The 55,914-nt window shown below is 67.9% G+C and carries 51 protein-coding genes and 1 other RNA gene (1 of these 52 only partly in view); 39 read left to right on the top strand and 13 right to left on the bottom strand.

The genetic code is table 11. The features are described 5' to 3' along the window. Positions 1 to 568, top strand: the 3' portion of a protein-coding gene (gap, locus tag GQ56_RS0111980) for a type I glyceraldehyde-3-phosphate dehydrogenase (protein ID WP_014898111.1). The gene continues 443 nt to the left of window position 1, outside the view; the window shows 568 of its 1,011 coding nt (coding positions 444-1,011); its start codon lies off the left edge, out of view; the stop codon is at positions 566 to 568. 88 nt (positions 569 to 656) lie between these two features. Here the strand turns inward: gap and GQ56_RS0111975 are convergent, their stop codons facing one another. After that, complete coding sequence (locus GQ56_RS0111975; protein WP_031398883.1) at positions 657 to 1,547, bottom strand: LysR substrate-binding domain-containing protein; 891 nt, start codon at positions 1,545 to 1,547, stop codon at positions 657 to 659. A 151-nt stretch (positions 1,548 to 1,698) separates the two neighbouring features. Here GQ56_RS0111975 and GQ56_RS0111970 point away from each other — a divergent pair, with 151 nt between their 5' ends. The 4 genes from GQ56_RS0111970 to GQ56_RS0111955 all read left to right on the top strand — a co-directional run bounded on the left by GQ56_RS0111970 (position 1,699) and on the right by GQ56_RS0111955 (position 6,154). Further along, the gene (locus GQ56_RS0111970; protein WP_031398882.1) at positions 1,699 to 2,472 is read left to right on the top strand and encodes an SDR family NAD(P)-dependent oxidoreductase; all 774 of its coding nucleotides are present in this window, start codon (positions 1,699 to 1,701) and stop codon (positions 2,470 to 2,472) included. Positions 2,473 to 2,610: 138 nt separating this feature from the next. Next, positions 2,611 to 4,059 carry an MFS transporter gene (locus GQ56_RS0111965; protein ID WP_031398881.1) on the top strand — a complete coding sequence of 483 codons (1,449 nt, stop codon included), beginning with the start codon at positions 2,611 to 2,613 and terminating at the stop codon, positions 4,057 to 4,059. Between the two features lie 69 nt (positions 4,060 to 4,128). Beyond that, complete coding sequence (locus GQ56_RS0111960) at positions 4,129 to 5,085, top strand: 2-hydroxyacid dehydrogenase (protein ID WP_031398880.1); 957 nt, start codon at positions 4,129 to 4,131, stop codon at positions 5,083 to 5,085. A 10-nt stretch (positions 5,086 to 5,095) separates the two neighbouring features. Continuing rightward, positions 5,096 to 6,154, top strand: coding sequence for an L-idonate 5-dehydrogenase (locus GQ56_RS0111955; RefSeq protein ID WP_031398879.1), 1,059 nt, complete (start codon positions 5,096 to 5,098; stop codon positions 6,152 to 6,154). A 113-nt stretch (positions 6,155 to 6,267) separates the two neighbouring features. On the opposite strand, the gene GQ56_RS0111950 is transcribed toward GQ56_RS0111955, so the two are convergent. Next, a complete protein-coding gene (locus GQ56_RS0111950; protein ID WP_031398878.1) occupies positions 6,268 to 7,467 on the bottom strand; it encodes an MFS transporter in 1,200 nt (399 codons plus the stop codon). A 327-nt stretch (positions 7,468 to 7,794) separates the two neighbouring features. Here GQ56_RS0111950 and cynR point away from each other — a divergent pair, with 327 nt between their 5' ends. Then, entirely contained in the window at positions 7,795 to 8,685 is an 891-nt protein-coding gene (gene cynR / locus GQ56_RS0111945; RefSeq protein ID WP_031398877.1) for a transcriptional regulator CynR, read from the top strand. Positions 8,686 to 8,715: 30 nt separating this feature from the next. On the opposite strand, the gene GQ56_RS0111940 is transcribed toward cynR, so the two are convergent. Beyond that, entirely contained in the window at positions 8,716 to 9,438 is a 723-nt protein-coding gene (locus tag GQ56_RS0111940) for a FadR/GntR family transcriptional regulator (protein WP_031398876.1), read from the bottom strand. Positions 9,439 to 9,650: 212 nt separating this feature from the next. Here GQ56_RS0111940 and GQ56_RS0111935 point away from each other — a divergent pair, with 212 nt between their 5' ends. From GQ56_RS0111935 to GQ56_RS0111925, 3 genes are all read left to right on the top strand, one after another. Next, positions 9,651 to 10,973: a C4-dicarboxylate transporter DctA gene (locus GQ56_RS0111935; protein WP_031398875.1), complete on the top strand. Its 1,323-nt coding sequence runs from the start codon at positions 9,651 to 9,653 to the stop codon at positions 10,971 to 10,973. Between the two features lie 107 nt (positions 10,974 to 11,080). Beyond that, positions 11,081 to 12,088: an allantoicase gene (gene alc, locus GQ56_RS0111930; protein ID WP_031398874.1), complete on the top strand. Its 1,008-nt coding sequence runs from the start codon at positions 11,081 to 11,083 to the stop codon at positions 12,086 to 12,088. Between the two features lie 14 nt (positions 12,089 to 12,102). Further along, on the top strand, positions 12,103 to 12,636 hold the full coding sequence (locus GQ56_RS0111925; protein WP_031398873.1) for an ureidoglycolate lyase: 534 nt from the start codon (positions 12,103 to 12,105) through the stop codon (positions 12,634 to 12,636). Between the two features lie 102 nt (positions 12,637 to 12,738). Here GQ56_RS0111925 and fur read toward each other — a convergent pair whose 3' ends face one another. After that, positions 12,739 to 13,167 (bottom strand): ferric iron uptake transcriptional regulator, encoded by a 429-nt coding sequence (gene fur / locus GQ56_RS0111920; protein ID WP_031398872.1) that lies wholly within the window; start codon positions 13,165 to 13,167, stop codon positions 12,739 to 12,741. A gap of 140 nt (positions 13,168 to 13,307) precedes the next feature. Here fur and GQ56_RS0111915 point away from each other — a divergent pair, with 140 nt between their 5' ends. The 9 genes from GQ56_RS0111915 (at position 13,308) to GQ56_RS0111875 (ending at position 22,595) form a co-directional block, all read left to right on the top strand. Beyond that, positions 13,308 to 14,120 (top strand): outer membrane protein assembly factor BamE, encoded by an 813-nt coding sequence (locus GQ56_RS0111915; RefSeq protein ID WP_031398871.1) that lies wholly within the window; start codon positions 13,308 to 13,310, stop codon positions 14,118 to 14,120. Positions 14,121 to 14,174: 54 nt separating this feature from the next. Beyond that, positions 14,175 to 14,972: a 4-hydroxy-tetrahydrodipicolinate reductase gene (gene dapB / locus GQ56_RS0111910; protein ID WP_031398870.1), complete on the top strand. Its 798-nt coding sequence runs from the start codon at positions 14,175 to 14,177 to the stop codon at positions 14,970 to 14,972. An 18-nt stretch (positions 14,973 to 14,990) separates the two neighbouring features. Next, on the top strand, positions 14,991 to 15,659 hold the full coding sequence (locus tag GQ56_RS0111905; RefSeq protein ID WP_031398869.1) for a MotA/TolQ/ExbB proton channel family protein: 669 nt from the start codon (positions 14,991 to 14,993) through the stop codon (positions 15,657 to 15,659). A 24-nt stretch (positions 15,660 to 15,683) separates the two neighbouring features. After that, complete coding sequence (locus GQ56_RS0111900) at positions 15,684 to 16,145, top strand: ExbD/TolR family protein (RefSeq protein ID WP_031398868.1); 462 nt, start codon at positions 15,684 to 15,686, stop codon at positions 16,143 to 16,145. A 290-nt stretch (positions 16,146 to 16,435) separates the two neighbouring features. Beyond that, complete coding sequence (gene leuS / locus GQ56_RS0111895) at positions 16,436 to 19,030, top strand: leucine--tRNA ligase (RefSeq protein WP_031398867.1); 2,595 nt, start codon at positions 16,436 to 16,438, stop codon at positions 19,028 to 19,030. A 38-nt stretch (positions 19,031 to 19,068) separates the two neighbouring features. Further along, on the top strand, positions 19,069 to 19,620 hold the full coding sequence (locus GQ56_RS0111890; RefSeq protein WP_034198068.1) for an LPS-assembly lipoprotein LptE: 552 nt from the start codon (positions 19,069 to 19,071) through the stop codon (positions 19,618 to 19,620). Positions 19,621 to 19,636: 16 nt separating this feature from the next. Then, on the top strand, positions 19,637 to 20,731 hold the full coding sequence (gene holA / locus GQ56_RS0111885) for a DNA polymerase III subunit delta (RefSeq protein ID WP_031398865.1): 1,095 nt from the start codon (positions 19,637 to 19,639) through the stop codon (positions 20,729 to 20,731). A 153-nt stretch (positions 20,732 to 20,884) separates the two neighbouring features. After that, on the top strand, positions 20,885 to 22,156 hold the full coding sequence (locus GQ56_RS0111880; RefSeq protein ID WP_031398864.1) for a glutamate-5-semialdehyde dehydrogenase: 1,272 nt from the start codon (positions 20,885 to 20,887) through the stop codon (positions 22,154 to 22,156). Between the two features lie 16 nt (positions 22,157 to 22,172). Next, entirely contained in the window at positions 22,173 to 22,595 is a 423-nt protein-coding gene (locus GQ56_RS0111875) for a CopD family protein (RefSeq protein ID WP_031398863.1), read from the top strand. 93 nt (positions 22,596 to 22,688) lie between these two features. Here the strand turns inward: GQ56_RS0111875 and GQ56_RS0111870 are convergent, their stop codons facing one another. Beyond that, positions 22,689 to 23,537, bottom strand: a complete 849-nt coding sequence (locus GQ56_RS0111870) for a MurR/RpiR family transcriptional regulator (protein WP_031398862.1) — start codon at positions 23,535 to 23,537, stop codon at positions 22,689 to 22,691. A 293-nt stretch (positions 23,538 to 23,830) separates the two neighbouring features. Between GQ56_RS0111870 and edd the strand changes: the two genes are divergently transcribed. From edd to GQ56_RS0111850, 4 genes are all read left to right on the top strand, one after another. Further along, the gene (gene edd / locus GQ56_RS0111865) at positions 23,831 to 25,687 is read left to right on the top strand and encodes a phosphogluconate dehydratase (protein ID WP_031398861.1); all 1,857 of its coding nucleotides are present in this window, start codon (positions 23,831 to 23,833) and stop codon (positions 25,685 to 25,687) included. Between the two features lie 26 nt (positions 25,688 to 25,713). Beyond that, positions 25,714 to 26,340, top strand: coding sequence for a bifunctional 4-hydroxy-2-oxoglutarate aldolase/2-dehydro-3-deoxy-phosphogluconate aldolase (gene eda / locus GQ56_RS0111860; protein ID WP_031398860.1), 627 nt, complete (start codon positions 25,714 to 25,716; stop codon positions 26,338 to 26,340). A 219-nt stretch (positions 26,341 to 26,559) separates the two neighbouring features. Then, complete coding sequence (locus GQ56_RS0111855) at positions 26,560 to 27,921, top strand: GntP family permease (protein ID WP_031398859.1); 1,362 nt, start codon at positions 26,560 to 26,562, stop codon at positions 27,919 to 27,921. Positions 27,922 to 27,934: 13 nt separating this feature from the next. After that, on the top strand, positions 27,935 to 28,438 hold the full coding sequence (locus tag GQ56_RS0111850) for a gluconokinase (RefSeq protein WP_031398858.1): 504 nt from the start codon (positions 27,935 to 27,937) through the stop codon (positions 28,436 to 28,438). 73 nt (positions 28,439 to 28,511) lie between these two features. On the opposite strand, the gene GQ56_RS0111845 is transcribed toward GQ56_RS0111850, so the two are convergent. Further along, positions 28,512 to 29,162, bottom strand: coding sequence for a TetR/AcrR family transcriptional regulator (locus GQ56_RS0111845; protein ID WP_031398857.1), 651 nt, complete (start codon positions 29,160 to 29,162; stop codon positions 28,512 to 28,514). 560 nt (positions 29,163 to 29,722) lie between these two features. Here GQ56_RS0111845 and GQ56_RS0111840 point away from each other — a divergent pair. Beyond that, positions 29,723 to 31,144, top strand: a complete 1,422-nt coding sequence (locus GQ56_RS0111840; protein ID WP_031398856.1) for an NAD(P)/FAD-dependent oxidoreductase — start codon at positions 29,723 to 29,725, stop codon at positions 31,142 to 31,144. 70 nt (positions 31,145 to 31,214) lie between these two features. Here GQ56_RS0111840 and purB read toward each other — a convergent pair whose 3' ends face one another. After that, complete coding sequence (gene purB / locus GQ56_RS0111835) at positions 31,215 to 32,603, bottom strand: adenylosuccinate lyase (protein ID WP_031398855.1); 1,389 nt, start codon at positions 32,601 to 32,603, stop codon at positions 31,215 to 31,217. Between the two features lie 218 nt (positions 32,604 to 32,821). On the opposite strand from purB, the gene GQ56_RS0111830 reads away from it, so the two are divergent. From GQ56_RS0111830 to GQ56_RS0111800, 6 genes are all read left to right on the top strand, one after another. Beyond that, on the top strand, positions 32,822 to 33,775 hold the full coding sequence (locus tag GQ56_RS0111830; RefSeq protein WP_031398854.1) for a LysR substrate-binding domain-containing protein: 954 nt from the start codon (positions 32,822 to 32,824) through the stop codon (positions 33,773 to 33,775). Positions 33,776 to 34,042: 267 nt separating this feature from the next. Next, on the top strand, positions 34,043 to 35,329 hold the full coding sequence (locus GQ56_RS0111820) for a Glu/Leu/Phe/Val family dehydrogenase (RefSeq protein ID WP_031398852.1): 1,287 nt from the start codon (positions 34,043 to 34,045) through the stop codon (positions 35,327 to 35,329). 219 nt (positions 35,330 to 35,548) lie between these two features. Then, positions 35,549 to 36,442, top strand: coding sequence for a glutamate/aspartate ABC transporter substrate-binding protein (locus tag GQ56_RS0111815; RefSeq protein WP_031398851.1), 894 nt, complete (start codon positions 35,549 to 35,551; stop codon positions 36,440 to 36,442). A gap of 84 nt (positions 36,443 to 36,526) precedes the next feature. Further along, entirely contained in the window at positions 36,527 to 37,267 is a 741-nt protein-coding gene (locus GQ56_RS0111810; RefSeq protein ID WP_031398850.1) for an amino acid ABC transporter permease, read from the top strand. Further along, entirely contained in the window at positions 37,267 to 37,944 is a 678-nt protein-coding gene (gene gltK / locus GQ56_RS0111805) for a glutamate/aspartate ABC transporter permease GltK (RefSeq protein ID WP_031398849.1), read from the top strand. Before GQ56_RS0111810 ends, gltK begins: the two co-directional genes overlap by 1 nt. Further along, positions 37,941 to 38,666: an amino acid ABC transporter ATP-binding protein gene (locus tag GQ56_RS0111800; protein WP_031398848.1), complete on the top strand. Its 726-nt coding sequence runs from the start codon at positions 37,941 to 37,943 to the stop codon at positions 38,664 to 38,666. The genes gltK and GQ56_RS0111800 overlap by 4 nt, the downstream gene beginning before the upstream one ends. Positions 38,667 to 38,747: 81 nt before the next feature. On the opposite strand, the gene GQ56_RS0111795 is transcribed toward GQ56_RS0111800, so the two are convergent. Next, positions 38,748 to 43,994 carry an autotransporter outer membrane beta-barrel domain-containing protein gene (locus tag GQ56_RS0111795; RefSeq protein WP_031398847.1) on the bottom strand — a complete coding sequence of 1,749 codons (5,247 nt, stop codon included), beginning with the start codon at positions 43,992 to 43,994 and terminating at the stop codon, positions 38,748 to 38,750. A gap of 634 nt (positions 43,995 to 44,628) precedes the next feature. Next, a complete protein-coding gene (locus GQ56_RS0111790) occupies positions 44,629 to 45,540 on the bottom strand; it encodes a class II glutamine amidotransferase (RefSeq protein ID WP_031398846.1) in 912 nt (303 codons plus the stop codon). 206 nt (positions 45,541 to 45,746) lie between these two features. Between GQ56_RS0111790 and pyrC the strand changes: the two genes are divergently transcribed. The 3 genes from pyrC (at position 45,747) to rnpB (ending at position 48,122) form a co-directional block, all read left to right on the top strand. After that, positions 45,747 to 46,811 (top strand): dihydroorotase, encoded by a 1,065-nt coding sequence (gene pyrC, locus GQ56_RS0111785; RefSeq protein WP_031398845.1) that lies wholly within the window; start codon positions 45,747 to 45,749, stop codon positions 46,809 to 46,811. Further along, positions 46,808 to 47,698, top strand: coding sequence for a DUF3025 domain-containing protein (locus GQ56_RS0111780; protein ID WP_031398844.1), 891 nt, complete (start codon positions 46,808 to 46,810; stop codon positions 47,696 to 47,698). Before pyrC ends, GQ56_RS0111780 begins: the two co-directional genes overlap by 4 nt. A 12-nt stretch (positions 47,699 to 47,710) precedes the next feature. Then, positions 47,711 to 48,122, top strand: an RNA gene (gene rnpB / locus GQ56_RS40130) — RNase P RNA component class A. A gap of 76 nt (positions 48,123 to 48,198) precedes the next feature. Here rnpB and GQ56_RS0111775 read toward each other — a convergent pair. Continuing rightward, entirely contained in the window at positions 48,199 to 48,663 is a 465-nt protein-coding gene (locus GQ56_RS0111775; RefSeq protein ID WP_075122922.1) for an OsmC family protein, read from the bottom strand. 410 nt (positions 48,664 to 49,073) lie between these two features. Next, positions 49,074 to 49,367 (bottom strand): DUF1090 family protein, encoded by a 294-nt coding sequence (locus GQ56_RS0111770; protein ID WP_031398842.1) that lies wholly within the window; start codon positions 49,365 to 49,367, stop codon positions 49,074 to 49,076. 311 nt (positions 49,368 to 49,678) lie between these two features. Here GQ56_RS0111770 and rplM point away from each other — a divergent pair, with 311 nt between their 5' ends. Genes rplM through erpA form a run of 4 tightly spaced genes read left to right on the top strand, consistent with a single transcriptional unit; the run spans position 49,679 to position 51,101 of the window. After that, a complete protein-coding gene (gene rplM / locus GQ56_RS0111765) occupies positions 49,679 to 50,107 on the top strand; it encodes a 50S ribosomal protein L13 (protein ID WP_009687896.1) in 429 nt (142 codons plus the stop codon). An 11-nt stretch (positions 50,108 to 50,118) separates the two neighbouring features. Further along, complete coding sequence (gene rpsI / locus GQ56_RS0111760) at positions 50,119 to 50,511, top strand: 30S ribosomal protein S9 (protein WP_031398841.1); 393 nt, start codon at positions 50,119 to 50,121, stop codon at positions 50,509 to 50,511. A 9-nt stretch (positions 50,512 to 50,520) separates the two neighbouring features. Continuing rightward, positions 50,521 to 50,709, top strand: a complete 189-nt coding sequence (locus tag GQ56_RS45860; protein ID WP_162531554.1) for a hypothetical protein — start codon at positions 50,521 to 50,523, stop codon at positions 50,707 to 50,709. A 20-nt stretch (positions 50,710 to 50,729) separates the two neighbouring features. Then, positions 50,730 to 51,101 carry an iron-sulfur cluster insertion protein ErpA gene (erpA, locus tag GQ56_RS0111755; protein WP_031398840.1) on the top strand — a complete coding sequence of 124 codons (372 nt, stop codon included), beginning with the start codon at positions 50,730 to 50,732 and terminating at the stop codon, positions 51,099 to 51,101. Positions 51,102 to 51,208: 107 nt separating this feature from the next. Here erpA and GQ56_RS0111750 read toward each other — a convergent pair whose 3' ends face one another. Next, a complete protein-coding gene (locus GQ56_RS0111750) occupies positions 51,209 to 52,357 on the bottom strand; it encodes an anhydro-N-acetylmuramic acid kinase (protein WP_031398839.1) in 1,149 nt (382 codons plus the stop codon). Between the two features lie 142 nt (positions 52,358 to 52,499). Here GQ56_RS0111750 and tyrS point away from each other — a divergent pair, with 142 nt between their 5' ends. From tyrS to GQ56_RS0111735, 3 genes are read left to right on the top strand one after another with little or no spacing between them, the layout of a single operon-like run. Next, positions 52,500 to 53,741: a tyrosine--tRNA ligase gene (tyrS, locus tag GQ56_RS0111745; protein ID WP_031398838.1), complete on the top strand. Its 1,242-nt coding sequence runs from the start codon at positions 52,500 to 52,502 to the stop codon at positions 53,739 to 53,741. Then, a complete protein-coding gene (gene dtd, locus GQ56_RS0111740) occupies positions 53,738 to 54,196 on the top strand; it encodes a D-aminoacyl-tRNA deacylase (protein WP_031398837.1) in 459 nt (152 codons plus the stop codon). Before tyrS ends, dtd begins: the two co-directional genes overlap by 4 nt. Before the next feature lie 23 nt (positions 54,197 to 54,219). Continuing rightward, entirely contained in the window at positions 54,220 to 54,882 is a 663-nt protein-coding gene (locus GQ56_RS0111735) for a histidine phosphatase family protein (protein WP_031398836.1), read from the top strand. A gap of 52 nt (positions 54,883 to 54,934) precedes the next feature. On the opposite strand, the gene GQ56_RS0111730 is transcribed toward GQ56_RS0111735, so the two are convergent. After that, a partial coding sequence (locus GQ56_RS0111730; protein ID WP_031398835.1) for a ParB/Srx family N-terminal domain-containing protein occupies positions 54,935 to 55,914 on the bottom strand: 980 nt, incomplete at its 5' end.

Below are 55,914 nucleotides of genomic sequence, written 5' to 3'. Positions count from 1 at the left end.
GGTCATCTCGAACGCATCGTGCACGACGAACTGCCTCGCACCGCTCGTCAAGCCGCTGAACGACAAGATCGGCCTCGAAACCGGCCTGATGACGACGATCCACGCGTACACGAACGACCAGGTGCTGACGGACGTCTATCACGAAGACCTGCGCCGTGCGCGTTCGGCGACCCACAGCCAGATCCCGACGAAGACGGGCGCTGCGTCGGCCGTCGGCCTCGTGCTGCCGGAACTGAACGGCAAGCTCGACGGCTACGCGATCCGCGTCCCGACGATCAACGTGTCGGTCGTCGACCTGTCGTTCATCGCCAAGCGCGACACGACGGTCGAGGAAGTCAACGCGATCATGAAGGAAGCATCGGAAGGCGCGCTGAAGGGCATCCTCGGCTACAACGACGCACCGCTGGTGTCGATCGACTTCAACCACAACCCGGCTTCGTCGACGTTCGACGCGACGCTGACCAAGGTGTCGGGCCGCCTCGTCAAGGTGTCGAGCTGGTACGACAACGAGTGGGGTTTCTCGAACCGCATGCTGGATACGGCAGTCGCGTTCGCGAACGCGAAGTAATCGCCGCGTTGCGCAGCCGCCGCCAGGCGGCCTGCGCGGCGAACGAGCCCGGCCCGGTTTTCCGGCCGGGCTTTTTTATTGTCCGGGCTCAGGGCCCCGGCGTTGCCGTCACCTGCTCGAGCGCGGCGACGAAGGCGCGCTTCAGCGGGCTGTCGAGGTCGGTCCACGCGAGGCCGATGCCGGTGCGGTGTCCGGCCAGATCGAGCGGCCGCGCGAGCACGTTCGGCGGCAGCGCGCTGGCGGCTTCCGCCGGGATCAGCCCGATGCCCATCCCCGCCGCGACGAGCGCCAGCATCGTCGTGAATTCGCCGAACTCCTGTGCAATCTCGAGCGTCGTGCCCGCGCGGCTCAGCGCGAGCAGCATGTCGTCGTGAAAGCCCGGCGCGTAGCGGCGCGCGAGTACGAACGCCGGCTGGCCGCGCAGCGCCGCCGGCGCGATCGCGTCGTGTGCGGCCAGCGGATGGTCGAGCGGCAGCGCGACGACGAAGCCTTCCTCGAGCACCACGCGCGTGTCGATGCCCGCATAGGCGGCCGGCAGCCGGATCATCCCGAAGTCGATCCGCCGGTCGCGCAGCGCGGCGATCTGGTCGGGCGTCGGCATGTCCTTCAGTTCGAGCGCGATCAGTGGATAGCGCTCGCGCATCGTGCGCAGCACGGCCGGCAGCAGCGCGGACAGCACCGACGACACGAACGCGATCCGCAGCGTGCCGATCTCGCCGCGGCTCGACAGCCGCGCCATCTGCTCCGCGCGCGCGGCCTGCTGCAGCGTGGCGCGGGCTTCGGGCAGGAACACGCGCCCCGTGTCGCTCAGCTCGACCTTGTGCCGGTCGCGCTCGAACAGGCGCGCGCCGAGTTCTTCCTCGAGCGCCTTGATCTGCATGCTCAGCGCGGGCTGCACGATGAACAGGCGCTGCGCGGCGCGCCCGAAATGCAGCTCTTCCGCGAGCGTGACGAAGGCGCGCAATTGCTTGAGTTCCATGGGCGGCGGGTACGGGAGATCGGTAATCAGATTTCATGATAACCGGATCAAAAAAGACCATTGGCACGGCCCCCGGCCGGCGGCCGAAGATACCGTCAACGCGAGACCGGCCGCGACGGGCAGCCGGCTCCCTTGGCACGAGGAGACACGCATGACCCACGCGCTTGACCGGTTCCGCCTCGACGGCCGCCGCGCACTGATTACCGGTTCCGGACGCGGGATCGGGCTGACGCTCGCCCGCGGGCTGGCCGAAGCCGGCGCCGCGATCGTCATCAACGATCGCAATGAGGAGAAGGCCGCGACGCTCGTGCGGCACCTGCGCGAGGAAGGCTTCACGGCCGACTACGCAGTATTCGACGTCGCCGAGCATGCGCAGGTGCGTGCGGCGGTCGACGATTTCGAGGCGCGCGTCGGCGCGATCGACATCCTCGTGAACAACGCGGGCATCCAGCGCCGCGCGCCGCTCGACGCGTTCGAGCCCGACGACTGGCAGGCGCTGATGCGCGTGAACCTCGACGGCGTGTTCAACGTCGCGCAGGCCGTCGCGCGGCACATGATCGCGCGCGGCCGCGGGAAGATCATCAACATCTGCTCGGTGCAGAGCGAGCTTGCGCGGCCGACGATCGCGCCGTATGCGGCGACCAAGGGCGCTGTGCGGATGCTGACGAAAGGCATGTGCGCCGACTGGGCGCGCCACGGCATCCAGGCCAACGGCCTCGCACCCGGCTATTTCGAAACCGAACTCAACCGCGCGCTGGTCGATGACGCGGCGTTCTCGGACTGGCTGTGCAAGCGCACGCCGGCCGGCCGCTGGGGGCGCGTCGACGAGCTGTGCGGCGCGGCGATTTTCCTCGCGTCGGCCGCATCCGATTTCGTGAACGGCCAGACGCTGTTCGTCGACGGCGGCCTGACCGCCGCCGTCTGAGCGGCGGCGTTCGCGCCGTCGCGCCGGCCACGGCCGGCATCCGAATTCCCAGAAGAGCCCGCCGCACGAGCGGGCCGATGTCCCGGCGCGCATCGCGCGACCCGGTTCCGGAACGGAAGCAGGAGACAGGAGACAACGATGGACCGCACTTTCCCGCCGCCCGCGCGGCACGATGCAGGCTCCGGCGCGCCGGGCGAAACCGTCGAGCGCCGCGGCGTCGACCCCAAGCAGCTCAACCGCGCGGCGTGGACCTGCTCGCTGGGCAGCGCGCTTGAATACTACGATTTCGCGTTGTACACGCTCGCATCGGCGCTGGTGTTCGGGCCGCTGTTCTTTCCCGGGCAGACCGCCGAGATGCGGCTGATCGCGAGTTTCGGCACCTACTTCGTCGGCTTCGCGGTGCGCCCGCTCGGTGGTGTTGTGTTCGGCGTGCTCGGCGACCGGATCGGCCGCAAGTTCGTGCTGACGGCGACGGTGCTGCTGATGGGCGTCGCGAGCACGCTGATCGGCGTGCTGCCGACCTTCGAAACGGCAGGCTACTGGGCCCCCGCGCTGCTCGTCCTGCTACGGATCCTGCAGGGCCTCGGCGCCGGCGCCGAGCAGGCCGGCGCCGCGGTGCTGATGACCGAATACGCGCCGCCGGGCAAACGCGGCTTCTATGCGTCGCTGCCGTTCCTGGGCATCCAGCTCGGCACGGTGCTCGCGGCCGCCGTCTATTTCCTGCTGCTCGCGAACCTCGACCGCGTGACGGACGGCTGGGGCTGGCGCGTGCCGTTCCTGTTCAGCGCGGTGATCGTCGCGGTCGGGATCTACATGCGCGTGCGGCTGCACGAGTCGCCGACCTTCGTGCGGCTCGAGAAGCGTGCGCAGGTACTGGCGAATCCGCTGAAGAGCGCCGTGCAGCATTCGAAGCGCTCGTTGCTGATCGGCATCGGCCTGCGGATGGCCGAGAACGGCGGCTCGTCGATCTACCAGGCGCTCGCCGTCAGCTATCTCGCGGGCGTGATCGGGATGAAGGGGCCGATCGGCGCGCTCGCGCTGGTGTGCGCGGCAACCGTCGGCGCGTGCACGGTGCCGCTGGCGGGCCGGCTGAGCGACCGCTTCGGCCGCGTGCGGGTGTATCGCACGTTCGCGTGGCTGCAACTCGCGCTCGCGTTCCCGGTGTGGTGGATCTTCAGCCAGGGGAACGTGGTGGCAAGCGTCGTCGCGATCTCGGTCGCGCAGGGCTTCGCGAACTGGGGGATGCTCGGCGCGCAGGCCGCGCTGCTGCCCGAACTGTTCGGCGCGCGTCACCGCTACATGGGCGTGTCGTTCTCGCGCGAAGTGTCGGCGGTGCTCGCGGGCGGGATCGCGCCGCTCGTCGGCGCGACGATCATCGCGACGGTGATCGCGCTGCATGGGGGTGACCACACGGCCGGCGTGCGCGCGTGGGTGCCGATCGCCGCGTACCTGGTGCTGCTGACGCTGATCACGCTGTTCACGACGGCGCGGATGCCCGAAACGCTGAACCGCGATCTCGACGATCCGCTCGACGCCGCGCAGGCGGCGCCGACACCGGATGCCGACCCGCTCGCCCGGCACGCATGACCGGGCCGGGCGGCCGATGCGGCCCGGCACGCTTTCGCATTCAATTTACCTCGACAGGAGCAAGCGCAGATGGCGCAAGAATCGATCCAGCGGCCCGAACTGCTGATGACGGGCCCTTACCAGCCGTGGGACGACGCCTGGCTGACGGCCGGCTATGACGTCCACCGGCTGTGGGAAGCCGCCGACCGCGCGGCGTTCCTCGCCGAGCACGGCGCCGGCGTGCGCGCGCTCGCGACGCGCGGCGATCTCGGCGCGAATGCGGAACTGATCGCCGCGCTGCCGAAGCTCGAGATCATCGCGTGCTACGGCGTCGGCACCGACGCGATCGATCTCGCCGCGGCGCGCGCACGCGGCATTCGCGTGACGAATACGCCCGACGTGCTGACCGGCGACGTGGCCGATCTCGGCGTCGGGCTCGCGCTCGCGATGATGCGCCGGATCGACGCCGGCGACGCCTACGTGCGTTCCGGCGCGTGGCGCGACGGCGACATGCCGCTCGTCACGCGGCTCTACGGCAAGCGCGTCGGCGTGGTCGGCTTCGGCCGGATCGGCTCGACGCTCGCGCGCCGGCTGTCCGGCTTCGACGTCGAGCTCGGCTACTTCGACGTCGCGCCGCGCGCGGACAGCCCGCACCGTTTCTTCGGCGACCTCGCCGAGCTGGCCGGCTGGTGCGACCTGCTGATCGTCACGCTCGCGGGCGGGCCGACGACACGCCACCTCGTCGACGCCGCCGTGCTCGACGCGCTCGGGCCGAAGGGCTATCTCGTGAACGTGTCGCGCGGCACGACCGTCGACGAACCGGCGCTGCTCGATGCGCTCGAGCGCAACGCGATCGCCGGCGCGGCGCTCGACGTGTTCTGGAACGAACCGCGCATCGACCCGCGTTTCCTCGCGTTGCCGAACGTGCTGCTGCAGCCGCACCATGCGAGCGGGACGATCGAGACGCGCCAGGCGATGGGCTGGCTGGTGCGCGACAACCTCGCCGCGCACTTCGCCGGCGAGCCGCTGCTCACGCCGGTCGCCTGAGGAGGGTGTCATGCGTATGCGTTGCATGTGTGTCGTGATCCACGGGCCGAACGACCTGCGGGTCGAGGGGCAGGACGCGGGCGAGATCGGCCCGGGCCAGGTGCGCGTCGATGTCGCGATGGGCGGCATCTGCGGCTCCGACCTTCATTACTTCCGGCACGGCGGGTTCGGCGCGATCCGGCTGCAGCAGCCGATGGTGCTCGGTCACGAGGTGGCCGGCACGGTCGCGGAAGTGGCGCCGGACGTGACGTCGGTGAGGGTCGGCGATCGCGTCGCGGTCAATCCGAGCCGGCCGTGCGGTGCATGCCGCTACTGCCTCGAAGGGCTGCCGAACCAGTGTCTCGACATGCGCTTCTACGGCAGCGCGATGCGGATGCCGCACGTGCAGGGGGCGTTTCGCAACGCGCTCGTGTGCGACGCGGGGCAGTGCGTGAAGGTGGCCGATCACGTGCCGCTGTCGCTCGCGGCGCTCGCCGAGCCGTTCGCGGTCGGGCTGCATGCGGTGTCGCGCGCGGGCCCGCTGATCGGCAAGCGCGTGCTCGTGTCGGGGTGCGGGCCGATCGGCGTGCTGGCGGTCGCGGCGGCGCGCGTGCATGGTGCGGCGGAGATCGTCGCGACCGACGTGGTCGATGCGCCGCTGGCGGTGGCGGGCGCGCTGGGCGCCGATCGCATGATCAATGCGTCGGCCGATGCCGGGTGGGTCGAGCGCTACGGCGCCGACAAGGGCACGTTCGACGTGATGATCGAGTGTTCCGGCAATGCGCGCGCGCTGCGCGACGGGCTGGAGGTGATGCGGCCGCGCGGCGTCGTCGTGCAGCTCGGGCTCGGCGGCGACGTCAGCCTGCCGCAGAACGTCGTGGTCGCGAAGGAGCTGTCGATCTGCGGTTCGTTCCGCTTCCATGCGGAATTCGCGCTCGCGGTGCAGTTGATCAACGCGGGGCGCGTCGACCTGCGGCCCGCCGTCACGCGCGTGTTCCCGATGCGCGACGCGAACCTCGCGTTCGAGCTGGCCGGCGACCGGCAGCGAGCGATGAAGGTGCTGATCGATTTCGCGGACGAGGCCGCGTGACGGCCCGGCGCCTGCGCGCAGTACCATCGGCAGGCCGGCATCGTTGAAAAAGGCACGCCCGCGATCCGCGCGGCGTGCTTTTTTTGCGTCGTGGCAGCGCAAGCGCTGCCGCACTACTGCGTGACCTGCCGCGCGCCGATGCGCTGCGACGCGAGCCACAGCGCGATCAGTACGCCCGACAGCGCCGCGCCCGCGATGCAGACGCCGCGCCAGCCGTCGCTGCCGTACGCGACGCTCGCCGCGAACGACCCGAACGCGCCGCCGATGAAGTAGCTCGTCAGGTAGAGCGTCGTCACGCGGCTGCGTGCGTTGCCGGCCAGCGCATAGATCACGCTCTGGTTCGAGATGTGCATCCCCTGCACGCCGACGTCGAGCAGCAGGATGCCCGCGATCAGCGCCGCGAGCGAGTGCGCGCCGGCCGCGATCAGCGCGAACGATCCAAGCACGGCGGCCGCGAACAGCCCGGTCGCCGCATTGCCGTGCCCGCGATCGACGAGCCGGCCGGCCGACGTCGCCGCGAGCGCGCCTACCGCGCCGACGATCCCGAACAGGCCGATCTGTCCTTCGGAATAACCATACGGCGGCTGGCTCAGCAGGAACGTGAGGCCGGTCCACAGCAGGCTGAAGCACGCGAACACGAGCGCGCCGTAGGCGGAGCGCAGCGCGATCAGCGGTTGCGCGCGCACCAGCGCGACGAGCGACTTCATCAGCGCCGCGTAGTCGACGCGCGTGGTACGGCGATCCTTCGGCAGCTTCGCGGCGAGCACGGCGGTCAGCGCGAGCACCAGCGACGCGGCGATGCCGTACACCGCGCGCCAGCCGAACCCGTCGGCGATCGCGCCGGCCGCGACGCGCGCGAGCAGGATGCCGAGCAGCAGCCCGCTCATCACGGTGCCGACCGCGCGGCCGCGCGAGCGTGCATCGGCGAGCGACGCCGCGAACGGCACGAGCAGCTGGGTCGAACACGTGACGAAGCCGACCGCGACGTTCGCGACGACGAACATCGTGAAGTTCGTGCTGACCGTGACCGCGACCAGGGCGACGACGTTGAGCATCAGAAGCCGCACGATCAGCGTGTGGCGGTTGACCGCGTCGCCGAGCGGGACGATCAGCAGCAGGCTCGCCGCATAGCCGAGCTGCGTCAGCGTGACGAGATAGCCGAGCTCGGTCGGCGCGCGCCCGAAACTTCGCGCGATGGCCGCGAGCAGCGGCTGCGCGTAATAGATGTTGCCGATGACGATGCCGCACGCGCAGGCGAACAGCAGCGTCATGCCACGAGTGAGGGGAGGGTGGTTGTCGTGATGCGGTTCCATGGTCGCGAGAAAGGCGGCGACAGGCCGGCGGCACGGGGCCGGCGGCACGGGGCCGGCGGCTGCGCGGGTTGACGGAGGTCGGGGCCGGCGTCGACGGATCGGCGGTGAGCCGCTGCGCGCCGGGCGGATCGCGCCCGGCTCCCCGGATCGGGCGGGCGGCGGATCGTCGTGCGGCGGGCGCGGGAAGGCGGGCCCGGGCGTGCCGTTCCGGTGCGGCGACAGGCGCGGGGCACGGGAGCGGATGTGGGTATGATGCGGGAATCGACCCATAGCGTCCAAGACTGGATCCTTATGGGCTGCATTGGCAATCCCAATACATTGGCCGCGATGCTACTCCGCCACATCCGCTATTTCCTGGCCGTCGCCGAGCAGCGCAGCTTCACGCGCGCGGCCGACGCGCTGCACGTGTCGCAGCCGACGCTGTCGCAGCAGGTCCGCCAGCTCGAGGCGACGCTCGGCGTGCCGCTGTTCGACCGGTCGGGCCGCACGGTGCGCCTCACCGAATTCGGCGAAGTCTATGCGCGCCACGCGCGCGCCGCGCTGCAGGAACTCGATACGGGGCAGCGTGCGCTGCACGACGTGGCCGATCTCGGCGGCGGCTCGTTGCGGCTCGCGATGATGCCGACCTTCGCGGCCTACCTGAGCGGCTCGCTGATCGACGCGTTCCATGCCGACTATCCGAACGTCGCGCTGACGATCGACGCGATGCCGCAAGAGCGCATCGAGGCGCTGCTCGCCGACGATCGTCTCGACGCGGGCTTCGGGTTCGTACCGCCGCGTGCGCCGGACATCGACGCGCTGCCACTGTGGGACGAGCCGCTTGCGCTCGTGACGGGCCGCACGCACCGTCTCGCGCGGCGCCGCCGTGCGCTGACGCCGGCGGAACTCGGCGGCGAGCCGCTGGTGCTGCTGAGCCGCGCGTTCGCGACACGCGAGCGCATCGACCGGTATTTCATCGAGCATGGCGCGCAGCCGAAGATCGCGATCGAGACGAACACGATCAGCGCCGTGCTCGAGCTCGTGCGGCGCGGCCGGCTCGCGACGGTGCTGCCTCACGCGGTTGCGCGCGAGAGCAGCGACCTGTGCGCGCTGGAGATCGATCCGCCGCTGCCCACGCGCACGGCCGCGCTGCTCACGCGCAAGGGCGCGTACCGCAGCGTCGCGGCGCGCGCGTTCATCGAGCGCGCGCTCGCGTATCGCGAACCGTCGGGCGGGTGACCGGCGCGACCACGCGGCGGCGCGGCCGCGTTACACGCGCGGCGTCGGGAAGAAGATGCCGGCGCGCTGCGCGGCGTTCGCGATGTGCGTCTCGATCGCGCTGCCCGCGGCGGATGCGTCGCGCGCGATCAGCGCATCGACGATCGCGCGGTGCTCGTGCCAGGTCGACAGCAGCAGTTCGCGCCGGTAGAACGGCATCCGCTGGCTTTCCTTCATGATGTCGGCGCTGCTGCGCAGGATCGATTCGATCGCCGCGTTGCCGGCGAGGTGGATGATCCGCATGTGGAAGTCGAAGTCGAGCTGCGACGCTTCGTCGAGCGCGCTGTCGGACAGCGCGGCGTGCAGGTCGGTCAGGTTGGTCTCGAACCACGCGATGTCGTCGTCGCTGACGACGTGCGCGGCCATCCGCGCGGCGAACCCCTCGAGCGCATAGCGCATCTGGTAGGTATCGGGCGGCGACGACTGCTCGGCGAACTGCCACGCGTGCGCGGTCGCGGCCTGCGCGCTTTCGACGTACACGCCCTTGCCCGCGCGGATGCGCAGCATCCCGAGCGCCTCGAGCGTCGACAGCGCCTCGCGCAGCGACGCGCGGCTGATCTCCAGCTCCTCGGAGAGCTGGCGCTGGGCCGGCAGCAGGCTGCCGACCGGATACACGCCTGTCTCGATCCGGTCGCGGATCGTCGCGATGGCGGCGTCGGTCACGGTATGTGGAACATTTTTCATGATGCGAACGATGGCCGGTCTGACCGGCATTGTAATCCGCACTTGCGCGGTGCATGAGCGCCCTACGGGAAAGCCACGACCCGGCTCGTGCCGGGGCAGGAACGACGCGTGCGAAGGGGCGGGAAATCCCTATTTTGTCCGTCCTTGACGCCACTATATCGGCTTCCTACTATCCACCATAACATCACTGGTCTTACCAGTATGAACAGACGAAACTGCAACCGTTGGATCGGGAGAGCGCCGTGTCGAAATTCCTCAATTCGCTGTTTGGCCGGGTAGTCGTCGCATTGATCCTGGGGGTCGCGCTCGGCGCGTTCTTCCCGCATTTCGCCGAATCGCTACGGCCGCTCGGCGACGGCTTCCTGAAGCTGATCAAGATGGTGATCGGCCCGATCGTGTTCTGCGTCGTGGTCAGCGGGATGGCCAACGCGGGCGATCTGAAGAAGGTCGGCCGGGTCGGCCTGAAGGCGGTCGTCTACTTCGAGGTGATGACGACGCTCGCGCTCGGCATCGGCCTCGTGCTCGCCTGGCTCACGCGCCCGGGCGTCGGGATGAACATCGACCTGCGCTCGCTCGACGCGGCGTCGCTCGCGTCGTATGCGAAGAACGCCGAGAGCCTGAAGGACACGGCCGGCTACCTGATGAAGATCATCCCCGAGACCGCGATCGACGCGTTCGCGAAGGGCGACATCCTGCAGATCCTCGTGTTCGCGGTGCTGTTCGGCTCCGCGCTGTCGCTGCTCGGCGACAAGGCGCAGCGCGTCAACTCGCTGATCGAGGAACTGTCGCACGTGTTCTTCCGGATCATCGGCTTCATCATCAAGCTCGCGCCGCTCGGCGTGCTCGGCGCGATCGCGTTCACGACCGGCAAGTACGGCGTCGCGTCGCTCAAGCAGCTCGGCTACCTCGTCGCGGTGTTCTACCTGAGCTGCTTCGTGTTCGTCACGGTCGTGCTCGGTACGGTGATGCGGCTCGCGGGCTTCTCGGTGTTCAAGCTGATCCGCTACCTGCGCGAGGAACTGTCGATCGTGCTCGGCACGGCGTCGTCGGACGCGGTGCTGCCGCAGGTGATGCGCAAGCTCGAATACATGGGCGTCAAGGATTCGACGGTCGGCCTCGTGATCCCGACCGGCTATTCGTTCAACCTCGACGGCTTCTCGATCTACCTGACGCTCGCCGTGCTGTTCATCGCGCAGGCCACCAATACGCCGCTGTCGACGCACGACCTGATCGTCGTGCTGCTCGTGTCGCTCGTTACGTCGAAGGGCGCGCACGGCATCCCCGGGTCGGCGATCGTGATCCTCGCGGCGACGCTGTCGGCGATCCCCGCGATCCCGGTGCTGGGCCTCGTGCTGATCCTGCCGGTCGACTGGTTCGTCGGCATCGCCCGCGCGCTGACCAACCTGATCGGCAACTGCGTCGCGACGGTTGTGGTCGCGGTGTGGGAGAACGACATCGACCGCGCCCGCGCGACGCGCGTGCTGAATCGCGAGCTGCGCTACGTGCCCGCCGAAGAGGAAGGCCGCGCGGCCCCGGTCGCCGGCGACCAGGCTCACGCGCTCTGAGCGCGACCCCGCGCGGAGCGGCGGCGCTCGCGGCCGCCCCGCGCATCCGGCATTCATGTGGCCGGCGCCTCGACGCGCCGGCCCTTCATCGAACCTCAGGAGACGACATGGCAGCCCCCATTCTCGATCCGGACGCGCCGGCGTTCGCACGGCGTTACATGAACCTTGCCGACCCGCGCCTCGGTGCGCAGGCGCTGTTTGCCAGCGACGAATTCTTCGCGCCGAAGGAACGCATGCTCAATCCCGAGCCGGCGGTGTTCATTCCCGGCAAGTATGACGACCACGGCAAGTGGATGGACGGCTGGGAAACGCGCCGCAAGCGCACGACCGGCCACGACTTCTGCGTGGTGCGGCTCGCGCGGCCGGGCGTGATTCACGGCGTCGACCTCGACACGAGCCACTTCACCGGCAACTTCCCGCCGGCCGCGTCGATCGATGCGTGTATCGCCGAAGGCGACACGCCCCCCGACAACGCCGAATGGCGCACGATCGTTCCGGCGACGACGCTGCAGGGCAATGCGCATCACTACGTGAGCGTCGCCGATGCGCAACCGTACACGCACCTGCGCGTGAACCTGTATCCGGACGGCGGGCTCGCGCGGTTGCGCGTGTACGGCCAGCCGCAGCGCGACTGGCGCGACCAGCCGGCCGGCGAGCTGGTCGACCTCGCGGCGATCGAGAACGGCGGCCACCTGGTGGCCGCGAACAACCAGCACTTCGGCGCGGCCTCGCAGATGCTGATGCCGGGGCGCGGCGCGAACATGGGCGACGGCTGGGAAACGCGGCGGCGCCGCGAGCCCGGCAACGACTGGGCGATCGTCGCGCTTGCGCGGCCGGGCGTCATCCGGCGCGTCGAGGTCGACACGGCGTTCTTCAAGGGCAATTTCCCCGACCGCTGCTCGCTGCAGGCCGCGCGGGTCGCGGGCGGCACCGACGATTCGCTCGTCACGCAGGCGATGTTCTGGGCCGAACTGCTCGGCGAGCAGAAGCTGTCGATGGATCACGTCCACACGTTCGACCAGCTCGCCGCGCTCGGCCCCGTCACGCACGTGCGCTTCAACATCTTCCCGGACGGCGGCGTGTCGCGCCTGCGTCTGTGGGGCGAGCCGGCTTGAAGGAGGGCAACGGCATGAGCGGATCTCCCATCCTGCGCGTCGAGCGCCTGACCCGCGAAGCGTTCGCGCCGTTCGGCGACGTGATCGCACTCGAAGGCGCGCGGCATTTCCCGATCAACGGCGGCACGACCGAACGCTTTCACGATCTCGCGACGATCGACGTGTGCGCAGACGGCGGCCGGCCGCTCGTCAGCATGTTCCGCGCGCAGCCGCGCGCGCTGCCGGTCGCGGTCACGCTGATGGAGCGCCATCCGCACGGCAGCCAGGCGTTCATCCCGCTCGCGGCGGTGTCGCGTTACGCGATCGTCGTCGCGCCGGCCGGCGAGTTCCGGCCCGACGCGATGCGCGCGTTCCTGGCCGAAGGGTGGCAGGGCGTGAATTATGCGAAGGGTGTCTGGCACCACCCGCTGCTCGCGCTCGACGCGGTCAGCGATTTCGTGGTCGTCGATCGCGGCGGCCCGCAGCCGAACTGCGACGAGATCCCGCTCGACCATGCGTGGGGGCTCGCGTTCGAACCGGCTTGCGCGGGTATCGAAGGGGTTTCGTAAGCATTGCCGGCGATCCCGCGCGGCAGGCGGGAGCCGGAAAAGTACACGGCCCGGGCGGCGAGATGCCGGCCGGGCCGTGTCGCATGCGCGGGTCGCGCCGGTTCAGTGCTTGCGGTGCGGGCAGTTCTCGGTCGTGCAGGAGCCGTACATCGCGAGCGAGTGCTCCTGGAGCCGGAAGCCGCGCTCCTTCGCGATCGCCTGCTGGCGGCTTTCGATCTCGGGATCGAAGAATTCCTCGACGCGGCCGCAATCGAGGCACACGAGGTGGTCGTGGTGCGAGCCCTCGTTCAGCTCGAACACGGCCTTGCCGGATTCGAAGTTGCTGCGCGAGAGCAGGCCGGCCTGCTCGAACTGCGTGAGCACGCGGTAGACGGTCGCGAGCCCGATGTCGAGCTGCTCGTTGAGCAGGTTCCGGTAGACGTCTTCGGCCGTCAGGTGGCGCACGGGGCTCTGCTGGAAGATCTCGAGAATCTTCAGGCGCGGTAGGGTGGCCTTTAGCCCGATATTCTTGAGATCCGTCGGATTGGTCATGGCTAGGCATCCCTAGAGTACAATGCAGGGCTTCAATGTTACCGGCTTTTCGCCGTTCCAGAAACACGCGCGGCCTGCCACGGGCCTGCACGGTGAGGGAAATGATTCCAGAATCTCTTTCGCACTTTCAGAGGAGCCGCATGCGGAGTGTCATCATCGCTGCCGCCGCCGTTGCCGCGCTGGCTGGTTGTTCGTCGTACGACAGCGTGACGCAGCGCATCGCGCAGAGCATCACCCCTTACCGGATTACCGTCGTGCAAGGCAACTTCGTGTCGCAGGAGAAGGCCGCGCAGCTGCAGGTCGGCATGTCGCGCGAGCAGGTGCGCACGCTGCTCGGCACGCCGCTGCTGGCGGACATGTTCCATGCCGACCGCTGGGATTACCTGTTCTACTTCAAGCGCGGCTCGACCGCCGTCGTCCAGCAGCGCGACCTCGTCGTGACGTTCGTGGGCGATCGCGTCGCGGGCTGGACGGGGGCGGACAACCTGCCTTCGGAACTCGACCTGCTGGCCGACATCGACGGCGACCGCGGCGGCAAGAAGGCGAAGGCGGCCGCGGCGGCGAAGAAGGCCGCCGAGGCTGCCGCCGCCGCGAGCGCCGCGCAAGCGGCGAGCGCGCCGGCGCCGGAGGCCGTCGCCGGCCCGTCCGACGCGGCCGCTGCGGCCGGCCAGGACGCGAACGAGCAGGCGGCGCGCGCGGCCAACCGCGCGACCAACCAGGTGTCCGGGCAGACCGCGGCCGCGCGCCGGTTCACGCCGTCGACGCAGGCTTCCAGCGGCGCGCCGGTGCCGGGCGGCCAGCCGCCGGGCGCCGTGCCGGCGATCCAGCCGCAGTTCCAGTTCCACCGTCCGCCGCAGCCGAACACGTCGAGCGACGCGGCGCAGCCGGTCGGCCCGCAAGGCTCGGACACGCTGCAGAACCAGCCGATCACCGCGCCGGCCCAGTCGCAGTAAGCGGGAACCGGGCGGCATGCGCCGCCCGCCTTTAGACCTGTCGTGTAGAAAGCCATGAAGATTGCGATTGCCGGCGCATCGGGCCGAATGGGCCGGATGCTGATCGAAGCCGTTCTCAACGATGCCGACGCGCAGCTCGTCGGCGCGCTCGACCGTGCCGATTCGCCGTTCCTCGGCCAGGACGCCGGCGCGTTCCTCGGCAAGGAAACCGGGGTCAAGCTGACCGCCGACCTCGACGCCGTGTTCGCGCAGGCCGATTACCTGATCGATTTCACGCGTCCGGAAGGCACGATGGCGCACATCGAGGCCGCGCTGCGCCACGACGTGCGGCTCGTGATCGGCACGACCGGCTTCACCGCCGAGCAGAAGGCCGGGCTGCAGGCCGCCGCGGCCAGGATCGGCATCGTATTCGCGGCGAACATGAGCGTCGGCGTGAACGTCACGCTGAAGCTGCTCGAATTCGCGGCCAAGCATTTCTCGCACGGCTACGACATCGAGATCATCGAGGCGCATCACCGCCACAAGGTCGATGCGCCGTCGGGCACCGCGCTGATGATGGGTGAGGCCGTCGCCGGCGCGCTCGGGCGCACGCTCGACGATTGCGCGGTGTACGGCCGCCACGGCGTGACGGGCGAGCGCGATCCGTCGTCGATCGGCTTTGCCGCGGTGCGCGGCGGCGACATCGTCGGCGATCACACCGTGCTGTTCGCCGGGATCGGCGAGCGCATCGAGATCACGCACAAGTCGTCGAGCCGCGTGTCGTACGCGCAGGGCGCGCTGCGTGCGGTCCGCTTCCTGTCGGCGCGCGGCGCCGGCCTGTTCGACATGCAGGACGTGCTCGGCCTGCGCTGAGCCCACGGGGAAACTCCGATGGCGATTCCCACCGGCGTTGTCCACTACCTCGAAAGCGGCGATGCGATCACGCACGCCGTCGCCTATGTGCTGCTGGCGATGTCCATCGCCAGCTGGTGCTTCCTGTTCATGAAAGCCTGGCTGCTGGTCCGTGCGAAGCGGCAGGGGCCGCGCGCGCTCGCCGCGTTCTGGCGCGCGCCGTCCCTCGACGCGGGCATTGCCGCGCTGGCCGGCGCCGATCGCGAGCGCGTGTTCGTGCCGCTCGCCGAAGCCGCGCGCGATGCGGCCGACGACCACGACCCGGCCGCGCTGGCCGCCCGCGTCGAGCGCGGCGAACGCGTGCTGCGGGCGCTGCGGCACGCGATGCTGCGTTCGCAGCGGCGGCTCGAATTCGGCCAGGTGCTGCTCGCGTCGATCGGCAGCACCGCGCCGTTCGTCGGGCTGCTCGGCACCGTGTGGGGCATCTACCACGCGCTCGGCAGCATCGCCGCGAGCGGGCAGGCGCAGATCGAGAACGTCGCGGGGCCGGTCGGCGAGGCGCTGATCATGACCGCGTTCGGGCTCGTCGTCGCGATTCCCGCGGTGCTGGCCTACAACATCCTCGGCCGGCTCGTGCGGCAGCTCGCCGAGGAGCTCGACGGCTTCGCGCGCGACCTGCACGTGTTCGTGTGCGCGCAGGGCGCCTGACGCGCCCGTCCGGGAGGAACGACCATGGCATTCGGCGGGCTCGAGCACCACAAGACGTCCGCGCCGATGGCGGAGATCAACATGACTCCGCTGATCGACGTGATGCTCGTGCTGCTCGTCATCTTCATCATCACCGCGCCGCTGATGACGCATGCGATCCGGCTCGACCTGCCGAAGGTCGCGGCCGGCGTCGCGCGCGATACGCCGCAATCCGTCACGTTGTCGATCGACGACGCGGGCAAGCTGTACTGGGACGACGCGCCGGTGGCGCTCGACGCGCTGCCCGCGCGCTTCCGGGCCGCCGCCGCGGGCGGCGCGCCGCCCGAGTTGCGGCTGCGCGCGTCGCGCGCGACGCGCTACGACGTGATCGCGCAGGTGATGGGCGCCGCGCAGGCGGCGGGCCTCACGCGGATCGGCTTCGTGACCGACGTGCCGCCGCAGGCGGGCGGTTCCGCCGCACCGGCCGCCGTGCCGGCGAATCGCTGAGCGGCTCCGGCAGGTCCGTACCTGCCGCGGGATCGGGCCGCACGCCGCAAGACCGGCCGAATGGGGCGGCGCGGGCGGTATAATCAACGTTTTTCCCGGTTGGCAGGCGGTTTCCAGGCAACCCGGAATTTTCCGGGCGACCCGCGCATGCTTCGGGTCACCCGGGAAGTACCCGGCAACCGGCAGCCGCTCCGGCCGCAGCGAACCTGCAGGCCTGCCGGGCAAGCACGACTTTCGATCCACTCCTGCGCGCGCCGTCGCGCCGCTTAAAGCCTAGTCCGAACCACACCATGCACGAGAGATACGTACCCGCCGACGTCGAAGCCGCCGCCCAGGGCGACTGGCGCGCAGCCGATGCCTACAAGACGAAGGAAGATTCGCAGAAGCCGAAGTTCTACTGCGTGTCGATGCTGCCGTACCCGTCCGGCAAGCTGCATATGGGTCACGTGCGGAACTACACGATCAACGACGTGATGTACCGCTATCTGCGGATGAACGGCTACAACACGCTGATGCCGATGGGCTGGGACGCGTTCGGGATGCCGGCCGAAAACGCCGCGATGGCGAACGGCGTGCCGCCCGCGAAGTGGACCTACGACAACATCGACTACATGAAGGGCCAGATGCAGTCGATGGGCCTCGCGATCGACTGGTCGCGCGAAATCGCGACGTGCAAGCCCGACTACTACAAGTGGAACCAGTGGCTGTTCCTGAAGATGCTCGAGAAGGGCATCGCGTACAAGAAGACGGGCACCGTGAACTGGGACCCGGTCGACCAGACCGTGCTCGCGAACGAGCAGGTGATCGACGGCCGCGGCTGGCGCTCGGGCGCGCTCGTCGAGAAGCGCGAGATCCCGATGTATTACCTGCGCATCACGCAGTACGCGGATGAGCTGCTGAACGATCTCGACGGCCTCGGCTGGCCCGAGCGCGTGAAGATCATGCAGCAGAACTGGATCGGCAAGAGCTTTGGCGTGAACTTCGGCTTCCCGTACGAACTCGACGGCGAGAAGAAGCTGCTGCGCGTGTTCACCACGCGCGCCGACACGATCATGGGCGTCACGTTCTGCGCGATCGCGGCCGAGCATCCGCTCGCCACGCGCCTCGCGCAGGACAAGCCCGAGCTGCTCGCGTTCATCGACGAATGCAAGCGCGGCGGCGTCGCCGAGGCCGACGTCGCGACGATGGAGAAGAAGGGCGTCGCGACGGGCTTTTCGGTCAAGCACCCGCTGACCGGCGAGCCGGTCGAGGTGTGGATCGGCAACTACGTGCTGATGAGCTATGGCGAAGGCGCGGTGATGGGCGTACCGGGCCACGACGAGCGCGATTTCGCGTTCGCGAAGAAATACGACCTGCCGATCAAGCAGGTGATCTCGGCCGAAGGCCAGCAGTATTCGCTCGACGCATGGCAGGAGTGGTACGGCGACAAGGAAACCGCGGTCTGCGTGAACAGCGGCCAGTACGACGGCCTGCGCTACTCGGAAGCCGTCGACGCGGTCGCGGCCGACCTGAATGCCGGCGGCTTCGGCGACAAGCAGGTTACGTGGCGCCTGCGCGACTGGGGCGTGTCGCGCCAGCGCTACTGGGGCACGCCGATCCCGATCATCCACTGCCCGTCGTGCGGCGACGTGCCGGTGCCGGAGCAGGACCTGCCGGTCGTGCTGCCGGAAGACCTCGTGCCGGACGGCTCGGGCAACCCGCTCGCGAAGTCGGAAGCGTTCCTGAACTGCGCGTGCCCGAAGTGCGGCGCGGCCGCGAAGCGCGAAACCGACACGATGGACACCTTCGTCGATTCGTCGTGGTACTTCTCGCGCTACACGGCGCCGGACGCCGAGACCATGGTCGACGCGCGCACCGACTACTGGATGCCGATGGATCAGTACATCGGCGGCATCGAGCACGCGATCCTGCACCTGCTGTATTCGCGCTTCTGGACCAAGGTGATGCGCGACCTCGGCCTCGTGAAGTTCGGCGAACCGGCGAAGAACCTGCTCACGCAGGGGATGGTGCTGAACGAAACGTTCTACCGTGAGGACGCGTCCGGCAAGAAGACCTGGTACAACCCGGCCGACGTGACCGTCACGTTCGACGACAAGGGCCGCCCGGTCGGCGCGACGCTGAACACCGACGGCCAGCCGGTCGTGCTCGGCGGCATCGAGAAGATGTCGAAGTCGAAGAACAACGGCGTCGATCCGCAGGTGCTGATCGACCAGTACGGTGCGGACACCGCGCGCCTGTTCACGATGTTCGCCGCGCCGCCCGAGCAGCAGCTCGAGTGGTCGGGTGCGGGCGTCGAGGGCGCGAGCCGCTTCCTGCGCCGCGTGTGGAGCTTCGGTGCGACGAACCGCGAAGCGCTCGCCGCGCGCGCGGGCTTCGATGCGGCCGGGCTCGGCGAAACCGACAAGACGCTGCGCCGCGAGATCTACAGTGTGCTGAAGCAGGCCGATTTCGATTACCAGCGCCTGCAGTACAACACGGTCGTGTCGGCCGCGATGAAGATGCTGAACGCGATCGACGGCGCGAAGGGCGCGACGCCCGGCGTGCTGCGCGAGACATACGGCGTGCTGCTGCGCGTGCTTTACCCGGTCGTGCCGCACGTCACGTTCGAGCTGTGGAAGGCGCTCGGCTATGCGGACGAGTTCGGCCCGCTGCTCGACGCGCCGTGGCCGAAGGTCGACGAGGCCGCGCTCGAGCAGGCCGAGATCGAACTCGTGCTGCAGGTGAACGGCAAGGTGCGCGGCGCGCTGAAGGTGGCGAAGGACGCCAGCCGCGAGGCGATCGAAGCCGCGGCGGTGGCCGACGAAGCGTTCGCGAAGTTCAGCGACGGCAAGCCGGCGAAGAAGATCGTCGTCGTGCCGGGCCGTCTCGTGAACATCGTCGTCTGACGGCCGCCGGCCTTCCGACGTACCCAGAAGGAGCGAAGGTGATCCGCAGATCGTTTTTGATGCTCGTCGGCAGCGCGGTTGCGCTGTCGGCATGCGGCTTCCAGTTGCGTGGCCAGCAGAATTACGCGTTCAAGCACTTGCTGGTGGTCGGCGCGCCGGCCCCCGTCGAGGCGCGGCTCGTGCGCCTCGTCGAGGCCGGCAGCGACACGAAGATCGTCAAGTCGGCGGACGGCGCCGATGCCGTGCTGCGCATGTGGGAGGCGCGCAACCAGAACACGCTGACGCTCAACAAGTTCGGCTCGGCGCAGGAATATGCACTGTTCTATACGCTGAACTACACGTTGACGAGCAAGGACGGCACCGTGCTGATCCCGACGAGCGTGATCGCGCTGAATCGCGCGATGACGTACAGCGACCAGTACACGAACGCGAAGGCGCAGGAAGCCGACATCCTGTATGGCGACATGCAGAACGACGCGGTCGACCAGCTGATGCGGCGTCTCGCGATCGTCCACTCGCTGACGCCGGCGCCGGAAGACGTGGTGCCGGGCGTCTGGCCGCGCGCGCCGCTGCCGCCGCCGCCGCTCTGATCGGGCGCACGCATCGATGCAACTGCGACTTGATGCGCTGGAGCCGCACCTCGCGAAGGGGGTGGCGGGGCTCTATACCGTCTACGGCGACGAGCCGCTGCTCGCGCAGGAGGCGTGCGACCGCATTCGCGCGGCCGCACGCGCGGCCGGCTTCACCGAACGTTCGGTGCATACGGTCGAGCGCGGCTTCGACTGGAGCGTGCTGCTCGGCGCGACCCAGGCGATGTCGCTGTTCGGCGAGCGCCAGCTGATCGAGCTGCGCATTCCGTCGGGCAAGCCCGGCAAGGAAGGCGCCGATGCGCTGAAGACGCTCGCGGCCACGCCCAACCCCGACGCGCTGATGCTCGTCACGTTGCCGCGCCTCGACGCGGCGACGCAGAAATCCGCGTGGTTCACCGCGCTGCAGAACGGCGGCGTCGCGCTGAAGATCGATCCGGTCGACCGCGCGCAGTTGCCGAACTGGATCGGCCAGCGTCTCGCGCTGCAGGGCCAGCGGGCCGCGCCTGGCGAGGACGGGCGCCGCGCGCTGCAGTTCATCGCCGAGCGTGTCGAAGGCAACCTGCTCGCCGCGCATCAGGAAATCCAGAAGCTCGGGCTGCTGTATCCGCAGGGCGCGCTGTCGTTCGAGCTGGTGCACGACGCGGTGCTGAACGTCGCGCGCTACGACGTGTTCAAGCTGAACGAGGCGATGCTCGCCGGCGATGCTGCGCGGCTCGCGCGGATGATCGACGGGCTGAAGGGCGAGGGCGAGGCGATCGTGCTCGTGATGTGGGCCGTTGTCGAGGAATTGCGCACGCTGCTGCGGATCAAGCGCGGCACGACGGCCGGCAAGCCGCTGGCGACGCTGCTGCGCGAGAACCGCGTATGGGGGCCGCGCGAGCGGCTGATCGGCCCCGCGCTGAACCGCGTGTCGGAAGGCGGGCTCGAGAAGGCGCTCGCGTTCGCCGCGAAGCTCGACCGGCAGGTCAAGGGGCTCACGGCCGTCATGCCGGGGCGCCGCACGCAGGACGAGCCGCCGCCCGATCCGTGGGACGGCCTGTTTCAGCTCGCGATGACGGTGGCCGGTGCCCGCGGCGAACGACCGCCGACCGCGGGTCGCGTGCGGCGTTAAGTCCCGTTCGGGCCTTCAGCGCACGCTGCGCAACCCGCTTACAATGCTTCGATAGTCGGCGCGGCCATCCTGCCGCCTTACCCGCCGAATGGCCGCCCCGCGCTTCCCCACGAATTCATGCCGCTCCGCGCGGCTCGCTTCTCGAGTCACACGATGGATATCGATCAGTACATGACCGACCTGGGCCGTCGCGCCCGGCACGCATCCCGCGCGATGGCGCGCGCCAGCACGGCCGCGAAGAACGCGGCGCTCGACGCCGTGGCCCGCGCGATCGAACGCGACGCGCAGGTGCTGAAGGACGCGAATGCGCGCGACGTCGCCCGCGCCCGTGAAAAGGGGCTCGATGCGGCGTTCGTCGACCGCCTGACGCTGTCGGACAAGGCACTGACGACGATGGTCGAAGGCTTGCGCCAGGTCGCGTCGCTGGCCGATCCGGTGGGCGAAATCGGCAACCTCAAGTTCCGCCCGAGCGGGATCCAGGTCGGCCAGATGCGCGTGCCGCTCGGCGTGATCGGCATCATTTACGAATCGCGCCCGAACGTGACGATCGACGCGGCCGCGCTGTGCCTGAAGTCGGGCAACGCGACGATCCTGCGCGGCGGCTCCGAAGCGCTCGAATCGAACACGGCGCTCGCGAAGCTGATCGGCGAGGGGCTCGAGGCGGCCGGCCTGCCGCAGGACGCGGTGCAGGTCGTCGCAACCGCCGATCGTGCGGCGGTCGGCAAGCTGATCACGATGACCGAATACGTCGACGTGATCGTGCCGCGCGGCGGCAAGAGCCTGATCGAGCGCCTGATCAACGAGGCGCGCGTGCCGATGATCAAGCATCTCGACGGCATCTGTCACGTGTACGTCGACGATCGCGCCGATCTCGGCAAGGCGCTGACCGTCTGCGACAACGCGAAGACGCACCGCTACGGCACCTGCAACACGATGGAGACGCTGCTCGTCGCGAGCGGGATCGCGGCGACGCTGCTGCCGCCGCTCGGCAAGCTGTATCGCGACAAGCAGGTCGAGCTGCGCGTCGATGCGGCCGCGCGCACGGTGCTCGCCGATGCAGGGGTAGGCCCGCTCGTCGATGCCACCGACGAAGACTGGCGTACCGAGTATCTCGCGCCGGTACTCGCGATCAAGGTCGTCGACGGCCTCGACGCCGCGATCGAGCACATCAACCACTACGGCTCGCATCACACCGACGCGATCGTCACCGAGGATCACGACCGCGCGATGCGTTTCCTGCGCGAAGTCGATTCGGCGAGCGTGATGGTCAACGCGTCGACGCGCTTCGCGGACGGCTTTGAATTCGGCCTCGGCGCGGAAATCGGCATCTCGAACGACAAGCTGCACGCACGCGGCCCCGTCGGCCTCGAAGGGCTGACGTCGCTGAAATACGTCGTGCTCGGGCACGGCGAAGGCCGTCAGTAAGCGAGGCGCACAACCGATGGCAATGCTCTGGGTCAAGACCTTCCATATCGTACTGATCGCCGCGTGGTTCGCCGGGCTGTTCTACCTGCCGCGCATCTACGTGAACCTGGCGATGGAAACCGATCCGGCCGCCGTGCGGCGCCTGCTGCTGATGGCGCGCAAGCTGTTCCGCTTCATGACGATGATCGCCGTGCCGGCGCTGGCCTGCGGGTTGTGGCTCTGGCTCGCGATCGGCATCGGGCAGGGGCAGGGCTGGATCCATGCGAAGGTGACGGTCGTGCTGCTGCTCATCGTCTACCACGCGTACTGCGGGCACCTGCTGAAAGTGTTCGAGCGCGGCGAAAACAAGCGCTCGGACAAGTGGTATCGCGTGTTCAACGAGTTGCCGGTGCTCGGCATGCTCGCGGCGGTCGCGCTGGTCGTGATCAAGCCGTTCTGAGCGGCGCGGCGGGCAGGGTGCCTGCCGCCGGTTCATGCGCAACGGCGCCCCTCGGGGCGCCGTTGTCGTTTGCGCGCGGGGTGTGCGATTTGTTCAATCCTTCGTGCCGTCGTCGATCCGGCGGCGCGTGATCGCTTCCTTCGCGCGGCCGACACGCTCCATCAGCGCGGGGCCGCGCGACAGCGCGACGCCCACCGCGAGGATGTCGCCGATCGCGAGATGCGACATCCGCGACGTCATCGGCGAGAACACGTCGGTTTCCTCGGCGACATTCGACGCGAGGCTGACCGTCGCGAGCTTCGCGAGCGGCGAATGGCTCTGCGTGATCGCGACGACTTTCGCGCCGCACGCGAGCGCGGAGCGCGCGGCGTCGACGATGTCGCGCGTGCGCCCGGTGTTCGAGATCGCGACGACGACGTCGTGCGGCCCGAGCAGCGCCGACGACATCGAGAACGTATGCGGGTCGGAATACGCGACGCTCGGCACGCCGAGCCGGAAGAACTTGTGCTGGATGTCCTGCGCGGCGATGCCCGAGCCGCCGGCGCCGTAGAACTCGATGCGCGACGCGTTCGACAGCAGCGCGATCGCTTCGGCGACGCTGCCCGCGGACAGGCTGTTGCGCACCTCGATCAGCGCGCCGATGGTGCGGTCGAACACCTTGCCGATGATGCCGGGCGCCGGTTCGTCGGGCTCGACGTCGCGATACACCGACGACACGCCCGGCGCGACGCTCTGCGCGAGCCGGATCTTGAATTCGCGAAAGCCGCTGCAGCCGAGCGCCTGGCAGAACCGCGCGATCGTCGGCTGGCTGACGCCCGCGCGCGTGGACAACTCGGTCATCGCGAGGTCGAGCACCTCGCGCGGCGCGGCGAGGATGTAGTCGGCGAGCTTGCGCTCGGACGGGCGCAACTCGGTGCGGATCGCTTCAATGCGAGGCAGCATGGGGTGGCAGACAGGAATCGGGTTCGGATGCGCGAGTGTATCGCAATCGAATTGTAGAAAATCTACATAAAAATACTAGCGACATTGTTGCGATGTCGGTGCGACGGCATCGGTGGAAATCAGGGTTTTCACTAGGTATATCCTTGTTTTCAGCGGAAAAAAGGCGTGGGCACGACGCAAGCTGCATTGCATGCTTGTAGTTTTTCTACTAGACTGGCTTCGTTCTGTCGATGCACTTGACCGTCCCCACGATTCCAACCGCCGGTGTCGGCCGGCATACAGGAGCGCCCAGCATGACGTCGCTGCACCCCACTCTGGCAAAGGTCACCGCACGCGTGATCGCCCGCAGTCAATCGACCCGTTCCGCCTATCTGCAGCGCATCGACGGCGCGCAGGGCAAGTTCCCGGCACGCGGCGCGCTGTCGTGCGCGAACCTCGCACACGGCTTCGCGGGCCTCGAAGGCAACGACAAGTTTGCGATCAAGGCGATTCGCGAGCCGAACATCGGCATCGTGTCCTCGTACAACGAGATGCTGTCCGCGCATGCGCCGTACAAGGATTTCCCCGAGATCATCAAGGCCGCCGCGCGCGAGAACGGCGGGGTCGCGCAGTTCGCGGGCGGCGTGCCGGCGATGTGCGACGGCGTCACGCAGGGCAATCCGGGGATGGAGCTGTCGCTGTTCTCGCGCGAGGCGATCGCGATGGGCACGGCGATCGCGCTCACGCACAACATGTTCGACGCGGCGCTCTGCCTCGGCATCTGCGACAAGATCGTGCCGGGCCTCCTGATCGGCGCGCTGCAGTTCGGCCACCTGCCGACGATCTTCGTGCCGGCCGGCCCGATGACGAGCGGCCTGTCGAACGACGACAAGGCGAAGATCCGCCAGCAGTTCGCGACCGGCCAGGTCGGCCGCGACGCACTGCTCGAGGCCGAATCGGCCGCGTATCACGGCCACGGCACCTGCACGTTCTACGGCACCGCGAACAGCAACCAGATGCTGATGGAGCTGATGGGGCTGCACCTGCCGGGTTCGGCATTCGTCCATCCGCACACGCCGCTGCGCACCGCGCTGACGGCCGAGGCCGCGCGCCGCGTGCTCGACCTGACCGTCGAGCGCGGCCGCTACACGCCGATCGGTCATGTGGTCGACGAGAAGGCGATCGTCAACGGGATCGTCGCGCTGCTCGCGACGGGCGGCTCGACCAACCACACGCTGCACCTCGTCGCGATCGCGCGCGCGGCCGGCGTCCTGATCGACTGGAACGACTTCGACGAGCTGTCGGCCGTCGTGCCGCTGCTCGCGAAAATCTACCCGAACGGCAAGGCCGACGTGAACCACTTCCATGCGGCGGGCGGCGTGGCGTTCCTGGTGCGCAACCTGCTCGAAGGCGGGCTGCTGCACGAGGACGTGACGACGGTTGCCGGCCCCGGGCTTTCGCATTACACGAAGGAGCCGAAGCTGATCGACGGCAAGCTGACGTGGGTCGACGGCGCGGCCGAGAGCCACGATCCGAAGGTGCTGCGCGGCATCGGCGACCCGTTCCAGCCGGACGGCGGCCTGCGCCTGATGCAGGGCCGGCTCGGCCGCGGCGTGATCAAGATTTCGGCGGTCGCGCCCGAGCACCGCAAGGTGACGGCGCCCGCGATCGTGTTCGATTCGCAGGAGGCGGTACAGGAAGCGTTCGATCGCGGCGAGCTGAAGCGCGATTTCGTCGCGGTGGTGCGCTTCCAGGGCGCCCGCGCGAACGGGATGCCCGAGCTGCATCGTTTGACGCCGTTGCTCGGCGTGCTGCAGGATCAGGGCTTCCACGTCGCGCTGGTGACCGACGGCCGCATGTCGGGCGCGTCGGGCAAGGTGCCCGCCGTGATCCACGTGTCGCCGGAAGCGCTGCTGGCCGGCCCGCTCGGCAAGGTGAAGACGGGCGATACACTCGTGATCGACGCGGAAGCCGGTGTACTCGACATCACGGTCGACGAGGCCGAGTGGCAAGCGCGCCCGGTCGCGCAGCCGCTGCATCAGGCCGACAACGAGGTCGGCTTCGGGCGCGAACTGTTCGGCGTGTTCCGCTCGGCCGCCGCGCCGGCCGAGCAGGGCGCATCGGTGTTCGGGGCGCTGGTCGGCGAAACGGCCGCCCACGCCAACGCATGAATTTCAAGGTTCAAGGAGCAAATCTGATGAAGACGATTGGTGAAATCGTGAAGCTGGGCCCGGTCATCCCGGTGCTCGCATTCGACTCGGTCGAGCAGGGCGAACACGTGTCGCGCGCGTTGCACGCGGGCGGCGTGAAGGTGCTCGAGATCACGCTGCGCACCCCGGCCGGCCTGGAAGCGATCCAGCGCGCGAGCCAGCTCGCGGACGACATCGTCGTCGGCGTCGGCACGATCACGAAGCCGGAGCATTGTGCGCAGGCGAAGCGCGCGGGCGCGAAGTTCGGCGTGTCGCCGGGCCTCACGAAGGACCTGCACCTCGCGTCGCTCGACGCGGACCTGCCGCTGCTGCCGGGCGTGATGACGCCGAGCGACATCATCCAGGCACTCGAATTCGGCTACGAGATCGTGAAGTTCTTCCCGGCGCAGCAGGCGGGCGGCGTGCCGATGCTGCAGGCGTTCCACGGCCCGTTCCCGGCGCTGAAGTTCTGCCCGACCGGCGGCATCACCGTCGAAACGGCGCCGAACTTCCTGAAGCTGCCGAACGTCGTGTGCGTCGGCGGCTCGTGGCTCACGCCGAAGGCGGCGCTCGCCGCGCAGGACTGGGCCGAAGTCACGCGCCTCGCGCAAGCCGCGAGCCAGCTTCCCCGCTAAGACTTGCATCCCCTGCTGGTCCGACCCTCGGAGACAGGCGCTTAGTGCTTGTTTTACCGAGGGTTTTTGCTGATGGAACCGGTTCTATCCGTCGGCCGTAAAGATAAGTAAAATTCAGCGTCCTGACGGGGTGGGTACCCCCCGTGTTTCGGAGACCTGCACAGCCGGGCATACTCGCAACTGCTCGCCCGGTTCGAACAATTCTAGGAGGAGTGCCACATGGGGGCTGTCCAAGGCAGCATGCTGCTCGTATTCACGCTGATCGCGATCGCCGCGCTGATCCTGATGATCGCGCGCTACAAGATCTACCCGTTCCTGGTGCTGATCATCGTTTCGCTCGGCCTCGGCCTGGTCGTCGGCATGCCGATGGACAAGATCGTCAAGTCGTTCGAGGCGGGCACCGGCGGCACACTGGGTCACATTGCGATCGTCGTCGGCCTCGGCACGATGCTCGGCAAGATGATGGCCGAATCGGGCGGCGCCGAACGGATCGCGACCACGCTGATCGACTGGTTCGGTGAAAAGAACATCCACTGGGCGATGATGTTCGTCGCGATCATCGTCGGCCTGCCGGTGTTCTTCGAAGTCGGCTTCGTGCTGCTGATCCCCATCGCGTTCAACGTCGCGAAGCGCACCGGCAAGTCGCTGCTCGTCGTCGGCCTGCCGATGGTGGCCGGCCTGTCCGTCGTGCACGGCCTGATCCCGCCGCACCCGGCCGCGCTGCTGGCCGTCCAGCAATACGGCGCCGACATCGGCAAGACGATCGCGTTCGGCCTGATCGTCGGCGTGCCGACCGCGATCATCGCGGGCCCGCTGTTCGCGCTGACGATCTCGAAGTTCGTGAAGCTGCCGGAGAACAACCCGCTCGCCGCGCAGTTCGTCGATTCACGCACGGATGGCGGCAAGCGCGAGCTGCCGAGCTTCGGCATCACGCTGTTCACGATCCTGCTGCCCGTCGTACTGATGCTCATCGGCAGCTGGGCCGACCTGCTGTTCACGCCGAAATCGCTGCCGAACAGCCTGCTGCGCTTCGCCGGCAACTCGGACGTCGCGCTGCTGATCGCCGTGCTCGTGAGCTTCTTCACGTTCGGCAAGCTGCAGGGCTTCAACCGTGACCAGATCCAGAAGTTCTGCGGCGAGTGCCTGGCGCCGATCGCCGGCATCACGCTGATCGTCGGCGCGGGCGGCGGCTTCGGCGGCGTCCTGCGTGACAGCGGGATCTCGCAGCAGATCGTCGAGACCGCGAAGCACGCGCACCTGTCGCCGCTGCTGCTCGGCTGGTTCGTCGCGGCGCTGATGCGTCTCGCTACGGGTTCGGCGACGGTCGCGATGACGACGGCCTGCGGCATCGTCGCGCCGATCGCGGCGGCGGCCGGCACGACGGTCAGCCCGGAGCTGCTGGTGCTCGCCACGGGCTCGGGCTCGCTGATCTTCTCGCACGTGAACGACGGCGGCTTCTGGCTGATCAAGGAATACTTCGGGATGACGGTCGGTCAGACGTTCAAGACCTGGTCGTTGCTCGAAACGATCATCTCGGTGCTCGGCCTCGGCTTTACACTGCTGCTGAGCGTGGTTCTGTAACAAGGGGTAGTCAATGATTCTGATCGCAATGGGCGTGTCGGGCGCGGGCAAGTCGCGAATCGGCGAAATGCTGGCGGAACGCCTGTCGTGCAGCTATACGGACGGCGACGCGTTTCACAGCGCCGCGAACAAGGAAAAGATGCACAACGGCATTCCGTTGACCGACGACGATCGCTGGCCGTGGCTGCGCACGATCCGCGCGGCCATCGAGGAAAAGCAGCGCGCGGGCGAGACGGCCGTGTTCACCTGTTCGTCGCTGAAGCGCTCGTACCGCGACGTGCTGCGCGGCACCGACGCCGACGTGCGGTTCGTGTATCTGAAGGGTTCGTTCGAGGTGTTGCACGAGCGCCTGAAGAGCCGTACCGGCCATTTCTTCGATCCGTCGCTGCTGAAGAGCCAGCTCGACACGCTCGAGGAGCCGGGCCCGGACGAAGCGATCGAGGTCAGCATCGAGCTGACGCCCGAACAGATCGTCGATCAGGTCATGCTGAAGATCGGCTTCGCGCAGCAGCACTGAGCGCGGTTCGCGGCAATCGTCATGCAGAAGGCGCCCCTCGGGGCGCCTTTTTCGTTGGCGGCCGGCCCGCTGCTCAGCAGGCCGCGTGCGCGCGCTGCGCGATGCCGTCGAGCAGCACGTCGAGCATCGTGTCGTGCACGGCCGCCGGATCGAGCTGCGCATAGAGCGGGGCGGCCGCCTTGACGAGCGGATGCGCGGCGTCCGACAGCGCTTCCATTTCCGCGAGCTCGACGTCGTTCGCGGCGCGCGTGAGGCCGCCGGCTTCGGCCGCGGCAAGCCCGATCACGCTCGCATACCAGCCGACGCACACCGACGGCAGCGCCGCGCCCGGAATGCCGGCGTCGGCCAGTGCGCGATGCACGGCCTCGATGTGCGCGAGATCGGCAGGCCCGGTACTCATGTGCCGCTGCAGGAGTGCGAACGCGGCCGGGTAGCGCAGCGCGAGCGTGCGGTACTGGCGCGCGAGGTCGCGCAGCCGCTCGCGCCACGGCAGTGTAGCGTCGACCGGCACGAGCGAGCGCGACAGCGCGTTCGCGATCGCGCGGCTCAGGCCGTCCTTCGACTTGAAGTGGTACAGCACGCTCATCGGGTCGCAGCCGACCGATTGCGCGAGCTTGCGCACGCTGAACGCGGCTTCGCCGACGTCTTCGAGCAGCGCGAGCGCGGCCGCGACGATTGCATCCTTGTCGAGGCCGCGCGGGCCCTGGGCGGGTTTGTCTTTCATCGATACGGGCTGGCGTGCCGGTGCGGCACCGGCTGTAAACTTGACGAAAGCTGATTCTACACTGTAGAATTATTTCTGCGGTGTAGAAATTGGGTGTCCCGGCACCTTTCAATACGTGCTTTCGCACAGTCCGGGATCCAGGCGGCACGAGCGTGCCCGCCGTCAACACGGGCCATCGCGCCCCTTTTCTCGTTGACACCCATGTGGAACCGGCTGCCCCACCCGCGAAGCCAGAAGGCTCTTCGACAGGCGGCCTGGGGCCTGCTCACGCCAATAACGGGCTTGCGCTGGCTACCAGACGGGCCGAGCGCAAGGATTGCGACGAAGCGAATACCCGACGTATTCGCAAGGAGCATGACGCAGCGATCGGCCCTTCCGGTGGCCAGCCCCACGAATGCTGTTTCGAACAGGGGAACGTGCGTTGCCGGCCGTATTGCGGCGTCGATCGTTGCTTGTCCGGCTCGGCCAAACGGTGCTCGTCACTCCTTGCACTCCGGCCGGCAACGCACGTTCGCAAGCCCGTTATTGGCGTGAGCAGGCCCCACCATGCAAGTGCAATCATGACTATCAATAATCAACCCCTGATCCAGGGCGAATCGCGTTTCGAACAAACGCAACTGAACATCGAAAAAGACAACTGGAACTGGTGCGATCCGTCCCGCTACGACGGCGAGCGCCCGGCCAACTGGTACGAAGCGTCGCTGTCGCCGCATGCGAACAGCGCGCCGCTCGCACACGACGCAGTATGCGACGTGCTCGTGATCGGTGCGGGCCTGCTCGGCGCATCGGCCGCACTGCACCTCGCGGAAGCGGGCGTCGACACGATCCTCGTCGACAAGCATCACGTCGGCTCGGCCGCTTCGGGCCGCAACGGCGGGCAGCTCACGCCCGGCCTCGCGCGCTGGGAAGCCGCCGACATGATCGACCACCTGTCGCACGACGATGCGAAGCGGCTGTGGCGTTTCGCATCGACCGAATCGATGGACCTGATCGACGCGATCGGCGCGCGTTACGCGCTCGATCTCGACCGCAAGCGCGGCCACGTCACGGCGGCCGTCCACCTGGGCCACATGAGCGCGCTGCTCGACGGCGCGGATGCGCGCCGCCATCTCGGCGACGCGGGCGTGACGCTCGTCGGCCGCCATCAGCTGCACGACGAATACGTGCGCTCGGGGCTGTACCACGGCGCGGCGGTCGACGCGATCGGCGGCCAGATCCATCCGCTCGCGCTCGTGCGCGGCCTGGTGCACGGGTTCCGGCTCAACGGCGGCGCGCTGTTCGAGGGCACCGAGGTGCTCGAGCTCGACGAGACGCCGATGGGCGTCGTCGCGACGACGCCGGGCGGCACGATCACCGCGCGCCGCGGCGTCGTGCTGGCGCTGCACAACACGACGTTCCGGCTGCTCGACGACGGTGCGACGACGACCGTGCCGTTCTTCACGTACGTGAGCGTGACGAAGCCGCTCGACGTCGATGTCGCGACGTTGCTGCCGGCCGGCATGCCCGTGTACGACACGCAGTTCCAGATCGACTACTACCGTCCGGTGCGCGGCAACCGCGTGCTGTTTGGCGGGCAGGGCACCGGCACCTGCTGGGCGCAGCCGGACGTCAACGCGTATCTGCTGACGCGGCTGAACACGGTGTTTCCGCAACACGACGGCGGCTTCGCGCTCGACTACTGCTGGAGCGGCGTCAGCGACTTCACGCTGAACGGCGCGACCGACAGCCGCAAGACCGACGGCCGGGTGCCGATGTACATGGTGCAGGGCTGGAGCGGCCATGGCGTGGCGCAGACGGTGCGGATCGGCAAGGCGATCTGCGACGATTTCGTCGGCCGCAACGACGATTTCTCGATGCTGACCGGCATCGATCACCGCGCGATTCCGCTCGGCCGGCAGTTGTCGCCGATCGCGATTCCCGCGGCGAAGGCGGCGATGAGCGTGATGAGCGCGCTCAATCCGGGCCGGATGATTTCGTTCTGAGGCGCGGGAAAGCAAAAAAGCCCGATGCGATTGCTCGCATCGGGCTTTTTTCGTCAGGCGGCGCTGGCGCTTACGCGATCCGCTTCGCCAGTTCGACGGCCTTGCCGATGTACGACGCGGGCGTCATCGCGAGCAGGCGATCCTTCGCCTCCTGCGGGATCGCGAGCGTGCCGACGAATTCCTGCAACGCCTCGCGCGTGATGCCCTTGCCGCGCGTCAGTTCCTTCAGCTGCTCGTACGGGTTCTCGATGCCGTAGCGGCGCATCACCGTCTGCACCGGCTCGGCGAGCACTTCCCAGCAGTTGTCGAGGTCTTCGTTCAGGCGCTGCGGGTTCACTTCGAGCTTGTCGAGGCCGCGGATCAGCGAGTCGTACGCGAGCAGCGAGTAGCCGAGCGCGACGCCCATGTTGCGCAGCACCGTCGAGTCGGTCAGGTCGCGCTGCCAGCGCGACACCGGCAGCTTGTCGGCGAGGTGGCGCAGCGTCGCGTTCGCGAGGCCGAGGTTGCCTTCCGAGTTCTCGAAGTCGATCGGGTTGACCTTGTGCGGCATCGTCGACGAGCCGATCTCGCCGGCCTTCGTCTTCTGCTTGAAGTAGCCGACCGAGATGTAGCCCCACACGTCGCGGTCGAGGTCGAGCAGGATCGTGTTCGCGCGCGCGACGGCGTCGAACAGTTCGGCCATGTAGTCGTGCGGCTCGATCTGGATCGTGTACGGGTTGAACGCGAGCTTCAGGCGGTTCTCGATCACGTCGCGCGAGAACGCTTCCCAGTCGAATTCCGGATAGGCCGACAGGTGCGCGTTGAAGTTGCCGACCGCGCCGTTCATCTTGCCGAGGATCTCGACCTTCTCGATGCGCACGATCGCGCGGTCGAGGCGCGCGGCGACGTTCGCGAGTTCCTTGCCGAGCGTCGTCGGGCTGGCCGGCTGGCCGTGCGTGCGCGACAGCATCGGCTGGTCGGCGAGCGCGTGCGCGAGCGCGACGAGGCGCTGATGGACCGTGCGCAGCGCCGGCACGATCACGTGCGCGCGCGCGCCGGCGAGCATCATGCCGTGCGACGTGTTGTTGATGTCCTCGGACGTGCACGCGAAGTGGATGAATTCGCTTGCCTTCTCGAGTTCTTCCTGGCCCTTCACCGATTCCTTCAGCCAGTATTCGACGGCCTTCACGTCGTGGTTCGTCACGCGCTCGATTTCCTTGATGCGGGCGGCGTCGTGCGCGGTGAAGCGCTCGGCGAGCTGCAGCAGGAACTGTTCGGACGCATCGGAGAAGCGCGGGACTTCCGCGAAGCCGGCGCGCGACAGCGCAATCAGCCAGTGCACCTCGACGGTGACGCGGTGGCGCATGAAGGCGGCTTCGGAGAGCCAGTCGCGCAGCGCTTCGGTCTTGCTGGCGTAGCGGCCGTCGATGGGCGAGAGCGCGGTGAGGGCGAAAAGCGTATCGGGACGAGTGTCGGACATGATCGGGCGGGCCTTGGGGCCGGGTCGAGCGAGGGGAGGAGAATCCGGCATTTTACCATCGGCGCGCGACGACCCCGGGCGCGGGCGGGTAGCGGGCGCCGCCGCGCGCCGACGCCGCGCGGGCGCGGGTTCGCAGCGGGCCTGCGCGCCGCCGGGCGGGCCCGCCCGCCGGTAGAATGCAGGCTTCTTCCCGACCGCCGCCCGCCGCGCCCGCCCGCATGGAACTGAAATGGCTCGAAGACTTCGTTTCGCTCGCGGAAACGCGCAGCTTTAGCCGGTCCGCCGAATTGCGGCACGTGTCGCAGCCGGCGTTTTCGCGGCGCATCCAGGCGCTCGAGGCGTGGCTCGCGACCGAACTGATCGATCGTTCGGTTTATCCGACCCGGCTCACGCAGGCCGGGCAGATTTTCTACGAGCAGGCGCTGACGATGCTGTCGCAGGCGCACGAGGCGCGCACGCTGCTGCGCGGCCACGCGGGCGCGCCGGTGCCGACGATCGAGTTCGCGGTGCCGCACACGCTGTCGCTCACGTATTTCCCGCGCTGGCTGCAGCGGATCGAGGCGAAGATGGGCCAGGTCCACACGCGGCTGCGCGCGCTGAACGTGCACGACGCAGTGCTGTCGCTCGTCGAGGGCGGCTGCGATCTCGTGATGGGCTACCACCACCCGAGCCATCCGGTCGCGCTCGATCCGGCGCGCTACGACATGCTTACCCTCGGCAGCGAGCCGATCAGCCCGTTCTCGGCGCCCGGCCGCGCGGGGCGGCCGCGCTATACGCTGCCCGGCGCGGCCGACGCGCGCGTGCCGTACCTGTCGTATACGCCGAACGCCTATCTCGGCCGGATGACGGAAGTCATCGTCGCGAACGCGCCGACCCGGCTGTTCCTCGATCGCGTCTACGAAACCGACATGGCCGAAGGGCTGAAGGCGATGGCGCTCGCGGGCCACGGCATCGCCTTCCTGCCGCACAGCGCGGTCGAGGATGCGGTCGCGGGCGGCCGCCTGATCCGGCTCGACCGATCGGCGCGCGGCGGCGCGCATCCGTTCACGCTGACGATGGAGATCCGGCTGTACTGCGACAAGCTCACGCTGCAAGGCGACGAGCCGCGTCAGAAGCTCGTGCGCGCGCTGTGGGACGTCGTGCGCGACGAGCTGCGCGAAACCGCCGGTTAACCGCCGGCGGCTCGCCGGCGCAAGATCGCGCCCGGCCGGCTGTCGGCGAGCTTGCGGCGCCTGTCCGGCGGCCGGCCCGCGCCCCCGCTCGACGATTTTTCACGCACGCGATGCACGACCGATCGCGTGCGTTCTTGCGCAAATCGACTGCAGATTTGCGAAAAATCGCGATCATGCAAGAAACGCATAATCGAATAAGCAAACGGCATTGGATAAAAAAAACGGGTTTTTCGACAATGTGCGCACCTGTTGACCGTTGGAGCATCCATGTCTTCGCAATTGCAGTCCATCCCGTCCTACCTGCACGCCGACGATCTCGGCCCGTGGGGCAACTACCTTCAGCAAGTCGATCGCGTCGCGCCGTACCTCGGTTCGCTGTCGCGCTGGCTCGAAACGCTGAAGCGCCCGAAGCGCATCCTGGTCGTCGACGTGCCGATCGAGCTCGACAACGGCACCGTCGCGCACTTCGAAGGCTATCGCGTGCAGCACAACGTGTCGCGCGGCCCGGGCAAGGGCGGCGTGCGCTACCACCAGGACGTGACGCTGTCGGAAGTGATGGCGCTGTCCGCATGGATGTCGGTCAAGAACGCAGCAGTGAACGTGCCGTACGGCGGCGCGAAGGGCGGTATCCGCGTCGACCCGCGCAAGCTGTCGCGCGGTGAGCTCGAGCGCGTGACGCGCCGCTACACCAGCGAAATCGGCATCATCATCGGCCCGAACACCGACATTCCGGCGCCGGACGTCAACACCAACGAACAGGTGATGGCGTGGATGATGGACACCTACTCGATGAACCAGGGCCAGACGTCCACCGGCGTCGTGACCGGCAAGCCGATCGCGCTCGGCGGTTCGCTCGGCCGCAAGGAAGCAACGGGCCGCGGCGTGTTCGTCGTCGGTTCGGAAGCGGCAAAGAAGAAGGGCCTCGAAATCGCGGGCGCACGCATCGCGGTGCAGGGCTTCGGCAACGTCGGCGGCATCGCGGCGAAGCTGTTCCAGGAAGCGGGCGCGAAGGTGATCGCGGTGCAGGATCACACGGGCACGATCTACCAGCCGGCCGGCCTCGATTCGAACAAGCTGCTCGACCACGTTGCTCGCACGGGCGGCGTCGCGGGCTTCGAAGGTTCTGAGCCGATGCCGAACGACGAGTTCTGGACGGTCGAAACCGACATCCTGATCCCGGCGGCGCTGGAAAACCAGATCACCGAGAAGAACGCGGCGAAGATCCGCACGAAGATCATCGTCGAAGGCGCGAACGGCCCGACGACGACGGCGGCGGACGACATCCTGACCGCGAACGGCGTGCTCGTGATCCCCGACGTGATCGCGAACGCGGGCGGCGTGACCGTGTCGTACTTCGAATGGGTGCAGGATTTCTCGAGCTTCTTCTGGACGGAAGACGAGATCAACCACCGTCTCGAGCGCGTGATGCGCGAAGCGTTCTCCGGCGTGTGGGCAGTCGCGGAAGAGCACAAGGTGTCGGTGCGCACGGCGGCGTTCATCGTTGCGTGCAAGCGCATCCTGATGGCGCGCGAAATGCGCGGCCTCTATCCCTGATCGTCGACTATGATCAATTCATGACGCAATCCACCCGATTGCGGATATGAACCTTCGCGGGCGGTGCCGGATCCGGCACCGCCCGCGCGCGCATTCGGGGCGCGCGCAGCCGGGAGGAAGGCTGCGCACCGGACGCTTCGGCGTGCGGTAAACAACCAGTACTTTCAAAAATATTACTTTGATACACTGGCGCGGGTTTTAGCCAAGGAGATGACCAAAATGAAATACCACAAGGCAGTCCTGATGGTCGCGGCGCTCTGCGCGTTCGCAAGCGGCGCGCATGCTCAGGAGACGGGCACGCTGAAGAAGATCAAGGACACGGGCGTGATCGCACTGGGACACCGCGAGTCGTCGATCCCGTTCTCCTACTATGACGAAAAGCAGCAGGTGGTCGGCTATTCGCGCGAATTCCAGATGAAGGTGGTCGACGCGGTGAAGAAGAAGCTGAACCTGCCGAACCTGCAGACGAAGAACATCCCGGTCACGTCGCAGAACCGCATTCCGCTGGTGCAGAACGGCACGGTCGACATCGAGTGCGGCTCGACGACCAACAACGCCGAACGCCAGCAGCAGGCCGCATTCTCCGACACGATCTTCGTGATCGGCACCCGCCTGATGACGAAGAACGATTCGGGCATCAAGGATTTCGCGGATCTCAAGGGCAAGACGGTCGTGACCACCGCCGGCACGACGTCGGAGCGCCTGCTGCGCAAGATGAACAACGACAAGCAGATGGGCATGAACATCATCAGCGCGAAGGATCACGGCGATTCGTTCAATACGCTCGAATCGGGCCGCGCGGTCGCGTTCATGATGGACGACGCGCTGCTCGCGGGCGAGCGTGCGAAGGCGAAGAAGCCGGGCGACTGGGTGATCGTCGGTACGCCGCAATCGGAAGAAGCGTACGGCTGCATGATGCGCAAGGGCGACGCCGACTTCAAGAAGGTCGTCGACGACGCGATCTCGCAAGTCGAGAAGTCGGGCGAAGCCGCGAAGATCTATGCGAAGTGGTTCGAGAACCCGATTCCGCCGAAGGGGCTGAACCTGAACTTCCCGCTGTCCGATTCGATGAAGAAGCTGTACGCGAACCCGAACGACAAGGCGCTCGACTGACCGCACGGACGTTGATGCAGAAATGACGCTAATGAGACGGAAGAGGCCACGCTTCTTCCGTTTCTTTTTGCTGGAGTCTTGCCCATGTCTTACCACTGGAACTGGGGCATTTTCCTGAGCCCCGTGTCGACCGGCGAGCCGACGACTTATTTCGGATGGCTGATGTCCGGCTTCTGGGTGACGATCGAGGTGTCGCTCGTCGCCTGGGTCATCGCGCTGATCGTCGGTTCGCTGTTCGGCGTGCTGCGCACCGTGCCGAACAAATGGCTGTCCGCGATCGGCACGCTGTATGTGTCGATCTTCCGGAACATTCCGCTGATCGTGCAGTTCTTCGTCTGGTATCTCGTGATACCCGAACTGCTGCCCGCGTCGATCGGCACCTGGATCAAGCAGCTGCCGCCGACCACGCAGTTCTTCACCGCGTCGATCGTCTGTCTCGGCCTGTTCACCGGCGCGCGCGTGTGCGAACAGGTGCGCTCGGGGATCAACGCGCTGCCGAAGGGCCAGCGCGCGGCCGGCCTCGCGATGGGCTTCACGCAGTGGCAGACCTATCGCTACGTGCTGCTGCCCGTCGCGTACCGGATCATCGTGCCGCCGCTCACGTCGGAATTCCTGAACATCTTCAAGAACTCCGCCGTCGCGTCCACGATCGGCCTGCTCGACCTGTCCGCGCAGGCGCGCCAGCTCGTCGACTACACCGCGCAGACCTACGAGTCGTTCATCGCGGTCACGCTCGCGTACGTGATCATCAACCTCGTCGTGATGGCGTTCATGCGCTGGATCGAAGGCCGTACGCGGCTGCCCGGCTATATCGGAGGCAAGTGATGCATCAGTTCGACTGGAGTAGTATTCCCGGCGCGCTGCCGACGCTGTGGACGGGGGCGGTCGTCACGTTCCAGATCACGCTGATCGCGATCGTGGTCGGGATCGTCTGGGGCACGCTGCTGGCGCTGATGCGGCTGTCGGGCGTCAAGCCGCTCGCGTGGTTCGCGCAGGGCTACGTGACGGTGTTCCGCTCGATCCCGCTCGTGATGGTGCTGCTGTGGTTCTTCCTGATCGTGCCGCAGTTGCTGCAGGGCGTGCTCGGGCTGTCGCCGACGATCGACATTCGCCTCGCATCGGCGATGGTCGCGTTCTCGCTGTTCGAAGCCGCGTATTATTCGGAGATCATCCGCGCCGGCATCCAGGCGGTGCCGCGCGGGCAGGTGAACGCCGCGTTCGCGCTCGGCATGAATTACGCGCAGGCGATGCGCCTCGTGATCCTGCCGCAGGCGTTCCGCGCCATGGTACCGCTGCTGCTCACGCAAGCGATCGTCCTGTTCCAGGATACGTCGCTCGTGTACGTGATCAGTCTCGCGGATTTCTTCCGCACGGCTGCCAACATCGGCGATCGCGACGGCACGACCGTCGAGATGGTCCTGTTCGCCGGCGCATGCTATTTCGTGATTTGCTCGTTGGCGTCTGTGCTCGTCAAGGGTCTCCAGAAAAAGGTCACAAGATGATTTCCATCAAGAACGTTTCGAAGTGGTACGGCCAGTTTCAGGTCCTTACCGAGTGCACGACCGAGGTCAAGAAGGGCGAAGTGGTCGTCGTGTGCGGCCCGTCGGGCTCGGGCAAATCGACGCTGATCAAGACCGTGAACGGCCTCGAGCCGTTCCAGCAGGGCGAGATCCTCGTGAACGGCCAGTCGGTCGGTGACCGGAAGACGAACCTGTCGAAGCTGCGCTCGAAGGTCGGGATGGTGTTCCAGCATTTCGAGCTGTTCCCGCACCTGTCGATCACCGAGAACCTGACGCTCGCGCAGATCAAGGTGCTCGGCCGCGGCAAGGACGAGGCGAACGAGAAGGGCCTGAAGCTGCTCGATCGCGTCGGCCTGAAGGCGCATGCGCACAAGTTCCCCGGCCAGTTGTCGGGCGGCCAGCAGCAGCGTGTCGCGATCGCGCGCGCGCTGTCGATGGACCCGATCGCGATGCTGTTCGACGAGCCGACGTCCGCGCTCGACCCCGAGATGATCAACGAAGTGCTCGACGTGATGGTCGAACTCGCGCAGGAAGGGATGACGATGATGGTCGTCACGCACGAGATGGGCTTCGCGAAGAAGGTGGCCCATCGCGTGATCTTCATGGACAAGGGCGCGATCGTCGAGGACGACCGCAAGGACGATTTCTTCTCGAATCCGAAATCGGAACGCGCGAAGGATTTCCTCGCGAAGATCCTGCACTGAGCGTTCGCGCATCGCGCGCGCCCGAACGAAAACCGCCCGGCGAATGCCGGGCGGTTTTTTTTCGCGCGTGCGACGCGTGCGTTACCAGCTGTAGCGGTAACCGACCTGCCCGACGATGCCGCGCCGGTAGTCGCCGCCGATGTTGCGCGCGATCTTCGCGTTCGCATACAGCTCGCCCGACTTGCCGAGGCCCGCGGTCACGCCGACGCCGAGCTCGTACCACGTGCGGCCGAGATGCGTCGCGAACGGCGTGCCGCCGACGACGGTCTGGCCCGGCGACAGGAAATCGTGCAGCACGTCGGCCGTGAAGTACGGCGTCGCGGCGCCGCCGCCCGCATCCGACTGGAGGTTCGGCCGGAAGAAGCGCACGCCGACGCGGCCGCGCAGCGCGTTGGTCGCCGTGCCCGATACGGCCGACACGTTGTCGTTGAACCCGTTCAGCTTCAGGTACTGATACATCAGCTGCGCCTGCGGCTCGACCGCGATCGGCAGGCCGCCGACCGCGAACGGCTTGCCGACTTCCTGCGACAGCGCGACGCCGAAGCCGTTCTGCGACGCATCGTTGCCGTAGCTGTCGCGATAGCGGTTGCCGTAGTGCGTCACCTGGCCGACGCTGTCGAAGTACGTGCCGTCGGTCAGGTAGCGCGTCCAGTAGCCGCCGACGCTCTGCGCGTGCATCTCGACCGAGCCCGTCGACGTCGACAGGCTGGCCGTGTCGGCGCGCGCCATGTCGCTGAAGCTCGCGTTCGACACGCCGAGGCTGGCCGTCACGCCCGCATGCGTGCTGGCGCCGCCGTTCGGCGCCTGGTCGAGCGTCCAGTCCTTGCCGAACTGCGCGAAGAACGTGCGCTCGTCGGCCGCGAAGCGGCCCGCGTTCGCATCGAGACTCTGGCCGCCGATGCGCCCCCACACGCCGTCGTGATTGCCGGGCTGCTCCTTGCCGAGGTTGTCGATGTCGCCGACGCGTTCGTGCAGCCTGCCGAGCGTCGAGAAACCGTAGTCGACGTTGAGCAGCGGCGTCAGCGCGTAGCCCGCGACGCCCGGCCGGTACGCGAGCGTGCCGTTGCCGTTGCCATCACCGTCGCCGTTGCCGGACGGGTGGATCGGGTCGCCGGGGTCCGTCTGCTCGAGCTGCGAGCGCAGGTACCAGCCGTTCGCGTCGCCTTGCCCGCCGCGATAGAGCCGGTACTCGTATGCGCCCGCCTGCACGGGGCCCGCGAGCTGGAACGCCGATGCGGTGGTCGTGCCGCCGTTCGTCGTGACGACCACCGGAATCCCGTTGCCCTGCGTCTGCGCGCCGGTGCCGGCCGTGTTGGCGATCTTCAGGCCCGTCGTGCCGCTCGCCGCGCCGCCGTTCACGATCAACTGGTCGGTCGGCGATGCGTCGGCGCCGAGGAACGTGTTGAGCGCGATCGTGCCGCCGTTGCCGACGTAGCTGCCGGTGGTCAGCGTCTTGTAGCTGCCCGCGAGCGTCGTGGCACCGGTCGGCGCGGCGAACGCGACCGCGCCCGCGTTGGTCAGGCTGCTCAGCACCGAGCTGCCCGTCATGCGCCACGTGCTGGTGTTGTCGACGGTCAGCGCGACCGGATCGATCCTGCCGGTCAGCGTCGTGCCGTTCGCGAGCAGCACGTTGCCGGTGCTCGACGCGTCGGACACGATGTCGCCGGCCAGATTCACGGCCGACGCGGTGAAAGTGGCGTTGCTGCCGTTCGAGAGCGCGAGCAGCGTGCCGTTGCCGGTCGTCACGACCGTGCCGTTGCGCACGGCGATGTCGGCCGTGCCGCCGCGTGCGGCAAACGCCGGCCCGGCCGTCGACGTCACGCTGCCGCCGTCGACGAGCACCGAGCTCGTCGCGCCGCTCGCGAGCGAATCCGACGTCAGCACGCCGGCCGTCGCGCCCTTGAGCGTCGTGCCGGTCAGCGCGAGCGTGCCGCCGCTGTCGGCGGTCGCGCCGTTGCCCGCCGCGCTGGCGATCGTCGAGCCCGTGTCGCCGATGCGGCCGCCGCCCTGTGCGACGAGGCCGTCGGCCGCGGCGCCCGACGCGGCGATCCGCGCGCCCGACAGCAGCGCGGTCGCGCCGCCGCTCGCCACGAGCGCGGCCGAGCCCGCGCCGGCCGTCGCGACGGTCGTGCCGTTGGCCGTCAGCGTCGAGCCCGCGCCGGAGACGAATACGCCGCGCGCATTGCCGCCGGCCGTCCGGATCGATGTTGCGGCGTCCATCCCGATCAGCGCGCCGGCGCCGGTGGACGACAGGCCGTCGGCGCTGCTGCCGGTCGTGCCGATCTGCGTGCCTGACAGCGCGATCGTCGCGTTCGTCCCCTGGTTGTCGATTCCCTTGCCCGTGCCGCCGACCGCGATCGACGTCGCGCCGGCCGCGAGCCCGCCGCCCGACACTGTCGGGTCGATCAGCACGCCGTCGGCGCTGCCGTTCGCGACCACGGTGCCCGCGCCCGACAGCGCAACCGACGCGCCGGCGCCCGTCAGGCGCACACCCGCGACGCCGTCGTCGGCTTCGATCGCCCCCGCGTTGGCGAGCGTTGCCGACGCACCCTGCACGAGCGCGCCGGTGCCGTTGGATACGCGGATCGTCGACGCGTTGTTCACCGTGCCGAGCGCGCCGACCACGACGCCCGTCGAGCCGGCGCCCGTCAGCAGCACCGTGTCGCGGTTGTCGAGCGTGCCGAGGTTTTGCGCGACGAAGCCCGTCACGCCGGCGGTCGACGACGTGACGGCGGCGTCGTTGACGAGCGTCGTCGCGACCGGTGCGCCGGCATTCGCGCCGGTGAGGTCGTGCGCCTGGCCGTCGACCACGCCGGCGATCGCGCCGGCCGCGTTCAGGTTGATCGTCGCGCCCGCGTCGATGGTGCCTTGCGCGCCGCCTTCGACCCCGATCGCGACGCTGTTGGCGCCGTTGACGTTGTAAATCGCGTTGCCGGTCGACAGCACGGTGCCCGCGTCGGTCGCGAGCACGCCGTGCGCGCGCTGGCCGTTCACGTCGGTCGTCAGCGCGCCGGCCGTCGAAGAGCCCGTGTAGGTCGCGCCGCCCGCGACGCGGAACAGCGTCGAATCGTCGGTGTCGACGCTGAGATGCTGCGCGGCGACGTTGATCTTCGAGCCCGCGCCGTACGCGTAGAAGCCGATCTGGTTCGTGCCCGACATGAAGGCGGGCACCGCGTCGGCGCCGACGTCGATCGTCGCGCCCGAGCGCGCATGCACGCCGATCGCGCCGGTGCCCGTCAGGTTGAGCGCGCCGTCGAGCGTCGCCTGCGCGAGCGGTCCCTCGGCCCACACGCCGTAGTTGCGCGTGCCGGACGAGGGATCGAGCCCGCCGGCCACGTTGATCGTGCCGGTCGAAGTGGCGGCCGTCGCGAGCGTACCGGTCCCGACCACCATGATGCCGATGCCGTTGACGCCGTTCAGCGTGATGGTGCCGGTGTTGGTCACGGTCGCGGCGGTGTTGGACGCGAGCATGCCGACATTGGCGAGCGGCGTGCCGGGCGCCGCGCCGTTGACGACGATCGCCCCCGCGTTGCTCAGCGTGCCGGACGACGAGCCGATGCTCGCCAGCGCCGCGCCGTTCTGCGTCTGCGAGCCGATCACGATCGTGCCCAGGTTGCTCGCGGTGCCCGACGCGCCGAGCAGGATGCCGTACGTGTGCGCGGACAGCGCGACGTCGTTCACGGCTTCGGGCGACCCGGCGTCGTATTGCGCCGCGCGGCCGAGGTAGATCGTGCCGCCGGCTTCGTTCGTGAAGCTGCCGCCGGCGACGAGGCCGCCGATCACCTGGCTGTCGAGCGTCGTCGCGTTGACGCCGACATTGATCGTGCCGGCGTTCGATGCGCTCGCGCCGTCGGCCACGGCCACCGCGTAGTTCTGCAGGTCGGGCCGGTTGCGGGTGAGATTCCACGCGCCGACGTTCATCACGCCGTTGTTGACGAACGTGGTGCCCGCGCCGTCCGCATACACGCCGCTGCCTTCGACGTAGGCATTGAGGCCGAAGTTGTCGGGCTGCGCTGTGCCGCCCGTGCTGAAGTTGTCGCCGGCCGCGTAGCCGGACGAGATCACGCCGTTGTTGACGCCGCTCGCGCCGGTCAGCAGACGTACCAGCGTGAAGTCGCCCGACAGGCGCCCGTCGTTGATGAAATGCGCGCCGTTCTCCGCAAGGACGGCGCTGCTCGCGTCGATCGTGTTGGAGCCGCGGAAGTCGATCTGGCCGTCCGTGCCGATGTGCAGCGTCGCGTTCGCGCCCGCGCCGTGCATCGCCGTCGGATAGTTTCTGGGCAGCGCGTTCTTGTCGCCGGGCGATACGTCGTTCGCGTACTCGAAGGTTTGCGTGGAGAACGACACGGCCTGGCCGAACGCGTTGTCGTAGGCCGCTTGCGAGCCGAGCGCGCCGCTCTGGACCGAACGCACGAGAAAGTTGTTGTACGCGGCGAGCGACGCGGCGTCGGTGACGGTCCACGTGCTGCCGTCGAACGCGGTGAAGGTGCCCGCGTAGCTCGGCACGTCGAGCTGGATGCTTCCGACGGGGCCGCCGCTCGCGAGATAGTCGCCGGTGATGAACCAGATCTGGTTGCGCGAATTCCAGTTGATGACGCTCGGCGTCGAGCCGGTGCCGTCCGCGTAGGTCAGGTCGGTCTGCTTTGCCGCGATCGTGATCGCGTTGCCGGCCGCCGCGGGCGCGTTCGCGGGATTGCCGATCGACACGTCGAGCGTGCCGCCCGAGTTCGCGACCGTGCCGATGCGCGTGTTCACGTACTGGTTGCCGTTCACGTCGTGGTAGACCGGCACGTCGGTCGAGCCCGCGCTCGACGCGACGAAGGCGGACGAGTCGTAGGTCGCGACGGACGTCCGGCCGCCCGTGATCGAATCGGGCGTGCCGACGCTCTGCGTCTTGCCGCCGAGCGACACCAGCGGCTGGTTCGGATTGCCCGAAATGATCGACGTCGTGTCGAGCGGCATCAGCGTGTAGCCCATGTCGCCGGTCGCGCCGGTCCATGCGCCCGTCAGGCCGACCCGGTCGCCGCCCGTCACGGTCGTGGCGCCGACGAGGTTGTCGTTGACGGTCGGGCTGAAACTGCCGAGCACGCAGGTGCCGCCGCTCGCGACTGCCGCGCCGCTGCCGCACGTCGATGCGTGCGCGGAGCCGGCCGACAGCACGGCCAGCGCGGCGCCGAGTGCGGCGATGCGCAGCGGCGTCGGGCGCGCGGCGTGGCGGCCGGTGCCGGACGGCTTGCCCGAACGCTTGCCGCATGCCCGCGCCGTTTCCGCAACCGCGACCCAGCAGCCGGTAGTCTCGCTCCAGATCGATCGAAATGAATGATTCACGACAAGCCTCTCTCTCTTGTTTTGATGCGGCATTCACCGCCGTGCAGTGAAGTCTCGGTCCGCGGTGGGGACATGGCCGGAATGGACGTGCGGCGGCCATCGCCGCTTCTCCATTTATTGCGCTTCGTTACACCGGGGATGAGCGGAGTCTACTGATCGAGAGGATGATCGATTATCAAAAAAATAATGAATGTGGCAATAATGCCAATTTGATTCGGTATTTTTGAATTGTGTGGCGAATCGAACTGAAAGTCTTTGTGGTAAAGGGATTTGCCGATTTTATAAGGGCGGATTCGCGGTTGCCGGATCGGTGCGGTGGCGCACGGTTTGCGTCGAGGGGGTGCGTTAGAATATGGCTTCCGGATTATATGCGCTCTGGATGCGCGTGATTATTTATTTTGCTTTTTGATTATTTTCGCCTGGAAATTAATTAAATCAAGAAAATGTTACGCGCGATCGTTTCGACTTGCCCCGGACTGTGGCCTGGGTCAGGGTCAAAGCGAACGACTGGCCCCGGCGGCGAGCGTTGCCGCATCGCTGGCGCGCGAAGCCGACCGTCGCGGTCGGACGGGGTGCGGAATCGTTTCGGCGTGCGGTGACGAACAGGGAAGGGCGCGCGGTGCGCCCGCCGGGCTCAAAAGTCGATCGCGTCGTCGGAATCGCCGTCGGTGGCGGTTGCGAGCGCCTCGCGTGCGACGCGCGGCGCCGACGCCGATGCGTCGAGCGACGGATTGCGCAGTTTCTCGAGCACGCGCTCGGGCACCGGAATCCGCATCCGCGCGGCCACGTCGCCGCACTGGAACATGATCAGCTCGCCCGGCTCGAACGCGGTCCAGACCTCGTTGTCGGTGAGCGGCTGCGTGGCGATCACCGCGACGCGATCCTCGGGCGTCGTGTATTTCGCGAAGTCGATCGACAGGTCTTCGTCGACGAGATGCGCGGTCGAGAACGGCCAGCGCCGCACGAGATAGTGCAGCCGCGTCGAGCAGTGCGCGAACAGCGCCTGGCCGTTCGACATCAGGAAGTTGAACACGCCGTGATCGGTGATGCCGCGCGTCAGCTCGCCGACGCGCTCGAACAGCTCGGGCAGCGGCGGCTGCGCGCCGGGGAACGCTTCGCGCAACCCCTGCATCAGCACGCAGAACGCCTGCTCGCTGTCGGTCGTGCCGACCGGATGGTAGACGCTGCCGTCCATGTCCGGTGCGTAGTCCTGCAGATCGCCGTTATGCGCGAAGATCCAGTGCCGGCCCCACAGCTCGCGCATGAACGGATGGCTGTTCTCGAGCAGGATGTGACCTTGCGTCGCCTTGCGGATGTGCGCGATCGTGTTCTTGGACTTGATCGGGTAGCGCTTCACCATCTCGGCGATCGGCGACGTGGCCGATGCCTGGTGATCGATGAAGAGGCGGCAGGCCTTGTCCTCGAAGAACGCGATGCCCCAGCCGTCGGCATGGTGATCGGTGAGCCCGCCCCGGGCTGCGAAACCTGTGAAGGAGAATGTGACGTCCGTCGGCGCGGCGCAGTTCATTCCTAAGAGTTGGCACATTTTACTTGGGGCGGCAGGCTGAAGCGGGGGGTAACGAACCGGGCGAACCCCGGTACAATGCGGCTTCTAGCATATCACCGAGCCCCGAGCGGTAAAAAGCGGATTCCGCCGACCGAAGGCCCCGTGTTGCGGTTTGCCGTCAGTCGGCCCGCGGCATGCGTGTTCCGGCCCCGCCGATGGCCCGCCCGTTCCTCACGACGCCTCCTATGACTGCCTCGAACGCTTCCTCCCCGGCGACGCTCTCGCTCGCCCGTCCCGACGACTGGCACCTGCACCTGCGAGACGGCGACATGCTGGCCGCCGTGCTGCCGCACACCGCGCGCCAGTTCGGCCGCGCGATCGTCATGCCGAACCTGAAGCCGCCGGTGACGACCACCGCGCAGGCGCAGGCCTATCGCGAGCGCATCCTGGCCGCGCTGCCGGCCGGGATGACGTTCGAACCGCTGATGACGCTGTACCTGACCGACAACACGCCGCCCGACGAGATCCGCCGCGCGCGCGAAAGCGGTTTCGTGCACGGCGTGAAGCTGTATCCGGCGGGTGCGACGACGAATTCCGACCACGGCGTCACCGATCTCGCGAAATGCGCGAAGACGCTCGAGGCGATGCAGGAAACGGGCATGCCGCTGCTCGTGCACGGCGAGGTGACCGATGCGTCGATCGACCTGTTCGACCGCGAGAAGGTCTTCATCGACCGCGTGATGACGCCGCTGCGCCGCGACTTCCCGGGCCTGAAGGTCGTGTTCGAACACATCACCACGAAGGACGCGGCCGACTACGTGCGCGACGCCGACGCGGCGCCCGGCCTGCTGGGGGCGACGATCACCGCGCATCACCTGCTGTACAACCGCAACGCGCTGTTCGTCGGCGGGATTCGCCCGCATTACTACTGCCTGCCCGTGCTGAAGCGCGAGACGCATCGCGTCGCGCTGGTCGAGGCCGCGACGTCGGGCAACCCGCGCTTCTTCCTCGGCACCGACAGCGCGCCGCATGCGCGCGACGCGAAGGAAACCGCGTGCGGCTGTGCGGGCTGCTACACGGCGCTGCACGCGCTCGAACTGTATGCGGAAGCATTCGACAACGCCGGCGCGCTCGACCGGCTCGAAGGGTTCGCGAGCTTCTTCGGCGCCGATTTCTACGGGCTGCCGCGCAGCGCCGAGACGGTCACGCTGCGTCGCGAGGCATGGGAACTGCCGCGCGAGATCTTCGCGGGCGATACGCCGGTCGTGCCGCTGCGCGGCGGCGAGACGATCGGCTGGAAACTCGCGTGACCTGCGCGCCGCCGCGCGAGCCCGGCCATGCGGCCGGCGGCGCGGCGGCGGAGGTCGCACGGATCGACTGGTCCGTGCCGTGGCTCGCGCCCTACGCGGAGCCCGGCCGCGCCGCGCAGGCGGCCGCACGGGCGGGCGAGGCCGCGCTGCTCGACATGCTGAACGGCGCGTTGCGCGATACCGGCCCCGACGGCCCGCGCGTGAGCGGCCGCGGCAGGCTGTTGCGGTTCGTGCCGCAGGCCGCGTTACCGCCCGGCATCGCGTACGAGACCCATATTGCGGAGACGGGCGGCGTCCCGACCCGCCACAACCTGCACGACTTCTTCAACGCGCTCGTATGGTTCGCGTATCCGCGCATCAAGGCGGCGTTGAATGCGCGCCAGGCCGCGGCGATCGACGCGGCAGGCGGTGTGGGCCCGGTGCGCGGCGCGTTGCGCGACGCGCTCACGTTGTTCGACGAGAATGCCGCGCTGTTCGTGACGGCCGACCGCACACTCGCCGACGCGCTGCGCGCGTTCGACTGGCCGCGGCTGCTGATTGCCTCGCGCGCCGCGTGGGGTGCGCGCTGCGAGGCGCGGCTCGTCGGCCATGCGCTGCTCGGGAAACTCGTCGCGCCCTACAAGTCCTGCACCGCGCATACGTGGATCGTCGAAGTGAGCGCCGACTATTTTTCGTGGCCCGAGGCGTGGCGCATCGCGCATGTCGACGCGCGCATCGCCGCCGAACTTGCGACTTGCGCGCTGACGAGCCGCGACTTCGCGCCGCTTCCGGTGCTCGGTGTGCCGGGCTGGTGCGACGCGAATGCCGAGGCCGCGTTCTACGACGACCCGGCCGTATTCCGCAGCGGCCGCCGCTCGCGTGCTGCCGGCAGCGGCGCGCAGTGCTAGAATGCGCGTCGCAAAGCAGGCCAGGCAGTCGCGGCCTCGCCGCCTTCGGGCGCGCGGGGGCGAGGAAAGTCCGGACTCCACAGGGCAGGGTGATGGCTAACGGCCATCCGTGGCGACACGCGGAACAGGGCAACAGAAAGCAAACCGCCGATGGCCCGGCGCAAGCCGGGATCAGGTAAGGGTGAAACGGTGCGGTAAGAGCGCACCGCGGCGACGGCGACGTTCGCCGGCACGGTAACCTCCACCCGGAGCAATTCCAAGTAGGCAGGCGCGCATTTTCGGATGCAGGACGGGGCCCCCGTCTCGTCTGCGGGTAGGAAGCTTGAGCGCGTCAGCAATGGCGCGCCTAGAGGAATGGCTGCCACGCGTGGCGCGCTTCGGCGCGCGACGTGCACAGAATCCGGCTTATCGGCCTGCTTTGCCGTTCGAATGCGAAAGGGCCGGCGTCTCCTTGCGGAGCGCCGGCCCTTTTTTCATGCGCGATCGACGCGCGGCGCGGGTCAGGCCGCGACGATGTCGAACGAATGCGTGAGCTCGGCCGTTTTCGCGATCATGATCGACGCGGAGCAATACTTGTCGTGCGACAGGTTGATCGCGCGTTCGACCGTGGTCGGGCTCAAGTTGCGCCCGGTGACCGTGAAGTGGAAGTGGACCTTCGTGAACACCTTCGGATCCTCGCTCGCACGCTCGGCCTTCAGCGTGACCGAGCAGCCGGTGACTTCCTGGCGGCTCTTCTTCAGGATCAGCACGACGTCATAGGCCGTGCAGCCGCCGGTGCCGAGCAGCACCATTTCCATCGGGCGCGGCGCGAGGTTGTGGCCGCCGCCTTCCGGCGCGCCGTCCATCGTGACGAGATGGCCGCTGCCGGTCTCGGCGGAAAACGCCATGCCGTCCTGGCCCATCCAGCTTACTTTGCATTCCATGCTTGCACTCCCGCGTTGCCTGATTCGGATTCGATCCGGCATTGTAGCCCGCTGCGCAACGGTCGGCTGATGCGCTGCACGACGCGCAACGCCTGTGCCGCGCAAACGGCGCGCCGGACAGCCAATTCCCCTCCGGATTTAGGGGTTTCGCTCTAGGCAAGGGCGATCCTCGTGCCTGCCGGGCAGGATCATGGCATTGATTTCAAAGGGAAAATCGATTTTTCAAACGCGTTCTGAAAAATTCCGCATTATGGTGTTTGATTTCGTAATGCAAATTTTCTTGTGAAGTCGGTGACGCGTTCGTATAATGAGCCTCATTGGTTGTCGCGCTGCGGCAACCTCCGAATGTCTCCTCCACCCTCCTCCTATGGTGGATTAAGCCCGAACCAGCCGTTCGGGCTTTTTTTCGTCCCATGCAAACATCGGCGCGCGGCTTGCGCGCCCCGGCATCGTTACGCAGGCTGTCGTGCCGCGGGCGGCGACGCCGCGCCGGGCAAGCGGGCGGCGGGCGCCGGCGCCTGCGGGGCCGACGCATGACCGTGGCCGCGAGAGCAGAAGTGGCGGACGCGTTCGCGCACCGCGCGCAGGCGGGCGACGCGATCCTCGGCATGGGTCGCACGGGCTTCGGCGATGCGCGCATCGAGCGCGTCGAGCTTGGCTTCGCAGTCGGCGCGGGCGGCGACGGCAGGCGCCGAGGCAGCCACGAGCGCGGCCGCGATGAAGGGCGTAAGTCGTTGTTTCATCATGCTGGCTTGTTGTTTTACGGGTTCGGCCGGTCCGGCGCGGCGAGGCTGCATGCCGCGCGTCGACGGGTGCCGCCCCGGGCGCTCGGTTCGCCTGGCGGGTCGGGGCACGACCGGATTTTGGCCCATTTCGGCCGTCGCGCGCACCGGAAGTGGATTCCCTTTGACCGCGTTGCCGGATTTCCTTTATAATTCAGGGCTTTTCCGCATTCATGCCCACGGAAAAAGAACAGGGAGAGCCTGCACCGCGCCTCGAAGCGCACACAGACAAGCAGGAAGAACACACCGGGCAAAGCATTTTTTTTGGATCGATCATGAAGACGTTTTCCGCAAAAGCCCATGAGGTGACGCGCGAATGGTACGTGATTGACGCGACGGACAAGGTTCTCGGCCGTGTTGCCAGCGAAGTGGCACGCCGTCTGCGCGGCAAGCACAAGCCTGAATTCACTCCGCACGTCGATACTGGTGATTTCATCATCATCATCAACGCGAGCAAGTTGAAGGTCACCGGCAACAAGACGCTGGACAAGAAGTACTACCGTCACTCGGGTTACCCGGGCGGTATCTATGAAACGACGTTCGGCAAGATGCAAGAACGCTTCCCGGGCCGCGCGCTCGAGAAGGCGGTCAAGGGCATGCTGCCGAAGGGCCCGCTCGGCTATGCAATGATCAAGAAGCTGAAGGTCTACGCTGAAGCCACGCATCCGCACTCGGCTCAACAGCCGAAGGCGCTTGAGATCTAAGGGGAGCCCACATGATCGGTAACTGGAACTACGGCACGGGCCGCCGCAAGAGCGCAGTCGCACGTGTCTTCATCAAGGCTGGCAAGGGCGACATCATCGTCAACGGCAAGCCCATCGCTGACTACTTCTCGCGCGAAACGTCGCTGATGATCGTGCGTCAACCGCTGGAACTCACGAACCACGGCCAGACGTTCGACATCAAGGTGAACGTCGCGGGCGGCGGTGAAACGGGTCAGGCAGGCGCAGTGCGCCACGGCATCACCCGTGCACTGATCGACTACGATGCGACGCTGAAGCCGTCGCTGTCGAGCGCAGGCTTCGTCACGCGCGATGCGCGTGAAGTCGAGCGTAAGAAGGTCGGTCTGCGCAAGGCACGCCGCGCCAAGCAGTTCTCGAAGCGTTAATCCCGCTTCATGGCTTCGCCGCTTTCGGGCGGCGTTCGCCGGAAAAACCGCCAGCTTTCGCGCTGGCGGTTTTTTTATGTCCGCTTCCAGGCTTGTGCCGCCGCGGCCCGCGCGGGCGCGTTTGACGAAATCGACAAGAACCTGTTGATTTCATGGACTTCAGCACGATCTTCTGATCGGCCCTACAATAGCGGCTAAAGCTTTTTGGAGAGTTCGCAATGAACGCTGTTACCGAATCCGCAGCAACGACGGCCGAAGTGCCGGTTCCGTTCGTCTTTACCGACGCAGCGGCCGACAAGGTCAAGCAACTGATCGACGAAGAGGGCAATCCCGACCTGAAGCTGCGCGTGTTCGTGCAGGGCGGCGGCTGCTCGGGCTTCCAGTATGGCTTCACGTTCGACGAGGAAGTCAACGAGGACGACACCGTGATGAACAAGAACGGCGTCCAGCTCCTGATCGACTCGATGAGCTACCAGTACCTGGTCGGCGCAGAGATCGACTACAAGGACGACCTCAACGGCGCCCAGTTCGTGATCAAGAACCCGAACGCGTCCACCACCTGCGGGTGCGGCTCGTCGTTCTCGGTTTGAGCGCACGACGGATCCTGTCCGGTTTGCCGGCATGAAAAACGGGGCTTCATGCCCCGTTTTTTTACATCCACCCGCCATGCGGCGGGCGCGGCGTGGCGCGTGTCGGGTCAGCGCGGGTAGAGCGCGCCGAGCACGCGATCGCCGGCGGCGCCGGTGACCGTCGCGAGATTGCCGGGCTGGCGCGCGGTGAAGCGGTACGCGAGCCACGCGAAGGCGAGCGCCTCGACCTGCTGCGGTGGTACGCCGAGCGCGGCCGTCGTATCGACCGTGGCCGGCACGCCGGCCGCGTGCAGCGCGGCCCGGAGCGCGTCGAGCAGCACCGGATTGCGGGCGCCGCCGCCGCATGCGAAGACGGCCTTGCAGCCCGGTGCGTGCCGGGCGATCTCGCGGGCGATGGATACGGCCGTGAGCGCGGCGAGGGTCGCCTGCACGTCTTCCGGCGCGACCTGCGCGAACGCGGCGAGCTTCGCGTCGAGCCACGCCGGATTGAACAGGTCGCGTCCGGTGCTTTTCGGCGGCGGCTCGGCGAAATACGGTTCGTCGAGCAGTGCGTCGAGCAGCGGCGCATGGGCGGCGCCGCGCGCGGCGAACTTGCCGCCTTCGTCGTATGGCTTGCCGAGGTGGCGGGTCGCCCATTCGTCGAGCAGCGCATTCGCCGGCCCGCAGTCGAAGCCGCGCACGTCGCCGCCTTCGGCGGGCAGGATCGTGATGTTGCTGATGCCGCCGAGATTGCAGACGATCCGGGTTTCGCCCGGCGCGCCGAACACCGTTGCATGGAACGCCGGCGCAAGCGGCGCGCCGTGGCCGCCCGCGGCGACGTCGCGGCTGCGGAAGTCGGCGATCACGTCGGCATGGGTCAGCTCGGCGAGCAGCGCCGGGTTGTTGATTTGCCGCGTATAGCCGCGCTCGGGGCGGTGGCGCACCGTCTGGCCGTGCACGCCGATCGCGCGGATCTCGTCGCGCGACAACCCGGCCGTGCGCTGCAATTCGTGACAGCACACCGCATAGCGCGCGACGAGCGCGTTGGCCGCGAGCGATTCCCGGTCGATCTCGTTGTCGCCCGGCTGCTGCAGCGCGAACAGCGCGTCACGCAGCGACGGCGCGAAGCCGACGAATGCTTCCGCGAGCACGGCCGGCGCCTTGCCGGCCTCGAAACGCACGGCGACGCCGTCGACGCCGTCCATGCTGGTTCCCGACATCAGCCCGAAGTAGATGCCGTCGGCCGGATGGGCGTTTTGCGGATGTCGTTGCGGCACGTTGGGTTCTCCTGGATCGTGCGGCGCGGGCCGGTGCCGCGCGCCTTGCGCCCGATTATCCGCGCAACGTGATGCATCGTTAAGCGATGCCCGCGCAAGTTATGGGAAAATCCCTGTTTTTGCGACATTCTTCCTGGCACCGATGAGCACCGAACCCAGTTCCAAGCCTGTTTTCCCGATCACCGACGAAGTCCGGCATGCGCTCGCCGTCACGAAGCGCGGCGTCGACGAGCTGCTGATCGAGGAAGAGTTCGCGCAGAAGCTCGCGCGCAGCGCGGCCTCGGGCAAGCCGCTTCGCATCAAGCTCGGCCTCGACCCGACCGCGCCCGACATCCACATCGGCCATACGGTCGTGCTGAACAAGATGCGCCAGTTGCAGGACCTCGGCCACACGGTGATCTTCCTGATCGGCGATTTCACGTCGCTGATCGGCGATCCGTCGGGCCGTAACGCGACGCGCCCGCCGCTCACCCGCGAACAGATCGAGTCGAACGCGAAGACCTACTTCGAGCAGGCCGCGCTCGTGCTGGATCGGGCCAAGACCGAGATCCGCTACAACAGCGAATGGTCGATGCCGCTCGGCGCGGACGGGATGATCAAGCTCGCGTCGCGCTACACGGTCGCGCGGATCCTCGAACGCGAGGATTTCACGAAGCGCTTCCAGGGCGGCGTGCCGATCTCGATCCACGAATTCCTGTACCCGCTGATGCAGGGCTACGATTCGGTCGCGCTGAACGCCGATCTCGAACTCGGCGGCACCGACCAGAAATTCAACCTGCTGGTCGGCCGCGAACTGCAGAAGCAGTACGGCCAGGAACAGCAGTGCATTCTCACGATGCCGCTGCTCGAAGGCCTCGACGGCGTCGAGAAGATGTCGAAGTCGAAGGGCAACTACGTCGGCATCAGCGAGAAGCCCACCGACATGTTCGGCAAGCTGATGAGCATCTCGGACACGCTGATGTGGCGTTACTTCGAGTTGCTGTCGTTCCGCGGTCTCGACGAGATCGCCGGCTTCAAGCGCGAGGCCGAAGGCGGCCGCAACCCGCGCGACTTCAAGGTGCTGCTCGCGCAGGAAATCGTCGCGCGGTTCCACTCGCAAGCCGATGCCGAACGTGCGCTCGAGGATTTCAACCATCGCGCGAAGGGCGGCGTGCCGGACGACATCGCGTCGGTCACGCTCGCCGGCGCGCCGCTGGCGATCGGCCAGTTGCTGAAGCAGGCCGGCCTCGTGCCGTCGACGAGCGAGGCGCTGCGCAACATCGAGCAGGGCGGCGTGAAGGTCGACGGCGCGACGGTGTCGGACAAGGGCCTGAAGGTCGAGGCCGGCGAGTTCGTCGTGCAGGTCGGCAAGCGCCGCTTCGCGCGCGTCACGCTGACCGCATGATCGCGCTGATCCAGCGCGTGAGGCGCGCCGACGTGCGCGTCGGCGATCGTACGACGGGCGAGATCGGCGCGGGCCTGCTCGCGCTGGTCTGCGCCGAGCGCGGCGACACCGATGCGGCGGCCGACAAACTGCTCGCGAAGCTGCTCGGCTACCGCGTGTTCAGCGACGCCGACGGCAAGATGAACCTGCCGGTGTCGAACATCGACGGCGCGGGCAGCGCGGGCGGCCTGCTGCTCGTGTCGCAGTTCACGCTGGCGGCCGATACCCGCAGCGGGCTGCGCCCGAGCTTCACGCCGGCCGCCCCGCCCGACGAAGGCGCGCGGCTGTTCGACTATTTCGTCGCGGCTGCACGCGCGCGCCATCCGGTCGTCGAGACGGGCGAATTCGGCGCCGACATGCAGGTGTCGCTCGTCAACGACGGCCCCGTGACGTTCTGGCTGCAAGTACGGCCCTGATTCTTCCCCGGAGACGCGCCGCGATGGCCTCCACGCAGATTCTTTTCATCCGCCATGGCGAGACGGCCTGGAACCGCATCAAGCGCATCCAGGGGCATACCGACATTCCGCTGGCCGACTCGGGGCTCGCGCAGGCGCAGCGGCTGGCTGCCCGGCTCGAACGGGAGGCGCGCGAGGGCGTACGGATCGACGCGGTCTATTCGAGCGACCTGATGCGCGCGCAGCAGACCGCCCAGCCCTTCGCCGATGCGCTCGGCCTGCCGCTGCAACTGCGCGAAGGGTTGCGCGAACGCTCGTACGGCGCGTTCCAGGGGCATGACAGCGGCGAGATCGAGACGCTGTTTCCGGATGCATACGCAGCGTGGCAGACACGCGATCCGGGTTTTGCGCCGGAGGGCGGCGAGTCGCAGCGCGTGTTCTATCACCGCGTGCTGCATGCGCTGGAGCCGATCGTGGCCGCGCATCCGGGCGGCCGGATCGCCTGCGTCGCGCACGGCGGCGTGCTCGATTGCGTGTACCGGTTTGCAAACGCGATCGAGCTATCGGCGCCGCGCCATTACCCGTTGCTCAATACGAGCATCAACGTCGTCGATTACGTCGACGGCCGCGCGCAGGTCGTGCAGTGGGGCGACGTGTCGCATCTGGAAGGGCCGAGCGACGACGACGGGTACCGCAAGGTGCTCTGAGCGGGCCGGCTCGGGCCGGTCTTGCCGGCCGGAGCCCGTTTCCGCGCGACGCTTACCGCGGCAGCGCGTGGCGCGTCTTGTAGTCGAGCGCGTACGCGATCTTGCCGGGCTTGTCGGCCGTAATCGGCTGGCGGAGCTTGTCGAATTCCCCCTTGTTGTATTTCTTTCCGCCGTTGATCGCATCGGCGCGCCCGAGGTCGGCGCCCGTCTTGCCGTCGATCACGGGATCCGTGGCCGCGACCATGCGCGTCGACGCATTCCAGACCGCGTTCAGGTAGCCCGTGTCGGCCTTCGCCGGATCGGGATCGGTTGCGCCGAGGCGCGTCAGGTCGTAGCCGGTGAGCGCGAACGTGCCCGGCTGCGCGCGCAGCCAGTCGGCCCAGTAGAACTCGAGGTAGTCGGTGGATTGCGCGGGCTTGCTGTAGCCGATGTCGCGGGTGAAATAGACGAGCGACCGGTAACGGTCGTTCGTCATTCCAAGCGCCAGGCCGAGCCCGGCCGGCAGCTGGGCGGCCGTGATCGGCTTGCCCTCGCCGTTCTTGAGGCGCACATAGCCGCGGCTCTGCATTTGCTGCCAGAATGTGTCGCCCGCGTAGTCGCTCAGGTTGTCCTTGACGACGACGTGCACGTGCAGGGCCGGGCCGCCATCGGGCGTTTCGTAATAGGTCGACAGGCCGTGGTGGCCGTCGGTCAGGTACAGCGCGTCGCCGTTCGGGCCGATCACGACCGGGTTCAGCACCGAGCGGTCGCGGGCGTTCGCGTCGCTCGTCGTGCACGCGTAGCTCGCCGGGTCGCGCAGCGCCGACTTTGCGCCGTAGCTGCCTGTCGCGATGCCGCCGAGGCCTTCGTCCGCGCAGAAGTCGTCGAATTTCTTGTCGGGCTGCAGTTCGTAGCGGCCGAGCTTGTAGTAGATCTGGTCGTAACCGATCGCGCCCTGCGTCGGACGAAGATCGCCGAGCGTCACGTCGATCAGGTCGCCCGCGCGGGCGCTCTTCCACTTGCCCGGTTGCGGAGTGGCGGGGGCGGGCGGCG

Source organism: Burkholderia paludis, from assembly GCF_000732615.1.
GTDB lineage: Bacteria > Pseudomonadota > Gammaproteobacteria > Burkholderiales > Burkholderiaceae > Burkholderia > Burkholderia paludis.
This window is presented reverse-complemented; position numbering and strand designations above follow the sequence as displayed.

What these genes read in the sequence shown, in the direction of transcription:
- GQ56_RS0111975 (WP_031398883.1), bottom strand. Translation starts at nt 1,547, where the DNA reads ATGGAACTCAAGCAATTGCGCGCCTTCGTCACGCTCGCGGAAGAGCTG.
- GQ56_RS0111970 (WP_031398882.1), top strand. Translation starts at nt 1,699, where the DNA reads ATGACCCACGCGCTTGACCGGTTCCGCCTCGACGGCCGCCGCGCACTG.
- GQ56_RS0111965 (WP_031398881.1), top strand. Translation starts at nt 2,611, where the DNA reads ATGGACCGCACTTTCCCGCCGCCCGCGCGGCACGATGCAGGCTCCGGC.
- GQ56_RS0111960 (WP_031398880.1), top strand. Translation starts at nt 4,129, where the DNA reads ATGGCGCAAGAATCGATCCAGCGGCCCGAACTGCTGATGACGGGCCCT.
- GQ56_RS0111955 (WP_031398879.1), top strand. Translation starts at nt 5,096, where the DNA reads ATGCGTATGCGTTGCATGTGTGTCGTGATCCACGGGCCGAACGACCTG.
- GQ56_RS0111950 (WP_031398878.1), bottom strand. Translation starts at nt 7,467, where the DNA reads ATGGAACCGCATCACGACAACCACCCTCCCCTCACTCGTGGCATGACG.
- cynR (WP_031398877.1), top strand. Translation starts at nt 7,795, where the DNA reads ATGCTACTCCGCCACATCCGCTATTTCCTGGCCGTCGCCGAGCAGCGC.
- GQ56_RS0111940 (WP_031398876.1), bottom strand. Translation starts at nt 9,438, where the DNA reads ATGCCGGTCAGACCGGCCATCGTTCGCATCATGAAAAATGTTCCACAT.
- alc (WP_031398874.1), top strand. Translation starts at nt 11,081, where the DNA reads ATGGCAGCCCCCATTCTCGATCCGGACGCGCCGGCGTTCGCACGGCGT.
- GQ56_RS0111925 (WP_031398873.1), top strand. Translation starts at nt 12,103, where the DNA reads ATGAGCGGATCTCCCATCCTGCGCGTCGAGCGCCTGACCCGCGAAGCG.
- fur (WP_031398872.1), bottom strand. Translation starts at nt 13,167, where the DNA reads ATGACCAATCCGACGGATCTCAAGAATATCGGGCTAAAGGCCACCCTA.
- GQ56_RS0111915 (WP_031398871.1), top strand. Translation starts at nt 13,308, where the DNA reads ATGCGGAGTGTCATCATCGCTGCCGCCGCCGTTGCCGCGCTGGCTGGT.
- dapB (WP_031398870.1), top strand. Translation starts at nt 14,175, where the DNA reads ATGAAGATTGCGATTGCCGGCGCATCGGGCCGAATGGGCCGGATGCTG.
- GQ56_RS0111905 (WP_031398869.1), top strand. Translation starts at nt 14,991, where the DNA reads ATGGCGATTCCCACCGGCGTTGTCCACTACCTCGAAAGCGGCGATGCG.
- GQ56_RS0111900 (WP_031398868.1), top strand. Translation starts at nt 15,684, where the DNA reads ATGGCATTCGGCGGGCTCGAGCACCACAAGACGTCCGCGCCGATGGCG.
- leuS (WP_031398867.1), top strand. Translation starts at nt 16,436, where the DNA reads ATGCACGAGAGATACGTACCCGCCGACGTCGAAGCCGCCGCCCAGGGC.
- holA (WP_031398865.1), top strand. Translation starts at nt 19,637, where the DNA reads ATGCAACTGCGACTTGATGCGCTGGAGCCGCACCTCGCGAAGGGGGTG.
- GQ56_RS0111880 (WP_031398864.1), top strand. Translation starts at nt 20,885, where the DNA reads ATGGATATCGATCAGTACATGACCGACCTGGGCCGTCGCGCCCGGCAC.
- GQ56_RS0111875 (WP_031398863.1), top strand. Translation starts at nt 22,173, where the DNA reads ATGGCAATGCTCTGGGTCAAGACCTTCCATATCGTACTGATCGCCGCG.
- GQ56_RS0111870 (WP_031398862.1), bottom strand. Translation starts at nt 23,537, where the DNA reads ATGCTGCCTCGCATTGAAGCGATCCGCACCGAGTTGCGCCCGTCCGAG.
- edd (WP_031398861.1), top strand. Translation starts at nt 23,831, where the DNA reads ATGACGTCGCTGCACCCCACTCTGGCAAAGGTCACCGCACGCGTGATC.
- eda (WP_031398860.1), top strand. Translation starts at nt 25,714, where the DNA reads ATGAAGACGATTGGTGAAATCGTGAAGCTGGGCCCGGTCATCCCGGTG.
- GQ56_RS0111855 (WP_031398859.1), top strand. Translation starts at nt 26,560, where the DNA reads ATGGGGGCTGTCCAAGGCAGCATGCTGCTCGTATTCACGCTGATCGCG.
- GQ56_RS0111850 (WP_031398858.1), top strand. Translation starts at nt 27,935, where the DNA reads ATGATTCTGATCGCAATGGGCGTGTCGGGCGCGGGCAAGTCGCGAATC.
- GQ56_RS0111845 (WP_031398857.1), bottom strand. Translation starts at nt 29,162, where the DNA reads ATGAAAGACAAACCCGCCCAGGGCCCGCGCGGCCTCGACAAGGATGCA.
- GQ56_RS0111840 (WP_031398856.1), top strand. Translation starts at nt 29,723, where the DNA reads ATGACTATCAATAATCAACCCCTGATCCAGGGCGAATCGCGTTTCGAA.
- purB (WP_031398855.1), bottom strand. Translation starts at nt 32,603, where the DNA reads ATGTCCGACACTCGTCCCGATACGCTTTTCGCCCTCACCGCGCTCTCG.
- GQ56_RS0111830 (WP_031398854.1), top strand. Translation starts at nt 32,822, where the DNA reads ATGGAACTGAAATGGCTCGAAGACTTCGTTTCGCTCGCGGAAACGCGC.
- GQ56_RS0111820 (WP_031398852.1), top strand. Translation starts at nt 34,043, where the DNA reads ATGTCTTCGCAATTGCAGTCCATCCCGTCCTACCTGCACGCCGACGAT.
- GQ56_RS0111815 (WP_031398851.1), top strand. Translation starts at nt 35,549, where the DNA reads ATGAAATACCACAAGGCAGTCCTGATGGTCGCGGCGCTCTGCGCGTTC.
- GQ56_RS0111810 (WP_031398850.1), top strand. Translation starts at nt 36,527, where the DNA reads ATGTCTTACCACTGGAACTGGGGCATTTTCCTGAGCCCCGTGTCGACC.
- gltK (WP_031398849.1), top strand. Translation starts at nt 37,267, where the DNA reads ATGCATCAGTTCGACTGGAGTAGTATTCCCGGCGCGCTGCCGACGCTG.
- GQ56_RS0111800 (WP_031398848.1), top strand. Translation starts at nt 37,941, where the DNA reads ATGATTTCCATCAAGAACGTTTCGAAGTGGTACGGCCAGTTTCAGGTC.
- GQ56_RS0111790 (WP_031398846.1), bottom strand. Translation starts at nt 45,540, where the DNA reads ATGTGCCAACTCTTAGGAATGAACTGCGCCGCGCCGACGGACGTCACA.
- pyrC (WP_031398845.1), top strand. Translation starts at nt 45,747, where the DNA reads ATGACTGCCTCGAACGCTTCCTCCCCGGCGACGCTCTCGCTCGCCCGT.
- GQ56_RS0111775 (WP_075122922.1), bottom strand. Translation starts at nt 48,663, where the DNA reads ATGCCGGATCGAATCCGAATCAGGCAACGCGGGAGTGCAAGCATGGAA.
- GQ56_RS0111770 (WP_031398842.1), bottom strand. Translation starts at nt 49,367, where the DNA reads ATGATGAAACAACGACTTACGCCCTTCATCGCGGCCGCGCTCGTGGCT.
- rplM (WP_009687896.1), top strand. Translation starts at nt 49,679, where the DNA reads ATGAAGACGTTTTCCGCAAAAGCCCATGAGGTGACGCGCGAATGGTAC.
- rpsI (WP_031398841.1), top strand. Translation starts at nt 50,119, where the DNA reads ATGATCGGTAACTGGAACTACGGCACGGGCCGCCGCAAGAGCGCAGTC.
- GQ56_RS45860 (WP_162531554.1), top strand. Translation starts at nt 50,521, where the DNA reads ATGGCTTCGCCGCTTTCGGGCGGCGTTCGCCGGAAAAACCGCCAGCTT.
- erpA (WP_031398840.1), top strand. Translation starts at nt 50,730, where the DNA reads ATGAACGCTGTTACCGAATCCGCAGCAACGACGGCCGAAGTGCCGGTT.
- tyrS (WP_031398838.1), top strand. Translation starts at nt 52,500, where the DNA reads ATGAGCACCGAACCCAGTTCCAAGCCTGTTTTCCCGATCACCGACGAA.
- dtd (WP_031398837.1), top strand. Translation starts at nt 53,738, where the DNA reads ATGATCGCGCTGATCCAGCGCGTGAGGCGCGCCGACGTGCGCGTCGGC.
- GQ56_RS0111735 (WP_031398836.1), top strand. Translation starts at nt 54,220, where the DNA reads ATGGCCTCCACGCAGATTCTTTTCATCCGCCATGGCGAGACGGCCTGG.